This window comes from Sphingomonas sp. 1F27F7B, assembly GCF_005503355.1.
In the GTDB taxonomy this organism is placed as follows: Bacteria; Pseudomonadota; Alphaproteobacteria; order Sphingomonadales; family Sphingomonadaceae; genus Sphingomonas.
This window is the reverse complement of record NZ_SCMK01000007.1, coordinates 1-56,629: the sequence shown is the minus strand read 5'-3', so window position 1 is coordinate 56,629 and position 56,629 is coordinate 1. Positions and strand designations below refer to the sequence as shown.

53 protein-coding genes (1 of these 53 cut by a window edge) are annotated in these 56,629 nt (G+C 67.1%); 25 read left to right on the top strand and 28 right to left on the bottom strand.

From position 1 onward, the window contains the following. The 5 genes from FFS08_RS08520 to FFS08_RS08500 all read left to right on the top strand — a co-directional run. On the top strand, nt 1–46 hold the 3' portion of the coding sequence (locus tag FFS08_RS08520; protein ID WP_137863849.1) for an energy transducer TonB. The gene continues 632 nt to the left of window position 1, outside the view; only the last 46 of its 678 coding nucleotides appear in the window; the start codon falls outside the window, past its left edge; it ends in the stop codon at nt 44–46. A gap of 86 nt (nt 47–132) precedes the next feature. Beyond that, nucleotides 133–894, top strand: coding sequence for a MotA/TolQ/ExbB proton channel family protein (locus FFS08_RS08515; RefSeq protein WP_137863850.1), 762 nt, complete (start codon nt 133–135; stop codon nt 892–894). Nucleotides 895–990: 96 nt separating this feature from the next. After that, nucleotides 991–1,470: an ExbD/TolR family protein gene (locus tag FFS08_RS08510; RefSeq protein WP_137863851.1), complete on the top strand. Its 480-nt coding sequence runs from the start codon at nt 991–993 to the stop codon at nt 1,468–1,470. Between the two features lie 31 nt (nt 1,471–1,501). Continuing rightward, nucleotides 1,502–1,924, top strand: a complete 423-nt coding sequence (locus FFS08_RS08505) for an ExbD/TolR family protein (RefSeq protein ID WP_086129972.1) — start codon at nt 1,502–1,504, stop codon at nt 1,922–1,924. A gap of 561 nt (nt 1,925–2,485) precedes the next feature. Next, entirely contained in the window at nt 2,486–2,851 is a 366-nt protein-coding gene (locus FFS08_RS08500) for a tetratricopeptide repeat protein (protein ID WP_137863852.1), read from the top strand. A gap of 126 nt (nt 2,852–2,977) precedes the next feature. On the opposite strand, the gene dcd is transcribed toward FFS08_RS08500, so the two are convergent. Further along, on the bottom strand, nt 2,978–3,529 hold the full coding sequence (gene dcd / locus FFS08_RS08495; RefSeq protein ID WP_086129970.1) for a dCTP deaminase: 552 nt from the start codon (nt 3,527–3,529) through the stop codon (nt 2,978–2,980). Between the two features lie 95 nt (nt 3,530–3,624). Between dcd and FFS08_RS08490 the strand changes: the two genes are divergently transcribed. Beyond that, nucleotides 3,625–6,186 carry a glycosyl hydrolase 115 family protein gene (locus tag FFS08_RS08490; RefSeq protein ID WP_137863853.1) on the top strand — a complete coding sequence of 854 codons (2,562 nt, stop codon included), beginning with the start codon at nt 3,625–3,627 and terminating at the stop codon, nt 6,184–6,186. Here FFS08_RS08490 and FFS08_RS08485 read toward each other — a convergent pair. From FFS08_RS08485 to FFS08_RS08470, 4 genes are all read right to left on the bottom strand, one after another. Beyond that, on the bottom strand, nt 6,183–7,691 hold the full coding sequence (locus FFS08_RS08485; RefSeq protein ID WP_137863854.1) for a GGDEF domain-containing protein: 1,509 nt from the start codon (nt 7,689–7,691) through the stop codon (nt 6,183–6,185). The two genes, FFS08_RS08490 and FFS08_RS08485, sit on opposite strands and share 4 nt — an antisense overlap. Before the next feature lie 63 nt (nt 7,692–7,754). Continuing rightward, the gene (locus tag FFS08_RS08480) at nt 7,755–8,195 is read right to left on the bottom strand and encodes a cytidine deaminase (RefSeq protein ID WP_171012535.1); all 441 of its coding nucleotides are present in this window, start codon (nt 8,193–8,195) and stop codon (nt 7,755–7,757) included. Beyond that, complete coding sequence (locus tag FFS08_RS08475; RefSeq protein ID WP_249341191.1) at nt 8,192–8,884, bottom strand: GH25 family lysozyme; 693 nt, start codon at nt 8,882–8,884, stop codon at nt 8,192–8,194. Before FFS08_RS08475 ends, FFS08_RS08480 begins: the two co-directional genes overlap by 4 nt. A gap of 4 nt (nt 8,885–8,888) precedes the next feature. Continuing rightward, nucleotides 8,889–9,371: a UPF0262 family protein gene (locus FFS08_RS08470; RefSeq protein ID WP_078103276.1), complete on the bottom strand. Its 483-nt coding sequence runs from the start codon at nt 9,369–9,371 to the stop codon at nt 8,889–8,891. An 81-nt stretch (nt 9,372–9,452) separates the two neighbouring features. Here FFS08_RS08470 and FFS08_RS08465 point away from each other — a divergent pair, with 81 nt between their 5' ends. Both FFS08_RS08465 and FFS08_RS08460 read left to right on the top strand, forming a co-directional pair. Then, nucleotides 9,453–10,946 (top strand): replicative DNA helicase, encoded by a 1,494-nt coding sequence (locus FFS08_RS08465; RefSeq protein WP_137863856.1) that lies wholly within the window; start codon nt 9,453–9,455, stop codon nt 10,944–10,946. A gap of 98 nt (nt 10,947–11,044) precedes the next feature. After that, the gene (locus FFS08_RS08460) at nt 11,045–13,516 is read left to right on the top strand and encodes an ATP-binding protein (RefSeq protein WP_137863857.1); all 2,472 of its coding nucleotides are present in this window, start codon (nt 11,045–11,047) and stop codon (nt 13,514–13,516) included. On the opposite strand, the gene FFS08_RS08455 is transcribed toward FFS08_RS08460, so the two are convergent. The 11 genes from FFS08_RS08455 to FFS08_RS08405 form a co-directional block, all read right to left on the bottom strand. Further along, nucleotides 13,500–13,724 carry a hypothetical protein gene (locus FFS08_RS08455; protein WP_137863858.1) on the bottom strand — a complete coding sequence of 75 codons (225 nt, stop codon included), beginning with the start codon at nt 13,722–13,724 and terminating at the stop codon, nt 13,500–13,502. The two genes, FFS08_RS08460 and FFS08_RS08455, sit on opposite strands and share 17 nt — an antisense overlap. 12 nt (nt 13,725–13,736) lie before the next feature. Continuing rightward, nucleotides 13,737–14,513: a phosphoadenylyl-sulfate reductase gene (locus FFS08_RS08450; protein WP_137863859.1), complete on the bottom strand. Its 777-nt coding sequence runs from the start codon at nt 14,511–14,513 to the stop codon at nt 13,737–13,739. Next, on the bottom strand, nt 14,506–14,931 hold the full coding sequence (locus FFS08_RS08445) for a DUF934 domain-containing protein (RefSeq protein WP_137863860.1): 426 nt from the start codon (nt 14,929–14,931) through the stop codon (nt 14,506–14,508). The genes FFS08_RS08450 and FFS08_RS08445 overlap by 8 nt, the downstream gene beginning before the upstream one ends. Beyond that, the gene (locus FFS08_RS08440) at nt 14,924–16,555 is read right to left on the bottom strand and encodes a nitrite/sulfite reductase (protein WP_137863861.1); all 1,632 of its coding nucleotides are present in this window, start codon (nt 16,553–16,555) and stop codon (nt 14,924–14,926) included. Before FFS08_RS08440 ends, FFS08_RS08445 begins: the two co-directional genes overlap by 8 nt. A gap of 1 nt (nt 16,556) precedes the next feature. Next, nucleotides 16,557–16,853, bottom strand: coding sequence for a DUF2849 domain-containing protein (locus FFS08_RS08435; RefSeq protein WP_137863862.1), 297 nt, complete (start codon nt 16,851–16,853; stop codon nt 16,557–16,559). Then, entirely contained in the window at nt 16,850–17,635 is a 786-nt protein-coding gene (cobA, locus tag FFS08_RS08430; protein ID WP_137863863.1) for a uroporphyrinogen-III C-methyltransferase, read from the bottom strand. Before cobA ends, FFS08_RS08435 begins: the two co-directional genes overlap by 4 nt. Nucleotides 17,636–17,765: 130 nt before the next feature. Continuing rightward, a complete protein-coding gene (locus FFS08_RS08425; protein ID WP_137863864.1) occupies nt 17,766–19,073 on the bottom strand; it encodes a glycoside hydrolase 5 family protein in 1,308 nt (435 codons plus the stop codon). A 150-nt stretch (nt 19,074–19,223) separates the two neighbouring features. After that, nucleotides 19,224–19,493: a TFIIB-type zinc ribbon-containing protein gene (locus FFS08_RS08420; RefSeq protein ID WP_137863865.1), complete on the bottom strand. Its 270-nt coding sequence runs from the start codon at nt 19,491–19,493 to the stop codon at nt 19,224–19,226. 2 nt (nt 19,494–19,495) lie between these two features. Further along, complete coding sequence (locus tag FFS08_RS08415; RefSeq protein WP_137863866.1) at nt 19,496–20,206, bottom strand: Bax inhibitor-1/YccA family protein; 711 nt, start codon at nt 20,204–20,206, stop codon at nt 19,496–19,498. 221 nt (nt 20,207–20,427) lie between these two features. After that, nucleotides 20,428–21,843 (bottom strand): succinylglutamate-semialdehyde dehydrogenase, encoded by a 1,416-nt coding sequence (astD, locus tag FFS08_RS08410; protein ID WP_137863867.1) that lies wholly within the window; start codon nt 21,841–21,843, stop codon nt 20,428–20,430. A 58-nt stretch (nt 21,844–21,901) separates the two neighbouring features. Then, complete coding sequence (locus tag FFS08_RS08405; RefSeq protein ID WP_212741972.1) at nt 21,902–23,251, bottom strand: protein adenylyltransferase SelO family protein; 1,350 nt, start codon at nt 23,249–23,251, stop codon at nt 21,902–21,904. An 18-nt stretch (nt 23,252–23,269) separates the two neighbouring features. Between FFS08_RS08405 and FFS08_RS08400 the strand changes: the two genes are divergently transcribed. The 3 genes from FFS08_RS08400 to FFS08_RS08390 all read left to right on the top strand — a co-directional run bounded on the left by FFS08_RS08400 (nt 23,270) and on the right by FFS08_RS08390 (nt 26,867). Further along, entirely contained in the window at nt 23,270–24,139 is an 870-nt protein-coding gene (locus FFS08_RS08400) for an alpha/beta fold hydrolase (protein WP_212741971.1), read from the top strand. A 125-nt stretch (nt 24,140–24,264) separates the two neighbouring features. Next, on the top strand, nt 24,265–25,398 hold the full coding sequence (locus FFS08_RS08395; RefSeq protein WP_137863869.1) for a glycosyltransferase: 1,134 nt from the start codon (nt 24,265–24,267) through the stop codon (nt 25,396–25,398). A gap of 65 nt (nt 25,399–25,463) precedes the next feature. Further along, entirely contained in the window at nt 25,464–26,867 is a 1,404-nt protein-coding gene (locus tag FFS08_RS08390) for an NAD(P)H-dependent flavin oxidoreductase (RefSeq protein WP_137863870.1), read from the top strand. A 52-nt stretch (nt 26,868–26,919) separates the two neighbouring features. On the opposite strand, the gene FFS08_RS08385 is transcribed toward FFS08_RS08390, so the two are convergent. Beyond that, complete coding sequence (locus tag FFS08_RS08385) at nt 26,920–27,357, bottom strand: PilZ domain-containing protein (protein ID WP_137863871.1); 438 nt, start codon at nt 27,355–27,357, stop codon at nt 26,920–26,922. Nucleotides 27,358–27,517: 160 nt separating this feature from the next. Then, nucleotides 27,518–28,516, bottom strand: a complete 999-nt coding sequence (locus tag FFS08_RS08380) for a 2-hydroxyacid dehydrogenase (RefSeq protein ID WP_137863872.1) — start codon at nt 28,514–28,516, stop codon at nt 27,518–27,520. 95 nt (nt 28,517–28,611) lie between these two features. Here FFS08_RS08380 and FFS08_RS08375 point away from each other — a divergent pair, with 95 nt between their 5' ends. Further along, nucleotides 28,612–29,088 (top strand): SH3 domain-containing protein, encoded by a 477-nt coding sequence (locus FFS08_RS08375; RefSeq protein WP_137863873.1) that lies wholly within the window; start codon nt 28,612–28,614, stop codon nt 29,086–29,088. 115 nt (nt 29,089–29,203) lie between these two features. Next, nucleotides 29,204–29,599, top strand: coding sequence for a lysozyme inhibitor LprI family protein (locus FFS08_RS08370; protein ID WP_137863874.1), 396 nt, complete (start codon nt 29,204–29,206; stop codon nt 29,597–29,599). Between the two features lie 85 nt (nt 29,600–29,684). On the opposite strand, the gene FFS08_RS08365 is transcribed toward FFS08_RS08370, so the two are convergent. Then, nucleotides 29,685–29,969, bottom strand: coding sequence for a hypothetical protein (locus FFS08_RS08365; protein ID WP_137863875.1), 285 nt, complete (start codon nt 29,967–29,969; stop codon nt 29,685–29,687). A gap of 49 nt (nt 29,970–30,018) precedes the next feature. After that, complete coding sequence (locus FFS08_RS08360; protein WP_137863876.1) at nt 30,019–31,206, bottom strand: acetyl-CoA C-acyltransferase; 1,188 nt, start codon at nt 31,204–31,206, stop codon at nt 30,019–30,021. Nucleotides 31,207–31,353: 147 nt separating this feature from the next. Between FFS08_RS08360 and FFS08_RS08355 the strand changes: the two genes are divergently transcribed. The 10 genes from FFS08_RS08355 (at nt 31,354) to FFS08_RS08310 (ending at nt 45,761) form a co-directional block, all read left to right on the top strand. Continuing rightward, a complete protein-coding gene (locus FFS08_RS08355; protein ID WP_137863877.1) occupies nt 31,354–31,554 on the top strand; it encodes a hypothetical protein in 201 nt (66 codons plus the stop codon). A gap of 3 nt (nt 31,555–31,557) precedes the next feature. Beyond that, on the top strand, nt 31,558–32,325 hold the full coding sequence (locus tag FFS08_RS08350) for a prepilin peptidase (RefSeq protein ID WP_137863878.1): 768 nt from the start codon (nt 31,558–31,560) through the stop codon (nt 32,323–32,325). Between the two features lie 30 nt (nt 32,326–32,355). Then, nucleotides 32,356–33,117 carry an SIMPL domain-containing protein gene (locus FFS08_RS08345; RefSeq protein ID WP_137863879.1) on the top strand — a complete coding sequence of 254 codons (762 nt, stop codon included), beginning with the start codon at nt 32,356–32,358 and terminating at the stop codon, nt 33,115–33,117. Then, nucleotides 33,114–34,529, top strand: coding sequence for a coniferyl aldehyde dehydrogenase (locus FFS08_RS08340; protein ID WP_137863880.1), 1,416 nt, complete (start codon nt 33,114–33,116; stop codon nt 34,527–34,529). The genes FFS08_RS08345 and FFS08_RS08340 overlap by 4 nt, the downstream gene beginning before the upstream one ends. A gap of 3 nt (nt 34,530–34,532) precedes the next feature. Continuing rightward, entirely contained in the window at nt 34,533–34,952 is a 420-nt protein-coding gene (locus FFS08_RS08335) for a hypothetical protein (protein ID WP_137863881.1), read from the top strand. Nucleotides 34,953–34,956: 4 nt separating this feature from the next. Continuing rightward, nucleotides 34,957–35,406 carry a MarR family winged helix-turn-helix transcriptional regulator gene (locus FFS08_RS08330; protein WP_137863882.1) on the top strand — a complete coding sequence of 150 codons (450 nt, stop codon included), beginning with the start codon at nt 34,957–34,959 and terminating at the stop codon, nt 35,404–35,406. A 101-nt stretch (nt 35,407–35,507) separates the two neighbouring features. Beyond that, a complete protein-coding gene (locus FFS08_RS08325; protein WP_137863883.1) occupies nt 35,508–37,631 on the top strand; it encodes a malate synthase G in 2,124 nt (707 codons plus the stop codon). A gap of 110 nt (nt 37,632–37,741) precedes the next feature. Then, nucleotides 37,742–40,015, top strand: coding sequence for an autotransporter assembly complex protein TamA (locus FFS08_RS08320; RefSeq protein WP_249341192.1), 2,274 nt, complete (start codon nt 37,742–37,744; stop codon nt 40,013–40,015). An 11-nt stretch (nt 40,016–40,026) separates the two neighbouring features. Continuing rightward, a complete protein-coding gene (locus FFS08_RS08315) occupies nt 40,027–44,241 on the top strand; it encodes a translocation/assembly module TamB domain-containing protein (RefSeq protein WP_249341193.1) in 4,215 nt (1,404 codons plus the stop codon). A gap of 53 nt (nt 44,242–44,294) precedes the next feature. Next, entirely contained in the window at nt 44,295–45,761 is a 1,467-nt protein-coding gene (locus FFS08_RS08310) for a flavin-containing monooxygenase (RefSeq protein WP_137863886.1), read from the top strand. Here the strand turns inward: FFS08_RS08310 and FFS08_RS08305 are convergent. From FFS08_RS08305 to FFS08_RS08285, 5 genes are all read right to left on the bottom strand, one after another. Beyond that, on the bottom strand, nt 45,758–46,972 hold the full coding sequence (locus FFS08_RS08305) for a flavin monoamine oxidase family protein (RefSeq protein ID WP_137863887.1): 1,215 nt from the start codon (nt 46,970–46,972) through the stop codon (nt 45,758–45,760). The two genes, FFS08_RS08310 and FFS08_RS08305, sit on opposite strands and share 4 nt — an antisense overlap. Next, nucleotides 46,969–47,424, bottom strand: a complete 456-nt coding sequence (locus FFS08_RS08300; protein WP_137863888.1) for a MaoC family dehydratase — start codon at nt 47,422–47,424, stop codon at nt 46,969–46,971. Before FFS08_RS08300 ends, FFS08_RS08305 begins: the two co-directional genes overlap by 4 nt. 282 nt (nt 47,425–47,706) lie before the next feature. Continuing rightward, a complete protein-coding gene (locus tag FFS08_RS08295; RefSeq protein WP_137863889.1) occupies nt 47,707–49,638 on the bottom strand; it encodes an acetyl/propionyl/methylcrotonyl-CoA carboxylase subunit alpha in 1,932 nt (643 codons plus the stop codon). A gap of 145 nt (nt 49,639–49,783) precedes the next feature. Next, complete coding sequence (locus FFS08_RS08290; RefSeq protein ID WP_137863890.1) at nt 49,784–50,092, bottom strand: DUF3088 family protein; 309 nt, start codon at nt 50,090–50,092, stop codon at nt 49,784–49,786. After that, nucleotides 50,089–50,589: a nuclear transport factor 2 family protein gene (locus FFS08_RS08285; protein ID WP_137863891.1), complete on the bottom strand. Its 501-nt coding sequence runs from the start codon at nt 50,587–50,589 to the stop codon at nt 50,089–50,091. Before FFS08_RS08285 ends, FFS08_RS08290 begins: the two co-directional genes overlap by 4 nt. 151 nt (nt 50,590–50,740) lie before the next feature. Between FFS08_RS08285 and FFS08_RS08280 the strand changes: the two genes are divergently transcribed. Beyond that, nucleotides 50,741–51,097, top strand: a complete 357-nt coding sequence (locus FFS08_RS08280; protein WP_249341194.1) for an endonuclease domain-containing protein — start codon at nt 50,741–50,743, stop codon at nt 51,095–51,097. Between the two features lie 23 nt (nt 51,098–51,120). Here FFS08_RS08280 and FFS08_RS08275 read toward each other — a convergent pair whose 3' ends face one another. Then, nucleotides 51,121–52,722, bottom strand: a complete 1,602-nt coding sequence (locus tag FFS08_RS08275) for a carboxyl transferase domain-containing protein (RefSeq protein WP_137863892.1) — start codon at nt 52,720–52,722, stop codon at nt 51,121–51,123. A 127-nt stretch (nt 52,723–52,849) separates the two neighbouring features. On the opposite strand from FFS08_RS08275, the gene FFS08_RS08270 reads away from it, so the two are divergent. Further along, nucleotides 52,850–54,919 (top strand): M13 family metallopeptidase, encoded by a 2,070-nt coding sequence (locus FFS08_RS08270; RefSeq protein WP_137863893.1) that lies wholly within the window; start codon nt 52,850–52,852, stop codon nt 54,917–54,919. Between the two features lie 66 nt (nt 54,920–54,985). Here the strand turns inward: FFS08_RS08270 and FFS08_RS08265 are convergent, their stop codons facing one another. Continuing rightward, nucleotides 54,986–55,360: a hypothetical protein gene (locus tag FFS08_RS08265; RefSeq protein ID WP_137863894.1), complete on the bottom strand. Its 375-nt coding sequence runs from the start codon at nt 55,358–55,360 to the stop codon at nt 54,986–54,988. Further along, nucleotides 55,357–56,511 (bottom strand): isovaleryl-CoA dehydrogenase, encoded by a 1,155-nt coding sequence (locus FFS08_RS08260; protein WP_137863895.1) that lies wholly within the window; start codon nt 56,509–56,511, stop codon nt 55,357–55,359. Before FFS08_RS08260 ends, FFS08_RS08265 begins: the two co-directional genes overlap by 4 nt. Nucleotides 56,512–56,629 lie beyond the last annotated feature (118 nt).

Genomic DNA, 56,629 nt, shown 5'->3' with positions numbered 1-56,629 from the left:
CTCGGCGCCGTATAACGGCAGCTTCACCTGGAAGATCCCGAGCTAGGCCGTGTGATTTGCCGGCGCGCTCCCCATGGGGCGCGCCGGGCGATTGGATAAAAAGCGCTATTTAGTTAGAGGAAAGAACCGACAATGCTCACGACCATTCTCGCCGCCGCGGCGCCCAAGGAAAATCCGTACGGCCTGATTCCGGCGCTCCGTGAGGGCGGCCTGATCTCGCAGACGGTGTTCGGCATCCTGGTACTGATGCTGTTCTTCTCGCTCTACATCCTGTTCACCAAGCTGTTCGAGCAGCAGAAGATCCTCAACCAGGCCAAGCGCGTCCGCGCCGGCTTCTGGAACGCCAACAGCCTGCGCGAAGGCGCTGCGAAGCTCGAGAAGAACTCGGCCTATCGCCAGCTGGTCGACGACGGCCTAGCTGCCCAGGAGCAGCACTCGAAGCTGACCGATCCGGTCGAGGCGCATGACTGGCTGCATGGCTCGCTCGCTCGTTCGGAAGACCTGATCAACTCGCAGCTGAAGAGCGGCCTGTCGTTCCTCGCCACCGTGGGTTCGACTGCTCCGTTCATCGGTCTGTTCGGTACGGTTATCGGCATCATCCGCGCGCTCGTGAAGATCGGTGCCGCTGGCCAGGCGTCGATCGACGCGGTCGCCGGTCCGGTCGGTGAAGCGCTGATCATGACCGCCGTCGGTCTCGCCGTCGCCGTTCCGGCCGTGCTCGCCTTCAACTGGCTGCAGGCCCGCAACAAGAAGATCTCGGAAAGCCTGAACGCTTTCTCGAACGATCTGCTCGGCTATCTCGCTTCGGACGGCCGCGTCCGTCCGGCCGCCGCCAAGGCTGCTCCCGCCAAGGCCGCTCCGGCCGCGACGACCGGCACCGCGCCGCGCGCCTAAGCGATCCGGAATATACGGGACCGCGCATTCCCCGGATTGCGCGGTCCCTCTCCGGCTTCGGCCGGAGCTTGGACTAGAAGGATAGGATAGCGCGCAATGGCGATGAGCGTAGGCGGGGGCGGTGAAGACGCTCCCATGTCGGACATCAATACCACGCCGCTCGTCGACGTGATGCTGGTGCTCCTCATCATCTTCCTGATCACGGTTCCGGTCGTGATCCAGACGGTGAAGCTGGAGCTCCCCAAGGTTCAGTTCGAGCCGACGACCACCAAGCCCGAGAACGTCTCGCTCTCGGTCACGGCCAATGGCGGCAGGTGCGAAGTGTTCTGGGGCATGACCCCGGTGACGAGCAGGGAACTGGTCGACAAGGCGGTCGAGAAGCTGCGGAAGGAAATCGACAGGCAGGGCGGCATCAACGCTGCCGGCCTCGAGCTTCCCGAAGTGCACATCCGTGGCGACGTGAACACCCCGTATCGCTGCATCGGCGGCACGATCTTCGCGATGCAGATGGCAGGGTTTGTCAAGGTCGGCTTCATCTCCGAACCGCCCGCCGGCTCGGCCACGGTCCGTCTCTGACGGCCTGCTCAAAGGAGTTTAGACTATGGGTATGAGCGTGGGCGGCGGCGGTGACGACGGCCCGATGATGGAAATCAACACGACGCCGCTGATCGACGTCATGTTGGTGCTCCTGATCATGATCATCATGACGATCCCGATTCAGACGCACGCGGTGAAGGTCGACCTTCCTCAGTCGAACAGCAAGCCGCAGAACATCGTCGAGCCGGAGAAGAACAAGGTCTATATCGATGCGCAGGGCCAGGTTTACTGGAACAGCGCGCCGATCGACGACGTGACGCTGCGCCAGTATCTGGATCAGACGCTGCAGATGTCGCCCGAGCCGGAGCTGCATTTCCAGCCCGACCCGCAGACGCGCTACGAAGTCGTCGACCGTGTTCTCGCGATCATCAAGCGCGCGAACGTGAACAAGCTCGGCTTCGTCGGCAACGAGCAGTATCGCAACGATTTCTGATCCGCTGCCTCACGGGGCCGGATATGAAACAAGGAAAGGCGGTCCTTCGGGGCCGCCTTTCTTTTTTGGCGATCGCATCATGTGGGAACGCGCCTGCCGGCGATGGCGGTTCTTGCCGGCATTCCATCGTCATCTCCGGTTTCGGCCGGGGCCGCCGCGGGCTGGAGGGTGCAGAGGGCAGCCGGCTCTCTCTTCGTCCGGCGGTGCAGCGAGGCCCGGAGTCGATCGGCGCTTGTCCCCTTGGAAACAAGTCCGCCCTCCTTCGGCATCCCCGCACAGGCGAGGGGCGGGTTTCGCCCATGAACCTGCGCCCCTGCCTGTGCGGGGATGGCGGATGGCAGATTATCTCCGTCCGTTCGGGGGCGGGCGTCGGGCAGGCTCAGGATGACGGCCGAGCCGAGGAGCATCGGCCATGTCCGCAATCGATATGAACGCCTTCCTTCCCGCAGCGCGAGGAACGGGCACCACAAGCCGCTTGTATGGGTGACATAGAAATGTAACACTACTGTCTTCAAAGAGTCATGAAACTGACTTCGTGGCGTAACAGAAGGAGTAGGAGTCATGCGCATCGCGCTCATTGTCCTTGCCGCCGCCCCGTTCGCGCTCACCGCGCTTCCGGCGCAGGCCCAGAGCCGCAACGGGGATCCCGTAGCCAGTGCCGCGATCTTCGACGGCAATTTCTCGCAGGCGGAACAGCAGCTCAGCGCCAGGCTTCGCCTCGATCCGGATCAGCCCGAACTGCTGCTCAATCTCGCCGCGGTCTATGCCCAGACGGGACGCACCTCTCAGGCGCGGGCGCTCTACATCCGCGTGCTTCAGCAGCGCGATGTCGAGATGGACCTTTCGGCCGACCGTGTTTCGACCTCGCATGTGGTCGCCAACAAGGGGCTTCAATATATCCGCACGCTCCAGCTGAGCGCGCGCTGAGCCCATTGCCCGTCGCCTGGCCGTGCAGAAGCATGGCCGGCGGCGAAACCCCGGCGCCGCCCCAATCGCGGCGCCTTTTCCATTTCCGGTGGCAGCGATACCGCGCCGCAAATAGTCGGCGGCCGATCAGAGCCGCGGCAGAGTCACGCCGCGCTGGCCCATATATTTGCCCGCCCGATCGGCATAGCTGGTCTCGCACGGCTGATCGCCCTTGAGGAACAGGAACTGGCACGCACCTTCGTTCGCATAGATCTTGGCGGGCAACGGCGTGGTGTTCGAGAATTCCAAGGTGACATGCCCTTCCCATTCGGGCTCGAGCGGCGTCACGTTCACGATGATCCCGCAGCGTGCATAGGTCGACTTGCCGAGGCAGATGACCAGCGTGTCGCGCGGGATGCGGAAATATTCCACGGTGCGGGCAAGCGCGAAGCTGTTCGGCGGGATGATGCAGACGTCGGTCTTGCGGTCGACAAAGCTGTTCGCAGCGAAATCCTTGGGATCCACCACCGCTGAATCGACATTGGTGAAGATCTTGAACTCGTCGGCGACGCGTGCGTCATAGCCGTACGAGCTGAGGCCATAGCTGATGCAGCCCTCGCGGCGCTGCGCCTCGACAAAGGGCTCGATCATCCCGGTGGAGAGGGCCTGCTCGCGAATCCAGCGGTCTGAAAGGATCATGGCGCCGGTTTTGCCGGAAGCGGGCGGCAGGGCAAGTGGCTTGTCGGGATCGCACGAACTGCGCATAACACAGACAAATATGCTTGGAGGGGTTGATGCGCGGGTTGTGGGCAACTGCTTTCGCGGCGATGATGGTTTCGGCCCCGGCGCTTGCCTGCGAAGGCGCGGTGACGATCTGCGCCGGTGCCGACAAGGCGAGCTTCGCGCTGATCCAGGCCGGCAAGCCGGCAAGCGTGTTGGTCGATCCCGGCGCCGATCCGGCGGTGCGTCATGCGGCGGACGGGTTCGCAGAGGATCTGGAGCGAGTCAGCGGAGCAAAGGCCGCGCGGGCCCATGCGCTGGCCGGGGTGAAGGGGCCGGTGGTGCTGATCGGCGTGCTCGGCCAGAGCCCGGCGATCGACGCGCTGGCCCGTGCGGGCAAGATCGCGGCGCAGGACATTGCCGGCGAGTGGGAAGCGTTCCGCCAGATCGTGGTCGATGATCCCGCCCCGGGCATCGCGCGGGCGCTGGTCGTCGTCGGATCCGACCGGCGCGGCGCGGTCTATGGCGCGTACGACATTTCCGAGAAGATCGGCGTGTCGCCCTGGCATTGGTTCGCCGAGGTGCCGGTGGCAAGGCGCACCAATGTCTTCGTCACCGCCGGATCGCGGCGCGACCAGCCCAGGGTCCGCTATCGCGGCTTCTTCATCAACGACGAGGCGCCGGCCTTCTCGACCTGGGCCCAGAAGAAGTTCGGGGGCGCAAATGCAAGGGCCTATGCCCATATCTTCGAGCTCGAGCTGAGGTTGAAGGGCAATTATCTCTGGCCGGCGATGTGGGCGCCGCGTGCCTTCAACGACGATGATCCGCGGAACAAGGTGCTGGCCGACGAGATGGGCATCGTGATGGGCACGTCGCACCACGAGCCGATGACGCGGGCGCAGGACGAATGGCACCGGAACATCGCGAGCGGGGTGACCGGGGGCAAATGGGACTATGCGACCAACGCCGCGAACCTGCGCGCCTTCTGGCGGGGCGGGATCGAGCGGATGATGTCGAAGGGCGACGGCAAGGGCTATGAGAGCCTGGTGACGATCGGCATGCGCGGCGATGGCGACGAGCCGATGGCCGAAGGCACTGCGACCAGGCTGCTCGAACATATCGTCGCCGACCAGCGCGGGGTCATCGCCGAGGTCACCGGCGTGCCGGCCGACCGGACGCCGCAGGTCTGGGCGCTCTACAAGGAAGTGCAGGATTATTACGACCATGGCATGCAGGTGCCCGACGACGTGATCCTGCTGTTCTCGGACGATAATTGGGGCCAGGTGCGGCGGCTTCCCGACGCCGGCGCAGCACCGCGCAAGGGCGGCTATGGAGTCTATTATCATTTCGATTATGTCGGCGGGCCGCGCAACTACAAATGGCTCAACACCAACCAGATCGAGAAGAGCTGGCAGCAGATGGACCTGGCCTGGCGGCGCGGTGCCCGGGCGCTGTGGATCGTCAATGTCGGTGATTTGAAGCCGATGGAATATCCGCTGAGCTTCTTCCTGAAACAGGCATGGGATCCCGAGGCGATGACGCCCGAGGCGCTGGCGGCCTATCCCGCGGCATGGGCGGGTGCGCAGTTCGGCACGGCACAGGGCAAGGCGATCGGCGTATTGCTGACCCGCTATGCGCAGCTTGCCGCGCGGCGAAAGCCCGAACTGATCGATGCGGGCAGCTTTGCGCTGGGGCCGGGCGCGGACGGCGGCGAGTTCGGAGCGATGGTCGCCGAATGGGATGCGCTCGAGACGGCGATGCTGAAGGCCAGGGCGGCCGTGCCGGCGGACGGCCGGGACGCGTTCTTCCAGCTCGTCGAGCATCCGATCGCAGCGATGGCGAACCTCTACCGGCTCTATTATGCCGTAGCGTGGAACCGCCGCCTGGCTGCGGCGGGCGATGCGCGAGCCAATGGCTTTGCCGACCGGGCCGAGGCCGCCTTTGCCACGGACCAGGCGCTGAGCGACCGCTACCATGCGATGGCTGGCGGCAAATGGGACGGGATGATGCTCCAGACTCATATCGGCTATACGGGCTGGCAGCAGCCCGAGAAGCAGGTGATGCCCGAGGTGACGCGAGTCCCGGGAGCATCCGGGCCAATGGCGGCATTGCCGAAGCCGCGCGCGGCCGTGAAGGCCATCGAGGCGAGCGGCTATGCCCGCGCCGTCGGCGGCAAGGGGCTGGCGTGGCGGGTGATCCCGCACCTTGGGCGCACCGGGGGCGCGGTGCTGGCGCTGCCGCAGGGGCAACCCGCGACCGATCCGTCGGACGGCGTGCGGCTGGAATATGCTGTTACGGCTGCCGAATCCGGAGAATTGCCGGTCCGGCTGATCCTGGTGCCGACGCTGGGCACCGGCGCCGACGGCACGCTGCGGATCGGCGTGTCGATCGACGACGGGCCGGTGCAGGTGCTGACTGACCTGCTCACGCCGTCGCCCAACGCGGCCGACAGCAAGGCCAAGCGCGATTGGGAGCGGGCGGTGGAGGACAATGCGCGCACGCTGACGGCGCGCTTCCCGGGCGTGACGGCGGGCAGGCATGTGGTGAAGGTCTGGCGGATCGACGACAATGTCGTGTTGCAGCGGATCGTGATGGGGAAGGAGGCCATGGCGCCGGACTATCTCGAGGGGCGCTAGGCCGGATCGGGTGCTTCCCAGCGCACCACTCTGTTCCGTCCACCGCTCTTGGCGCGATACAGCGCGGCGTCGGTCATCGCGACGAGCCGGGCCGGGTCCTCCATGCCGGCGGGCCGAAACGCTGCCAGCCCGATGCTGACGGTGACGATCTCGCCGGGCGCCGGAGACGCCAGGGCCAGGCCGGCGACTGCCTGTCGCATATGTTCGGCAAGCTCGGTTGCCGCCTCGGCCCCGCTCGCCGGCAGGATCACCGCGAATTCCTCGCCGCCATAGCGGGCCACGAGATCGCCGGCACGTGCCGCGCAGGCGGCGACCGTGGCGGCGACGTCGCGCAGCCGGGCGTCGCCGACGGGGTGGCCGTAGCTGTCGTTGAGCAGCTTGAAATGGTCGATGTCGATCAGCAGCAGCGCCAGTTCGCCGTCCGCCCGGCGCGCTCGGTTCCATTCGCGCTGCAGCGTCTCGTCGAACTGGCGCCGATTGGCGATGCCGGTGAGCGGATCGACGCGCGAGAGCGCGTCCAGCCGTTCGCGCTCGTGGAAGCTGCGCATCTGGACCAGTATGTTGCGCAAGCCATAGCCGAGCAGTGCCCCGATGAAGCCGGTGACCGCGAGCCCCGGCGCGCGGGTGACGAGCGGTCCGGACACCGCGAGCAGAGTCACCGGCAGCATCAGCGGGCTGCCGGCGCGCACCAGCAGCACGAAGCGCGGCGACGGCGGACGGTGCACCGGGCGGTGCGCGGCGTACGGCGTGCGTGACGCGAGCAGGGTGAGCAGGACGAAGGGCAGAGCGACCAGCGGATCGGACGGGCTGCCGAAATCCGCATCCATCTGGAAGTGATTGATATAGGCGGCGACGGCCAGATAGACGAACGCGAACAGCGTGAGCGTGCGGAAGAATGCGCGCCGCGCCGCATCGGTGCTGGCCCGGTAGCGGACCAGCGCGAACAGCGCGATGAACAGGTTCTGGATGTCGAACATCAGGCGCAGGTTGAGCACGCCGTCCTGACTCGCATTGTCGATCGTCGCGAAGGTGAAGGTGTGGACGAAGAACAGCCAGCCCAGCGCCAGCGCGAGCAGGCCGTCGACCACTCGCACGGATCGGAGTTCGCGCTCCGGGCTGGCGACGAGGAAGGTGAGCGGCACGCCGTACAGCACGTAGAGCAGGATGCTCAGGCCGGTTACCGGGCCGGCATCGGGCAGCAGGATATCGGCGCACAGGTTCGCGATCATGCCGCCGGCCCAGAGCAGCATCGCCAGCGAGAGGCCGGCCCAGCCGTCCACGTCCACGCCGCGGCGCGCCCGCAAGGCACAGGCGATACAGGCCATGAGCGGTGCGAGGATCAGGAAGGCAAAGGAGATCGGCTTGGCGGGGGAGAGGAGCAGGACCGCCGCCAGATGTGCAGCGGGATAGCCGAGCAGGATCGCGAGGCTGCCGAAGCTTACCGCTCCCGGTGCGCGGGCCGCGCGGCGGCGCCCCGCATCTTCTCCAAGGATCCGTCCGTCCATAAAGAGCGTTTCCCGAACCCTGAGGATACGGGATCCGCCCCTAAGATCCGGTTACGCGTCGATTCATGCCAGCCCCAGGTCGCGCGGTCCGAACGCGGCGGGGAGCAGCTGCGAGAGCGTATATTCCGCGATCTCGTCGCCCGTGGCGCCGCCGCAGAATATGGGCAGGTCGCGGCCGCCGAGCTGGGCGGCTTCGTTGATGATCTGGCGGCAGCGGCCACAGGGGCTCACCGGCGCGGTGTCCGCATGGCCCATGCGGCCGCCGATCACGCCGATCGCGACGACGTCCGCCAGGCGTCCCTCGCTGCTCGTCCGCGCCAGCGCCACCGTCTCGGCGCAGAGCGAGAGGCCGTAGCTCGCATTCTCGAAATTGGCGCCGGTCACCATGGTTCCGTCGGAGAGCAACACCGCGGCACCGACCGCGAAGTTCGAATAGGGGGCATAGGCGTGCTTCGAGGCTTCGCGCGCGGCTTCGATCAGCGCCTTGGGGTTCACTTCGCTCATTTCGCCATCACATCCCAATTGACCGGTTCGCCCACGCCTTCGATGCGGCGATGGCGCGTTGCCTGCCATATCGACCAGGGCCGCGCGAAATACGAGGGGGGGAAGAAGCCCTGGCGCGCCCAGAGCAGGCGCGGAAAGGCGTCGCTGAGGCGATATTCGCTCTCGAATCGGCTCGAGACCATCAGGATCGCCGGTTTGCCGATATGAGTCTCGACATCGTGGAGGAAACGGCCGAGCTCGCCGAGCACCACCTGGCGTTCCGGCCGCGCGGGGCAATCGGGCTGGAAGTCGATCGCCACCGCGGGCGGCAGCTGATCGTCCGAGCGTGGCACCGTGGTCATGAAATTGCCCGACTGGTCGGCGGCGAGCTGGCACAGCGAATAGACGTGAAGCGCGCCGCGGCGGATGCCGGCCTCGAAGGTCCAGCGCCAATTCTCGGGAAAGCGCAGGTCGCGCGCCTGGGCGCCGCTGGTGGCGCGGATATAGGCGAAGTCGATGCCCGCCTTCTTGGCGGTCCACCACTCGATCGGTCCGGTCTCTTCGGACACGTCGACGCCCTGTACGGGGAAATCGCCGGGCGAAGGGCGCCAGCGCGAGGCGAACAGCCAGGCGCTCCAGCCGAGCAGCCCCAAGAGGATCAGCGCCGGCACGACGAAGCGCAGCCGGCGCGCATATACGCGAAGATGCACCGGTCTAGCCCTTGATGTGGAGCACGCAGATCAGCGTGAACAGGCGGCGGGCAGTGTCGAAATCCACGTCGATCTTGCCTTCCAGCCGTTCCTTGAGCAGCGACGCCGCGTCGTTGTGGATGCCGCGCCGCGCCATGTCGACGGTTTCGATCTGGGCGGGCGTGGCGTTGCGAATCGCGGCATAATAGCTGTCGCAGATGGCGAAGTAATCGCGGATCGGGCGGCGGAAGGCGGCGAGCCCCAGGATCAGTGTCTCCTGGAAGGACCCGTCTGCGCGCTTGATCTCCAGCGCCAGCCGCCCTTCCTGCACCGCGAGGTGGAGCTTGTAGGGGCCTGCATAGCCGTCCGTCTGGGGGCGCTGCGGGGCGAAGCGATTTTCCTCGAGCAGGTCGAAGATCGCGATCCGGCGCTCCTGCTCGATGTCCGCCGAGCGCCAAAGGATAGTGCGTTCGTCGAGCGTCACGTCTATGATGCGCGGATCGGCCATGACCGGCTCCTATCCGGTCATGCCCGTTATCCACAAGCACGCAGCGTTGATGCCGCCGAACGGGCGCGTCACAGGAGACTCATGGCCCAGCCCATTCCCCTTCCGATTCCCGATTCTCCCGAGGGCCTGAGCCTGCCCGCGAACGTGGAGGCGGAAGCGGCGCTGCTCGGTGCGATGATGATCGACAACCGAGTCGCCGAGGATGTTCTCCAGAAGCTGCGCCCCGAGCATTTCTTCGAGCCGCTGCACGGCCGGATCTATGACGCGATCGCGACGCTGGTGGGCGACAACCGGCTCGCCACGCCGGTGACGCTGAAGCCGCTGTTCGCGGCCGATACGGCGATGAAGGAGCTGGGCGGCCCGGGCTATCTCGCGCAGCTGACCGGCAACCCGGCCAGCCTGATCGGCGCGCGCGCGTTCGCGGACCAGGTCTATGATCTTGCCATGCTGCGGGCGCTGGTCGGCGTGGGCCGGGCGCTCGTGGACAATGCGCTCGACACCAGCCAGGAGATCAATCCGGCCAAGCAGATCGAGCAGGCCGAGCTGAAGCTCTACGAAGTCGCGGAAAAGGGTGGCGAGGATACCGGCGCCAAGAGCTTCACGCGCGCCGCGACGGTGGCGGTGCGCCATACCGAACGGGCGATGAACTCGGGCGGCAGCGTTTCGGGCATCACGTCGGGCCTTACCGACTTCAACGCGATGACCGGCGGCCTCAACCGATCGGACCTGCTGATCCTCGCCGGACGCCCGGGCATGGGCAAGACCTCGCTTGCCACCAACATGGCGTTCAATGCGGCCAAGCGGTATCTGGACGACATGGAGGCCGGCATCCCCGAGGAGAAGTCGATCGGCGCGCCGGTGGCCTTTTTCAGCCTGGAAATGTCGGCCGACCAGCTGGCGCTGCGTATCCTGTCGGAACAATCCGAAGTGAGTTCGGAGAAGCTGCGCACCGGCAATATCTCCGGTCCCGAGTTCATGAAGTTCGCCCGGGCAGCGGGCGATCTGGAGCGGCTGCCGCTCTATATCGATGATACGCCCGGCCTCACCATCGCCGCGCTGCGCACCCGTGCCCGGCGCCTGAAGCGCCAGCACAAGATCGGCTTCGTGGTGGTCGACTATCTCCAGCTGCTCACCGGCTCGGCCAAGGCCTCGGGCGACGGGCGCGTGCAGGAAATCTCGGAGATCAGCCGCGGCCTGAAGACGCTGGCCAAGGAACTGCACGTGCCGGTGCTCGCGCTCTCCCAGCTTAGCCGCGCGGTGGAAAGCCGCGAGGACAAGCGGCCGCAGCTCTCGGATCTTCGCGAATCGGGCTCGATCGAGCAGGACGCCGACATCGTGCTGTTCGTGTATCGCGACGAATATTATCACGACTTCAAGGCGCCCAAGGCCCCCGACGGCAATTCGACGCCCGACGAGATCGCCAAGTATCAGGCCTGGCACGATCACCAGCTGCAAGTGGCGAACAAGGCGAGCGTGATCATTGCCAAGCAACGTCACGGCGCGACCGGTACGGTTGACCTGCGCTTCGATCGCCAGTTTACCAAGTTCAGCGACTTGGCACCGGGCGGCTATTGACGCTTTTGTTCGCGTAACGCGGAAAATTCGGGCAGGATGCGCTTCAGCAACGTGCGGCCGACGGGCCGTATGGGGATGAGGGCGGCGATCCGGGCCTGATGACGGACGAGCGAGAAGCGCGCGAACGGCTTCGGCTGCAAGCGCTGGAAGCCTATGAAATCTTCGATACGCCGCGTGAGCCGGCGTTCGACGAAGTCGTGCGGCTCGCGGCCGATATCTGCGGGACGCCGATCGCGCTGGTGAGCTTCGTGGGCAGCGACCGCCTGTTCTTCAAGGCGGCGCACGGCGTGGACCTGCTCGGCATGGATCGCGACATGTCGTTCTGCGAAAGCGCGTTGCTCCAGGACGATCTGATGCTCGTTCCCGACGCTTCGAAGGATCCCCGTTTCGCCGAGACGCCGCTGGTCGCCGGCGATTCGCACATCCGCTTCTATGCGGGGGCCCAGCTACGCACGGCCGAAGGGCTGCCGATCGGAACCTTGTGCGTGCTCGATGCGCAGCCCCGCAGTCTCACCGAGCTCCAGCGGCGCACGCTCGAAGTGCTCGGGCACCAGGTGATGCACCAGCTCAACCTCCGGCGCGAACTCAAGCTGCGCGACGAATCGGACCTGCGCTATCGCACGCTGTTCGATACCATGGGCGAGGGCTTCTGCATCATCGAGTTCCTCGACGGGCCGTATGGCCCGATGAGCGATTACGTCCATGTCGACGCGAATCCCGCCTATGCGCTGCATGCGGGCATCCCGGATGTGGTGGGGCAGCGGTTGCGCGACATGGTTTCCGACGAGGCGGACGACTGGATCGCCCGCTATGGCGACGTGCTGCGGACCGGCAAACCGATCCGCTTCGAGCGCGAACTGGAGGCGACGGGGCGCTATCTTTCGCTGTCGGCCTTCCGGATCGAGCCGCCGAGCCGCAAGCAGGTCGCGGTGCTGTTCCAGGACGTGACCGGGCGCCGCCGGGCGGAAAACGACCTGCTCGCGCTCAACCGCACGCTGGAGGCGCGCGTGGCCGAGGCGCTGGCCGAACGGGCGGTGCTCGCCGATATCGTCAACGGCAGCGAAGCCTTTGTCCAGGTGGTCGACATGGAGGGGCGCTGGATCGCGGTGAACAATGCGGCGATGGCCGAGTTCGAGCGGATCTTCGGGGTGCAGCCGCAGATTGGCATGCGGCAGGTCGATCTGCTCGAGGGCCATGTGCACCAGGACAAGTTGCGCGAGGTATGGGCGCGCGCGCTTGTCGAGGACGGGTATTCGGACATCATCCAGTATGAGGCGTCCGATGGGGCGCTCCATTTCTACGAGCAGCGCTTCAGCTCGCTGCGCGACGCCGAGGGGCGCAAGATCGGCGCCTTTTCCTTCGTCTATGACGTGAGCGACCGGCTGCGGGAGCAGGAACGGCTCCGCCAGGCCGAGGAAGCGCTGCGCCAGGCGCAGAAGATGGAGGCGGTGGGCCAGCTCACCGGCGGGATCGCGCATGATTTCAACAATCTGCTTGCCGGTATCTCGGGTGCGTTCGAAATGATCGGGATGCGCCTGTCGCAGGGGCGGAGCCGCGAGGTGGAGAAATATCTTGCGGCCGGCCAGGGCGCCACGCGACGCGCGGCGGCATTGACGCATCGGCTGCTCGCCTTTTCACGGCGGCAGACGCTCTCTCCCAAGGCCGTGGTGATCAACCGGCTGCTCTCCGAACTGGTCGAGCTGGTGCAGCGCACGGTGGGGCCGGCGATCGAAGTGGAGACGATCGCGGCGGGCGGGCTCTGGTCCACGCTGGTCGATGCGAACCAGCTCGAGAATGCGATCCTCAACCTGTGCATCAATGCGCGCGATGCGATGCCGGGCGGCGGCAAGATCACCATCGAGACGGGCAACAAATGGCTCGATCACCGCACCGCGCGCGAGCGGGGGCTGGAGCCGGGCCAATATGTCACCATTTGCGTGAGCGATACCGGCACGGGCATCGCGAAGGAGATACTCGACCGGGTGTTCGACCCCTTCTTCACCACCAAGCCGTTGGGCGAGGGGACCGGCCTGGGCCTGTCGATGGTCTATGGCTTCGCGCGGCAGAGCCAGGGGCATGTCCGGATCTATTCCGAGCCGGGGCAGGGAACGATGGTGTGCATCTATCTGCCGCGCCATCTGGGCGAGGAGGAAGAGCCGGGGGCGGTGGAGGACAGCGTCGCGGCAGCGACCAGCCACGAAGGCGAGATCGTGCTGGTGGTCGACGACGAACCGACGGTGCGAATGCTGATCGTCGATGCGCTGCGCGAACTCGGCTATTCCTGCCTGGAGGCGGGAGACGGTCCGGCGGGGCTGAGGCTGTTGAAGCGCACCGCGCGGATCGATCTGCTGATCACCGATGTCGGCCTGCCCGGCGGGCTAAACGGCCGGCAGGTGGCCGACGCGGCGAGGGCTGTGCGGCCCGGCCTCAAGGTGCTGTTCGTCACCGGCTATGCCGAGAACGCAGTGCTCAGCCACGGCCATGTCGAACATGGCATGGAAGTGCTGACCAAGCCCTTCGCTGTCGAAGACCTGACCATGCGGGTCGAGCGGATCATGCGCGAGCGCTAGGTGCGTAGCTTTCGAGATATCCGCAGCCGGTGCAGCGCCAGGTCCGGATCCTGTGGCGTTCGGCGCCCCCGCGCGCGATGTCGGCGAGCAGGCCCGCCGGCGCACCCTCGCTCCAGGTGCTGACGACCGAGCCGATCAGGAGATGGTCGGCGACATAGCCTTCGCTGAACTGGCCGCCGCATTTCGGGCAATCGCCTGGTTGATGCATGGAGCCCGTATATCAGAAGCTTGGCTGATTGGGGTCCCCATCTTCGACCGGCGTGTGGATGCCGCATTCGGTCTTGTCCCAGCCCCGCCAGCGGCCCGAGCGCGGATCCTCGCCCGGTTTGACCACGCTGGTGCAAGGGGCGCAGCCGATCGAGAGATAGCCCTGCGCCTCCAGCGGATGGCGGGGCAGGTCGTGCCGTGCGAACCAGGCTTCGACGTCCGTCTTGGTCCAGGTGGCGAGCGGGTTGAACTTCAGCCGGTCGCCGTCGAGTTCGAAACGGGGCAGGGCATTGCGAGTCGAAGCCTGGAATGCCTTGCGGCCGGTGATGCTGGCCTCGAAGCCCGCCAGCGCCCGTTCGAGCGGGATGACCTTGCGGATCTCGCAGCAGCCGTCCGGATCATAGGACCATCGCAGGCCCGTGGCGTCGCGCTTCTCGATCGTCTCCGCATCGGGGGTGACGATCTGCAGGTTCTTCAGGCCGATGAACGCCGCGAGTTCGTCGCGATAGGCGAGCGTCTCGGGGAAATGCTTGCCGGTGTCGAGGAAGAGGACCGGTACGTTCGGATCGGCCTGCGCCACGAGATGGAGCAGCGCAGCGCTCTCTGCGCCGAAGGAGGAGACCAGCGCCGCTTCGCCGAGCATGTGGTTGCCCAGCACCTCGCGCAGCATCTCGGGCGTGTCCGTGCCGCGGAACAGGTTGTTGAGGCGGATCGCGTCGGCCGCGGTCCAGCGCGGGGCGACATCCAGCCGATCGACTTCCCTGGCAAGCCTGCGCGCCGCTTCAGCCATGCCGGAGCTTCCACACCGGCACGAACGCGTCGGCTGCCGCCTGATAATGATGGTCGTAACGGGCAAGGGCAGCGGCGAGCACGGCTTCGTCCACCGGCGCTTCGGGCGCGAAACTGTCGAAGCCGCAGCGGCGCATCAGCGGAATCTGATCGACCAGTACGTCGCCCTGCGCGCGCAGCTCGCCCGTGTAGCCTGCTTCGCGCAGGATGCGGGCCGAACTGTAGCCGCGGCCGTCGCGGAACTTGGGGAAGCTCACTTCGACCAACGCGATGCGATCGAGATAGGGCAGCAGCACGCGTGCATCCTCGCCGCTTTCGATGCGAACGGCGGTGGCATTGGACTGACCGAGGAAGGAGTCGAGCGTGACCGCGGGCTCCTCATGCGCCTCGTCGTCGCGGTAGCGCAGCAGCTCACCCATAGATCGCCTCCTTGAACGGAGCCATGCCGACACGGCGATACGTGTCGAGGAAGCGCTCGCCCTCGTCGCGCTCGCGGAGGTACACGTCGGTGGCCTTCTCGATCGCGTCGACGATGCCGTCCTCGCTGAAGCCGGGGCCGGTGATCGTGCCGAGCGACACGTCCTCCGCGCCCGAGCCGCCGAGCAGCAGCTGATAGTTCTCGACGCCCTTACGATCGACGCCGAGGATGCCGATATGGCCGGCATGATGGTGGCCGCAGGCATTGATGCAGCCGCTGATCTTGAGCTTGAGCTCGCCCAGCTCGCGTTGCCGCCCGATGTCCGAGAAGCGCGTGGCGATCTTCTGCGCCAGCGGGATCGAGCGGGCGTTGGCGAGGCTGCAATAGTCGAGGCCCGGGCAGGCGATGATGTCGCTGATCAGGTCCAGATTGGCCTCGGCCAGCCCGGCTTCGCGGAGCTGCTGCCAGACCGTGTGGAGATCGGCCTTGCGGACATGTGGCAGGACGATGTTCTGCGCGTGGGTGACGCGCAGCTCGTCGAAGCTGTAGCGCTGGGCGAGATCGGCCATCAGGTCGATCTGGTCGGCGCTGGCGTCGCCGGGAATGCCGCCGATCGGCTTGAGGCTGATCGTGACCACCGCATGGCCGGGCTGCTTGTGCGCCGAGACGTTCTGGTCGAGCCACACCGCAAAATCGGGGTCGCTGCGGTCGAGTGTGTCGGGGGCATCCGCGTCATAGGGGGGCGGTGCGAAATGCGCGGCGATGCGGTCGAACTCGGCCCGCGGCGGATCGATGCCCAGCGCCTTGACCGCGGCGAACTCCTCCTCGACCTCGGCGGCGTATTTCTCTGCGCCGAGCTCGTGGATCAGGATCTTGATCCGCGCCTTGTACATGTTGTCGCGGCGGCCATAGCGATTGTAGACGCGCAGGCAGGCCTCAAGATAGCTGACGAAATCGTCGAACGGCACGAAGTCCTTGATCAGCGGCGCGATCATCGGCGTTCGCCCCATGCCGCCGCCGACATAGACTGCCGCACCGAGCCGGCCGTCCTTCTCGACGATCTGGAGACCGATATCGTGGAGGCGCATCGCCGCGCGGTCTTCCCTGGCGGCGATCACCGCGATCTTGAACTTGCGCGGCAAGTAGCTGAATTCGGGATGGAACGTGCTCCATTGGCGGAGCAGCTCGGCCCAGGGGCGCGGATCGGTCAACTCGTCGGCGGCGGCGCCGGCGAACTGGTCCGACGAGATGTTGCGGATGCAGTTGCCGCTGGTCTGGATGGCGTGCATCTCGACCGTGGCCAGCTCGGCAAGGATGTCCGGTGCGTCCTCGAGCTTGATCCAGTTGTACTGGAGGTTCTGGCGGGTGGTGAAATGGCCATAGCCGCGGTCATATTTGCGGGCGATGTGCGCCAGCATGTGCATCTGACGGCTGTCGAGCGTGCCATAGGGCACCGCGACGCGCAGCATATAGGCGTGGAGCTGGAGATAGAGCCCGTTCATCAGCCGCAGCGGCTTGAACTGGTCCTCGGTGATCTGGCCGGCGAGGCGGCGCTGTACCTGGTCGCGAAACTCCTCGACGCGCGCGGCGACGATGGAATGGTCATATTCGTCGTATTTATACATGTCAGATCACCCAGCTTCCGGCATTCGGATCCGCCGGCTTGAGGGTCAGGTCCGGGCGGACGGTGGGGCCGAGCGCGCGGATGCGGTCCTTGATATGCGCGGGGCGCGGCCCCTCGGGCGTGGCGGCAGCGTCGATCACATAAGGGCCGTTGACCCGGCGCGCGCCTTCCTCGGCATGGGCGATCGCCTCGCCCTGATCGCCGACATCGACGGCGTCCTCGACGTGGCGCGACCAGCCGGAGCCGGTCCACCAGGTGACGTCGCCGGTGGGAAGGTCGTTGCCGGTGAGCAGCTTCATGCCAGCGCCTCCGCCGCCTTTGCCCAGTTGGCGAGCTTGTCCTCCGCGTCTGCCAGCATCACGACTTCGCCGACGATGATGATCGCCGGGCTGCGCACCTGCTCCCGCGCCACCATCGGGCCGAGATCGGCGAGGATGGTGCGCAGCGCGCGGCTGCCCTCCAGCGTGCCGCGCTCGAGCACGGCAACCGGCATGTCGGGCGAGACGCCGTCGTTCATCAGCTTTTCGGAGATGTCCGGGCACGTGGCGACGCCCATGTAGATCACCAGCGTGCGGCCCTTGCCGGCGAGGCCGGACCAGTTCTGCTCGCTGAGCCCCTTGCACTGGCCGGCGACGAAGCTAACCGCGCTCGACCAGTCGCGATGGGTGAGCGGCAGGTTGACTTCGGCCGCGGCGCCCAGCGCGGCGGAGATGCCGGGGATCACTTCGACGGGCAGGCCGGCGGCGCGCACCGCTTCGACTTCCTCGCCGCCGCGCCCGAAGATGAACGGGTCACCGCCCTTGAGCCGCACCACGATCGCGCCGGTCTTCACATGGGCGATGATCAGTGCGTTGATTGCCTCCTGCGGCACGGTGTGCCTGGAGCGGCTCTTGGCGACCGAGATGCGATGCGCCCGGGGGGCGAGATCGAGGACGCGGAGATCGACCAGCCCGTCATGGACGAGCACATCGGCCCGGCCGAGCGCCTCGACGGCGCGCACGGTGAGCAGGCCCGGATCGCCGGGGCCCGCACCGACGAGAATCACGCGCCCGCGCGCGGTGGGATCGAGGAGCGTTGCCATTGCCGGCAAATGGGCCCCGGGCGCGCAAGGGGCAACGGACGGTTGCTTGGGGTGGGGCTAGGGAAACTATCCCAGCATGGGGTCAGCCGCCATGCGTCGCGGTCCGGACATGGGCGGCGGCACCGGGAACCTATCCGCCCCGGCTTGCAGCAATTGCCTTTGCGTGCGCCTGGATCGCCGCTCGCGTCGAGGCATCGCCGTCGAACACGCCGTACCAGCCCTGCGGCTCGTGCGGCGGATCGCCGAGCCAGGCAGTATCGCCGGGGCGGAAGCGATGGTCGCCATGGGCTGGGCGGCCCTCGCCGTTCCAGGCCCAGAAATTGGAACCCGCGACGATGCCGGGATTGGCTTCGACCGCGTCGTAGATCAGCTTGTAGTACAGGTCCCGGAACCGCGTCGCCGACTCCGGATCATAGCCGCCGCCGTCGCGCGGATAGCCGAATTCCTCGATGACCAGCGGCTTGCCGAGCGCGGTGGCCAGCGTCACGTGCCGGGCCATATATCCGCGTACCTTGGCAAAGCTGGCGTCGTTGGTGCCGGCGATATCCTTCGGGTCGACCCAGCCCCAGTTGAGCGGCCAGACATGCGCCGTCAGATAGTCGATCTCGGGGAAACCATGCGCCGCCCGATAGACATCGGCGCGCTCGATCGAACCCTTCAAGCCCTCGCTTCCCGTCGAGACGAGATGCCGGGGCGAAAGCGACTTGATCAGCCTGGCCGTGCCCTGGATCCAGCCATAATAGGCCGGAAGCAGCGGCCCGGCGGCCTTGATGCTGCCGCCGGGGCGCGGTTCGTTCGCGAGCTGCCAGGCCATGATCGTGGCGTCGCCGGCATGGGCCCGCACGGTGGCGCGCACATGATCGTGGAACAGGCCCACTGCCTCGCCGTTCGCATAGAATTGCGCGGCCATGTCCGGGAATTCCGGCCAGGGGTGGGCCGGGTCGTTCATGTCGAGATATTTCCCGCCATTCACCCAGCTGAGATACGTCATTATCCCGCCCGACCATTCCCAGAAATTGGTGAGGTAGAGCACTGCCTTCATGTCGCGTTCGCGCATTTCGGCCAGCACGAAGGCGAGGCCGTCGGCCAGGGCCGGATTCCGCGAGCCGCCACGGCCATGAAAGGCTGGCTTCACCGAGTTGCGGAGGGGCGAATCCTCGGCCGAAGCGGCGATGCGCAGGTTGCGGACATCCATCGCGGCGAGAGTGTCGAGCTCGCGGCGCAGGCGATCGCGGTTGCCCCAGGGCGCATCGGCACCGAGCCAGGCGGCGTACCACAGGTTGGCGCCGGCGAAGCGATAGGGCCTGCCGCCAAGGAACAGGCCCGTGCCCTTGCGGGTGACGAAATCGCCGGGGGCTGCTGCCGTTGCGGGGAGGGGCAGCGCGGCGGCTGCAAGTGCGGCGCCGCCCGATCCGAGCACGGACCTGCGGGTGAACATGGTCTTCCTCCCCTGTTAGCGGTCACATCATAACCGCAACGGCGCGGGGAGGAAGTGGGTGACGGGGGCGCGACCCTCGCAGGTGAGAGGGGGAAGGGCCGCGCCGCCGTCTGCCCGCGTGTGTTGCGCCTGCACGCGGGCGGGAGAGGGTCAGTCGAACAGGTCCTCGAGGAACGACTTGCGGCGCTTGTGCGGGTAATGGCCGCCATGGCCGTGGCCGCGTTCGTCGTAGCGGGGCCGCTCGTCGCGATACTGGGGCGCCGGCGCTGCGGCCGGAGCCGCGCTGCGCTCGATGATCTTGTCGAGCTCGCCGCGATCCAGCCACACGCCGCGGCAACTGGGGCAATGGTCGATCTCGATCCCGGAGCGCTCGACCGGCACCAGCACGGTGCCGTCGACAGGGCAGGTGAAGCTGGCCATGATTACTCCTCCCGCTGGCCCATCAGGCCGAGCAGCAGCTGGAACATGTTGATCAGGTTCAGATAGAGCGACAGCGCGCCCATGATCGCCAGCTTGTCGGCGGCTTCGCTGCGGCCATAGTGCGCATATTCGCTCTTCAGGCGCTGCGTATCCCAGGCGGTGAGGCCGGCGAACACCACGACGCCCACGACCGAGAGCAGCATCTGCAGCATCGACGAGCCGAGGAAGATGTTGACGATGCTTGCCAGCACCACCGCGATCAGGCCGACGAACAGGAAGGTGCCCATGCCCGTCAGGTCGCGCCTGGTGGTGTAGCCGAACAGGCTGAGCGCCAGGAACATCGCGGCGGCGGCGAAGAAGGCCATGGCGATGCTCTGGCCGGTGAAGACCAGGAAGATGCTCGCCATCGACACGCCCATCACGCCGGCAAAGGCGAAAAAGGCAGTGCGCGCGCCCGCGACGCTCATCCGCTCGATGCGGAACTGGAAGAAGAAGATGAAGGCAAGCGGTGCGAACATCGCCGCCCATTTGAGCGGGGTGCCGAAGATCAGCGCGACCAGCGCCGGCGTATTCGCCACGGCGAGCGCGACGAGGCCGGTGATCGCCAGACCGATCCCCATGTTGCGATAGATGCCCAGCATGTGCTGGCGCAGCCCTTCGTCAAAGCGCGCGGCGGCGGCGCCGGTGCGGGGGATCTGGTAGAGAGGGTTCACGTGCGAAAACTCCAATCGAAGCAAGGCATTCGATCGAGCGACACTCGGTTCGGTCTCGGTGGGGAAGGGGGACTGCCGTCCAAACCTGCACCGAGCGCGCTCGATGCGGTCCGACATCACGAGGGCTTGGAAAAGCCCTCGCCAGAGGGGCCCGGTCCGCAGATTGCAATCTAGGAGGCGGTCATGTCCGCTTCAATGACGCTAGTGTAACAAAGTATTGCTCAGGCGTCGCGCAGGCCCACGCCCATCGAGGCGCGCGCCGAATCGCTCTCCGACGAGACGACCGGATAGGCGCAATAGTCCGCTGCATAATAAGCGCTGGGCCGGTGGTTGCCCGACCAGCCAACGCCGCCAAAGGGAGCGGCGGACGAGGCGCCGTTGGTCGGCCGGTTCCAGTTGACGATGCCGGCGCGGATGTTCGCCCAGAATTGGTCGTAGAGCTTGGGATTCTGTGCGACCAGGCTGGCCGACAGGCCGTAGCGCGTGTCGTTGGCCTCGGCGATCGCTTCCTCGAAGCTGTTCATGCGATAGACTTGGAGGATCGGGCCGAACAGCTCGACATCCACCTTCTCGCTCGCGCCGGTCATGTCGATCACGCCGGGCGTGAGGAAGGGGCGGCCCTCGATCGGGCGCTCCATGTGGCGAATCGGGCGGCCACCCATCGTCAGCAGCGCCAGGAAGCTCTCGGTGAGCATGTCGGCGGCGTCGTTGTCGATCACCGGGCCCATGAAAGGGGCGGGATCGGCATGCGGCTCGCCGATGATCAGCCGGCCGATCAGCTTGTTCAGCTCGCTCATCAGCGGATCGTAGAGCTTCTCGTCGACGATCAGGCGGCGGGCGGCGGTGCAGCGCTGGCCGGCGGTGGTGAAGGCCGACTGCACGACGAGCACGGCGGCCGAATAGAGATCGGGCGTGTCCCACACGACGATGGGGTTGTTGCCGCCCATCTCGAGCGCGAGAATCTTCTCGGGCTTGGTGGCGAACTGGCGGTTCAGGGCAATGCCGGTATTGGCCGAGCCGGTGAACAGCAGCCCGTCGATGTCCGGATGGCCGGCAAGCGCCTTGCCCTGGTCCGGGCCGCCGATGAGCAGGCGGATGCAGCCCTCCGGAATGCCGGCGGCGCGATAGCAATCGACCAAGAAGGCGCCCGAAGCGGGAGTCTTCTCGGAGGGCTTGAACACCACGGCATTGCCGGCGAGCAGGGCCGGGACGATATGGCCGTTGGGCAGGTGGACGGGGAAGTTGTAGGGCCCCAGCACCGCCAGCACGCCGTGCGGCTTGTGGCGCAGCGCCAGGCGGGTGTTCATCGGCGCGTCGATACGGCGCTGGCCGGTGCGCTCGGAAAAGGCAGTGATCGAGATATCAACCTTGGCGATCACCGTCTCGACTTCGGTGCGCGCTTCCCAGAGCGGCTTGCCGGTCTCGCGGGCGAGCAGGTCGGTGAAGGCATCCGCCTTTTGCCGAACGACATTGGCGAAGCGGCGCAGCGCCTCGATGCGATAGGCGAGCGGATGGGCGGCCCAGGCGGCCCAGCTCTGCCGCGCGAGCGCGACTTCCTTGTCGGCGTCTCCGCTCGTCTGGCGCCAGAGAATGGCGCCGGTGGCGGGTTCGGTCGAGATGATTTCCGTGCCGGGCATTCGATGTCGGGGATGGGCTTTCAGGAAGGGTTACGCGCTCTTGCACGAATTTTGGCGGCTAGGCCAGTGCCTCTGCCATATGCCGTATGGCGCCGACCTTGGCATGGAGCGGTCCCCAATCGTCCGACTCGGCGATCGACGCCCAGATCGTCTCCACTTCGTCGATCAGCATCGAGCAGGGCGCCCCCGACCAATAGCCATGGTCGCGGGTCTTCCGCGGGCGATAATGCTCGAGCTGGCCGCGCAGATCGTCGAACGCTTCGCCATAGTGAGTCGGAAGGTCGCCGCCGAACGCGTCGAAGAAGAATTCGTCGAGCGGGGTCAGCGTCTCGGCGAGCGCCTTTTCCAGCGTGCTGGCGAGCACCCGATCCGCCTCGGTGCTGCGCGGAGTCACGCCGAGACGCCAGAGCAACGCTTCGGCCACTTCGCGCCGATAGACTTCGGGAAAGGTCTCCATCGCTTCGATCAGCGCTTCCTCGTCGGCGATCCGTCGCAGCGCGATGGCGAGCTGCATCGCGTCCCAATAGATCGCCTCGGGCTGGCGGCCGAAGGCATAGAGCCCGGCATGGTCGAAATAGGCGGCGGTGAAGCCCGGATCCCAGAACGGGGCGAAGCGCCATGGGCCATAGTCGAAGCTCTCGCCGGTGACGTTGATGTTGTCGCTGTTGAGCACGCCGTGGACGAAGCCGGCGGCCATGAAGCGGGCCGCCATCTTCGCCGTCCGCCGGGCGACATGTGCGAGCAGGCGGGCGGGGCCGTCCTCGCCGGGCTCCTCGCCATGATAGTGGCGCAGCACATAGGCGACGAGGCGCGCCATCGCCTCGGTCTCCCCGAAATGGGCGAGGCGCTGGAAGGTGCCGATGCGGATATGGCCGTGATTGAGCCGCACGAGCACCGAGGAGCGGGTGGGCGAGGGTTCGTCGCCGCGATGGAGTTCCTCGCCGGTCTCGACGAGGGAAAAGGTGCGGGAGGTCTCGACGCCCAGTGCCTCCAGCATCTCGGTGGCGAGGATCTCGCGCACGCCGCCCTTGAGCGTGAGGCGCCCGTCGCCGAAGCGGCTGTACGGCGTCTGGCCGGAACCCTTGGTGCCGAGGTCCATCAGCCGCCCGCGGGAATCGAGCATCTGGGCGAACAGGAAGCCGCGGCCGTCGCCGATCTCGGGATTGTACACGCGGAACTGATGGCCGTGATAGCGCAGCGCCAGCGGCGTGGGGAGCGAGCCTTCCAGCGGCGCGAACCGGCCGAAATGCGCGATCCATTCCGCATCGGACAGGCCGTCCAGCCCCACTTCCGCGGCCGCCCGATCGTTGCGGAAGCGCAGGATCGCCTGCGGGAACGGCGCGGCCGCGACCGGATCGTAGAAGGCGTCGCCCAGTTCGAGGATCGCCTGTTGCGGAGTGAAGTCCATGCGGCGATATGGGGAAGGATGGGTGATCGGCGCAACTATTCCGACGGTTTCTGGTGGTCGCGGGACGGGATTCGTCTCCACTATCGCGAATATGCCGGGCCGGCGGACAAGCCGCCCATACTCTGCTTCCCCGGCCTGACGCGCAACGCGCGCGACTATGAGGGGCTGGCCGAGCGGCTGGCGGGCGCATGGCGCGTGCTCTGCGTCGAGTTCCGCGGACGCGGCGAGAGCGGCTACGCCAAGGATCCGATGAGCTATGTGCCGCTCACCTATTTCCAGGACGTCGAGGCCCTGCTCGAGGAGCAGAAGATCGAGAGGTTCGTCGCGGTCGGCACGTCGCTGGGCGGGCTGGTGACGATGCTGCTCGCCGCGACCGAGCGCGACAAGCTGGCCGGCGTGGTGCTCAACGATGTCGGGCCGGAGATCAACCCGGCCGGCCTGGCGCGCATCCGCACCTATGTCGGCAAGGCCATATGGTACCCGACCTGGATGCACGCCGCCCGCGGGCTCGCGGACGGCAATGCCGATGTCTATCCGAACTACGGCATCGAGGATTGGCTGCGCATGGCCAAGCGGCTCTACCGGGTGAACAGCTCGGGCCGCATCGTGCTCGACTATGACATGAAGATCGCCGAGCCGTTCCGCGTGCCGGGCAACGAGACGGGGCCGGACATGTGGCCGACGATCGATGCGATGCAGGGCCTGCCGCTGCTGATCGTGCGCGGCGAGCGCTCGGACATCCTGAGCGAGGAGACCGCCGCGAAGATGATCGAGCGAGTGCAGGGGGCGGAGCTGTTGACGGTGCCGCAGGTCGGCCATGCGCCCACGCTGGAAGAGCCCGAAGCCGTGGCGGGGATCGCGCGGCTGCTGGCGAAGGCAGCGGGCTGAACCAGGGATCCTCCGCGATGCCGGTCTTGTCTCGGCATCCAGGACGATGCTGCGTGGAGAACTGTCTCTGCCTGAGATCCCGGCTTTCGCGAGGATGACGGATTGGCTATCGAGCCTTCCCAACGATGCCAATCCACATCCTCCATCTCCATTCGACCTTCAACCTCGGCGGCAAGGAAGCACGCGCCGTGCGGCTGATGAATGCGTTCGGCGACAAGGCGCGGCATACGATCGTCTCGGCCATGCCCGATCAGCTCGAGGCGCGGGCGATGATCGCCAAGGGGATCAAATACGAGATCGCGCAGGATCCGCCGTCGCTCTCGGGCCGCCCTTCGGTGAAACGCTACGAAGCGATCGCGCGCTACATGCGCCGCTTCGATCTGGTGCTCACCTATAACTGGGGGGCGATCGACGGCGTGATGGCGGCGCGCGTATTCGGCAAGGGCCTGCCGCCCGTGATCCATCACGAGGACGGGTTCAACCAGGACGAGGCCGAGAAGCTCAATCCGGTGCGCAACATGTATCGCCGGCTTGCGCTGCCCGCCGCCAATGCGCTGGTCGTCCCTTCCGAGGTGCTCGAGCGGATCGCGCTCAGGCACTGGCGCCAGCCGGCGGACCGGCTGTTCCGCATCGCCAACGGCATTCCGACCACGCTCTATGCCGGCAAGCCGGACGTGAACCTGATCCCGGAGCTCAAGAAGAAGAAGCCCGGCACGCTGGTCGTCGGTTGCGTCGCGGGCCTGCGGCCGGTCAAGGACCTGCCGATGCTGGTGCGCGCGGTGGCGGGACTCAACACGCGCTTCAAGCTGGTGATCGTCGGCGAGGGGCCGGAGCGGCAGAACATACTCGACGCCGCCGAGGCGATGGCGATCGAGGACGATGTGATCCTGACCGGGTTTCTGCGCGAGCCGCACCGTTACATGGGGCTGTTCGATGTCTTCGCACTTTCGTCGAGAAGCGAGCAGGCCCCGATCTCGGTGCTGGAGGCTATGGCTGCCGGCCTGCCGGTAGTCGCGCCCCAGGTGGGCGACATCCCGGCGATGGTCGGCGAGCGCAACCGGCATTTCCTGCCGCCCGAGCGCACCGAGGTGGTGCTGCGTGACCGGATCGACATGTTCGTCAGGCATCCCGAGGAGCGCACGATGGTGGGGGAAGAGAACCGCGCGCGCGTCCGTGCGTTGTTCGACGAGGGTGAAATGATCGCCGCCTATGCGCGCCTCTATGGCGCAGCGATGGGACGGCCTGACGCATTGCGATAGCGATTGTTGCTCGCTTGTTGCGTCCGATCCGTCTAGCGTCGCCCGAATTTTAGTCTGGAGGTTCTGTGTTCAAGGGTCTGTCGCCCATCCTGTACAACGGCCGCGAGGTCTGGCCGATCGTCGAGGGGGGCAAGGGTGTGGCTGCCACCAACCATGCCAGCGCGGGCGCCTGGGCCGCCGCGGGGGGCATCGGCACGGTCTCTGCGGTCAATGCCGACAGCTATGATGCCGATGGCAAGATCATCCCGCAGATCTATCGCGCGCTCACGCGCCGCGAGCGGCACGAGGAACTGATCCAGTACGCGATCGAAGGCGCCGTCCAGCAGGTGAAGAAGGCGTTCGAGATCGGCGACGGCAAGGGCGCGATCAACATCAACGTGCTCTGGGAAATGGGCGGCGCGCAGCGCGTGCTGCACGGCGTGCTGGAGCGCACCCGCGGCATGGTCGCCGGCGTCACCTGCGGCGCGGGCATGCCCTATAAGCTCAGCGAGATCGCGGCCTCCTACAACGTCAACTATCTGCCGATTGTCAGCTCCGGCCGCGCCTTCCGCGCGCTGTGGAAGCGCGCCTATTCCAAGGCGAGCGAATGGCTGGCGGCAGTGGTCTATGAGGATCCCTGGCTCGCCGGCGGCCATAACGGCCTGTCCAACGCCGAGGATCCGCTGAAGCCGCAGGACCCCTATCCGCGCGTCAAGGAACTGCGCGAGGTGATGCGCGAGGGCGGCATCTCCGACGAAGTGCCGATCGTGATGGCCGGCGGCGTCTGGTATCTGCGCGACTGGAACGACTGGATCGACAATCCCGAGCTCGGCCGCATCGCCTTCCAGTTCGGCACGCGCCCGCTGCTCACGCAGGAAAGCCCGATTCCCGACGGCTGGAAGGCCAAGCTGATGGAGATCGAGGAAGGCGAGGTGCTGCTCCACCGCTTCTCGCCGACCGGCTTCTATTCGTCGGCGGTGCGCAACCCGTTCCTGCGCAACCTCGAGGCGCGATCGGAACGCCAGATCCCCTATTCGACCGAAGAGGCGGGCGATCACACCTTCCAGCTCGACGTCGGCGTGAAGGGCAAGAATTTCTGGGTGACGCGCAACGACCTGCTGCGCGCGCGCCAGTGGTTCGGCCACGGCTTCACCTCGGCGCTCAAGACGCCGGACAACACGCTCGTGTTCGTCAATGATGAGGAAAAGGGCATCATCCGCAAGGACCAGGCGGATTGCATGGGCTGTCTCAGCCAATGCGCCTTCTCGTCCTGGGCGGATACCGAGACCAATTCGACCGGCCGGCTGGCGGATCCGCGCAGCTTCTGCATCCAGAAGACGCTGCAGGAGATCGCGCATGGCGGCCCGACCGACGAGAATCTGATGTTCGCGGGGCATGCCGCCTACAACTTCAAGCGCGATCCGTTCTATTCGAACGGTTTCGTGCCGACGGTGAAGCAGCTGGTGGACCGGATCCTGACGGGCGACTGAGGGGTTTCCGGCGCGGCTCGGGCCGCATCTCGGGAGCGTCGGGAAGCTTCGGTCAGATCTGCCAGAGCGTGAGCGCGGCGCAGATGCCGGCGACCATGATCGTGGTGCCGGCGAGCAGCCAGCCGAGAAGCGGGTAGCGGGTCGCGTGCATGGGCGGCGCGGCGGCGGCCGGAGCATCCTGGCCGGTCGCCCGGGGCGCGCGCGCCTGGCTGGCGGCCCAGCTTTCGTTGGCGGCGCGCAGCAGCGCGTTGAAGTTCAGCCGTTCCAGCAGCTGGATGCCGAGCGCCTTGCCCTTCACCCACACCACCCGGCCGACCAGCGCGAGCGAGGCCTTGCGAACCTCGACATAGGTTCCCGGCCTGGGCGGGAACGGCGCCAGCAGCATCATGCCGTGCGGCGAGATGTTGCGGATGGTCACGTCGCACCATCCCCCCTTGCTGCGCATCTGGGCGGGAATGACGACCTCCCGCCTCGACTCTCTTGGTTGCATCTGGTGATCCCCCGGCGCACCGCCCTGATGGACGGCATCGCGCGAGCGAGTTACGCAGTATCGCGCTTACCGCCGGCTTGCCGGCCTTGGTTAATTTCGCGGAAGATGCTCCGGATCGGACGAATTGCTCCAGATCACGGAAAGTATTTGTAAGATAAACCTACAGCCAGCCGTCGAGAACCTGGTCGGGCGGCCGGTGTCCGTCGGACCAGGCGCGAATGTTAGCGATCACTTTGACGCCCATATCCTCGCGCCCTTCGAACGTGGCGGAGCCGAGATGCGGTAGCAGCACGACATTGGCAAGTTCGATCAGGCGCGGATCTACCGCCGGCTCGTCGACATAGACGTCGAGCCCCGCGCCGGCGATACGCCTCCCGGCAAGCGCGGCGATCATCGCCTCATTGTCGACGATCTCGCCCCGGGCGGTGTTGATCAGCCAGCCCGCCGGGCCGAGCAGGTCGAGCCGGCGCGCGTCGATCAGCCCGCCGGTGGTATCGGTATGGGGCGTGTGGATCGTGAGGATGTCGGCCGCCTCGAGCATCGAATCGAGTTGCGGGTGCCAGGTGGCGCCCAGCTGCGCCTCGAGCACCTGCGGCAGGCGGTGGCGGTTGTGGTAATGGATCTGGAGGCCGAAGGCGCGCGCGCGCATCGCCACTGCCTGGCCGATCCGGCCCATGCCGAGGATGCCGAGCTTCTTGCCGCCGATCCTGTGGCCGCGCATCGAAGTGGGCGCCCAGCCGGTCCAGCCGCCCGCGCGCACCAGCTCGTCGCCTTCGACCAGGCGGCGCGGCACGGCAAGGATCAGCGCCATCGCCATGTCGGCGGTATCTTCGGTGAGGACGCCGGGCGTATTGGTGACGGTGATGCCGCGCGCGCGGGCTGCCTTCAGGTCGATATGGCCGACTCCGGCGCCATAATTGGCGATCAGGCGCAGGCGATCCGGCGCCGCATCGATCAGCGCCGCGTCGATCCGATCGGTGACGGTGGGCACCAGGACGTCGCAATCCGCCATCGCGGCGGCGAGCGCGCCCTGGGTCATCGGCGCGTCGCCGGCATTGGCGACGGCGTCGAACAATTCGGCCATCCGCGCCTCGATGCCGTCGGGCAACGCGCGCGTGACGATCACGCGGGGATGGGGAGGGCGCGGGCCATGTGCCATAAAGGGCGGCTTGGCCGGTGGCGCGGCGCCAGTCAACGGTTGATGGCGAGGCGCCGCTCGGCGTAGATAGGCGCGACACAGTTCACGAGGATCGCATGCGTTTTGGGAAATGGGCCGTGCTCGGCGTCGTCGCGCTGGGGTTGGCCGTTCCCGCGCACGCCCAGCGCAAGACGCCCTATTTCGTCTCGATAAAGGCCGAGAAGGCGCGCATGCGCACCGGGCCCGGCCGCAACTATCCCTCGAACTGGCTCTATCAGCGCCGCGGCCTGCCGTTGAAGGTGATCGATATCTATGGCGAGTGGCGCAAGGTCGAGGATCCGGACGGCACCCAGGGCTGGATGCTCGCTAATCTGCTCGACGAAGTGCGCACGGCGATCGTGATCGGCACGGTGAGCGAGATGCGCGATGCCCCGCGTTTCAACGCGCGGGTGAGCTGGCGCGCGGCGCCGGGCGTGGTCGGGCGCGTCAGTCGCTGCTCGAGCAACTGGTGCTGGTTCGACGTGGCCGGGCGTGGCGGCTATATCGAGCAGAGTCACATCTGGGGAACGGATCCGGGCGAGGCGGTGAACTGATCCTGCCCGATCCGAATCCCGGGCGGCGCCGTCCTCCCAGGTTTCCGGCACGCGTGAACCGCGCGGAGGCAGCGCTTTCGACGGATGAGGATTCGACGGACAAGGAGATGTGAGAATGACCTTCCGATTCGTCCCTTTCATTCTTGCCGGCTCGCTGTTCGCGACGGGTACGTCGGCGCAGACGGCGGGCGCCTTCATGCAGAACCCGGCCTTCAAGGATCCGGCGCCGGCCAAATGCGAGACCAGCTTCGACATGCAGCATTGCGCGGCGCATGACCTGCGCGTCGCCGATGCGCAGATGAGCGCACGCTACACGGCACTGCGCTCCCGGCTTGGGCTGGCGGCGCGGCAGAAGCTGCTGGCCGAGCAGCGCCAATGGCTGGCCGATCGCGATCGCGGGTGCGTCGCCAAGGGGAAGCGCTATCAGGGCGGGACGATGGGGCCAGTGGTGGTCGCGCAATGCTGGGTCGACGTGACTCAGGCGCGCGCGAAGGCGCTTGCCCGGCGCTAAGTTGGGGACTCAAGCAAGTATCTGATTTCCCATCGTCATCCCGGTTCAAGGCCGGGGTGACGATGGGAGAATATGAATCCGCAACCTAAGCGGGCTCGCCCGGCGTCGGGTCGCCCGATTCCTCGATCAGCTGGCGGCGTGCCTCGATCCGGGCTTCGTCATACCAGGCGCGGGCGGTTTCGGGGAGCGATATCAGGATCGCGTCGTCCGGCTCGCTGGCGATGCGATCGACCAGCGCCTGCGCCTCCACGCCCAGCAAGGGCGCAAGCAAGCGCAGGGTGCGGGCGCGGAGGCGTAGCTCGAAATCGTCGAGGCGTGCCGATTCGACCTCGGCCCTTCCGAGCAGCGCGCCTCTAAGATCGAAGACCATCTTTCCTTCCCTTGCCATTCCGGTTCCCGCCGGGATGGCTCGCCGGGTCTCAGTCGAGCAGTTCCACGGCCATTGCCGTCGCCTCGCCGCCGCCGATGCACAGCGAGGCGAGGCCGCGCCGCGCGCCGCGCGTCTCGAGCGCCGAGAGCAGCGTGGCGAGCACGCGCGCGCCGCTGGCGCCGATCGGATGGCCGAGCGCGCAGGCGCCGCCATTGACGTTGAGCGTGGCATGATCGAGCCCGAGCTCCTTCATCGCGATCATGGCGACCGCGGCGAAAGCCTCGTTGACTTCGAACAGATCGACGTCGCCGATCTCCCAGCCGGCCCTGGCAAGCGCCTTCTTCATCGCAAAGACCGGGGCGGTGGTGAAACGCGCCGGCGCATGGGCATGCGCGGCATGCGCCACGATGCGGGCGACGGGCGTAAGGCCGAGCTTCTCCGCGACGCTCATCCGCGTCATCACCAGCGCGGCTGCGCCGTCCGAGATCGAGGAGGCGTTGGCGGCAGTGATCGTGCCATCCTTCGCGAAGGCCGGCTTCAGCGTGGGGATCTTGGCGGGATCGCCCTTGGCGGGCTGCTCGTCGAGCGTGACCGAGACGATGCCCTTGCGCGTTTTCACTTCGACCGGGACGATCTCGCGGTCGAACGCGCCGCTGGTCTGCGCCGCCTTGGCGCGCTCGAGCGAGGCGATGGCGAAATCGTCCTGCGCGGCGCGCGTGAACTGATATTCCCGGGCCACTTCCTCGGCGAAACTGCCCATCAGCCTGCCGGGTTCATAGGCATCCTCGAGCCCGTCGAGATACATGTGATCCATCAGCCGGTCATGGCCGATGCGCGCGCCGGCGCGGTGGCGCATCGAGAGATAGGGCGCGTTGGTCATGCTCTCCATGCCGCCCGCGATCAGCAGGTCGACCGAGCCGGCCGCAAGCGCCTCGGCCGCCATGATCGCCGCCTGCATGCCCGAGCCGCACATCTTGTTCACGGTGGTCGCTTCGATATGGTTGGGCAGGTCCGCCTTCAGTGCCGCCTGGCGCGCGGGCGCCTGGCCCAGGCCCGCGGGAAGCACGCAGCCCATGTAGATCCGCTCGATGGCATCGCCCTTGAGCCCGGCGCGCTCCACTGCGGCGCCGACCGCGGCGGCACCGAGATCAGTGGTGCTTGCCTCGCTCAGCACGCCCTGGAAGCTGCCCATCGGCGTGCGGGCGTAGGAGGCGATGACGACGTCGTCGGCGGACATATTGGATCCTCTCGTTGGTTGGGGCGCATCTAGTATCGCGCGCGACGGTTTGCAAAAGCCGCGCGCCCCGGCATGACAGGGCTGGCCATGAACCCGATCGAGATTCCCGGATGACATGCCTCGATCGGCGGGATCGCCGCTGCGTTCATGGTGTCGCCCGATTTCACGCGGAGCACCCCCGGCTGGAGCTTCGCGCTGTTCGCCGCTTCGAGCATCGCCGGGGTCGTCGGCGCGCTGCTCTCGAAGGATGCGCCGCTCCGGGCGCGGAATCTGGTGCTGTTCGGGATCAACTGCTCCGGTATCTATCGCTATCTCATCTGCAGGAAGAAGCGTCCCGGGGAATGCTGACGCATGACGATTGATCCGGTCTGGGGCTGGGCGGTGCTGCTCGGCGTGCTGGGGCTCGTCTTCGGCAGCTTCATCGCGACGCTGGCCATCCGCTGGCCCGCGGGGCGGGCGATCAGCCGCGGTCGATCCGAATGCGACAGTTGCGGCAAGGGGCTGCGCGCGGGCGAACTGGTGCCGGTGATGAGCTACCTTTTCCAGCGCGGCCGCTGCCGGGGCTGCGGTGCGCCGATCGGGGTGAGTCATGTGCTGACCGAATTGCTGGGCGGCGCGATCGGCGTGGCGGCGGCGATCGCCTCGCCCGATCCCGCCGGGGCGGCGGGCGCGGTCTTCGGCTGGCTGTTGCTGACGCTGGCGGCGCTCGACGTGGCGGCGCTGTGGCTGCCCAATGCGCTGACCGGGCTGCTCGCGGCGGCGGGATTGGCGACGGGGCTGGCAGGTCTCGATCCGCCGATCGGCGATCGGCTGATCGGCGGCGCGGCCGGGTTCGGCGTGCTGTGGCTGGTCGCCTGGGGATATCGCCGGCTGCGCGGGCGGCAGGGGCTGGGCGGGGGCGACCCAAAATTGTTCGGCGGAATCGGCTTGTGGCTGGGCTGGCAGGCGCTGCCGCTGGTGCTGCTCGCCGCCTGCCTGATCGGGCTGGCCGGGGTATTGGGGCTGATGCTCGGCGGCAGGCAGGTGACGGCGACCGATCGGCTGCCCTTCGGCGTGATGCTGGCGGCGGCTGCCTTCGCGGTATGGCTTGGCTTGGCGATCGGACCGATGCCGGGTTAGGCTCGTGTCCAAACAGGCGGGGAGAGAGCGATGCGGAACATGATGCTGGGTGCGCTCCTGGGGCTGCTCGCGGCGAATGGGGCGATGGCGCAGGACAAGTCGGCCGACGCGACGATCCAGGTGCTGGGCGTCGGCACGGTGGAGGAGGCGCCGACCATTGCCCATATCTCCTTCAAGCTGCGCGGCGAGGGCAAGGGATCGGATGATGCGCTGCGCGCCCTGGTCGCGCGCAAAGAAGCGGTGGCTCGCGACATGGGGGCGCTGGCCGAGGCCAAGTTCCGCCTCGAGACCGGAGATGTCGGGATCAATGAGGTGCGCGGGCGCGACTGCCGCGGCGCGAGCGAGGATGAAGACACGCCGCGCCTTTCCACCGGAGCATGCGCGGTCCTGGGCTATGTCGCGATGATGGAGGCATCGGTTGACGTGAGCCCCGTCGCGCTCGCGGGCACGCTTTCGGGGCTGGCGAGCAGGGCGGGCGCCAGCGAGGTGCGTCTTTCGAGGTTCCGTACCGCCGATCCGCGCGCGGCACAGCAGCGTGCGATGGCGGCCGCGGTGGCGAATGGACAGGAGCAGGCACAGGCGATCGCGGCTGCGTCGGGCGCGAAGCTTGGCCGGCTGGTGCGGGTGAGCGATCAGAATGGCGGCTATGCCATGGCCGATCAGTTGCAGGGACTTGCCGCAAGCGGCTCACAGAGGGAGGCCCGCATGCGCGAGCCGGTGGCGGTGGAAATCACTCCACAGGCGATCACGACCACGGCGCGGCTGGTCCTGGTCTACGAGATCGCGCGATGAGCATGCGCGACCTGCTCGACGCCCAGCGCGCCGCCTTCATGGCCGAGTTGCCGGTATCGCTCGATGCGCGCCGCGACCGGCTGAAGCGCGCGATCGCGATGATCGCCGACAATGCCGACTCGCTGTGCGACGCGCTGAGCGAGGATTTCGGCCATCGCAGCCGCGACCAGTCGATGATCACCGACATCGCCGCATCGGTGGGGCCGCTCAAGCACGCGCTGAAGCATTTCGTGCGCTGGTCCAGGCCGGCGCGCAAGCCGGTCCTGTTCCCGCTCGGGCTGCTCGGCGGGCGCGGACATGTCGAATATCAGCCCAAGGGTGTGGTGGGGATCATCGCGCCGTGGAATTTCCCGGTGCAGCTGGTGATGAGCCCGCTCGCCGGCGTGTTCGCGGCAGGCAACCGGGCGATGGTGAAGACCAGCGAATACACGCCCCTGGTCTCGGCGCTGATGGCGGAGCTGGCGGAGCGCTATTTCGACCCCGGCGAGCTGGCCTTCGTCACCGGCGGGCCGGAGGCGGGCAAGGCGTTCGCCGAGCTGCCCTTCGACCATCTGCTGTTCACCGGCGCCACGGGCATCGCGAAGCACATCCTGCACGCCGCCGCCGACAATCTCGTGCCGGTGACGCTGGAGCTGGGCGGCAAGTCGCCGGTGGTGATGGGCCGCTCGGCCGACATCGCGCAGGCGGCGGAGCGCGTGGCGCTGGGCAAGATGCTCAATGCCGGGCAGATCTGCCTCGCGCCCGACTACATGCTGGTGCCCGAGGAGAAGGAAGCCGCAGTGGTGGACGGCCTGATCGCGGCCGCCTCGCGCATGTATCCCACCTTGCTGTCGAATCCGGACTATACTGCGGTGATCAACGACCGGCACTATCGGCGCCTCACCGGCTGGATCGAGGATGCCCGGGCCAAGGGGGCCGAGGTGATCGCGGTGAACCCCGCGAACGAGGATTTCTCCGCCTCCAATGCTCGCAAGCTGCCGCTGCATATCATCCGCAACCCGACCGACGACATGACGGTGATGCAGGAGGAGATCTTCGGGCCGGTGCTGCCGGTGCGCAGCTATGCGCGCATCGAGGACGCCATCGGCGAAGTGAACCGACGCGACCGGCCGCTGGCGCTCTATTATTTCGGGAGGGACCGCGCCGAGCAGGGCCGGCTGCTCGACCGGACGGTCTCCGGCGGAGTGACGGTGAACGACGTGATCTTCCATGTGAGCCAGGAGGAACTGCCCTTCGGCGGCATCGGCCCTTCGGGCATGGGCGCCTATCATGGCGAGATCGGCTTCAGGACGTTCAGCCACGCCAAGGCCGTGTACAGCCAGCCGCGAATCGACGTCGCCAAGCTGGCGGGCATGAAGCCGCCTTATGGCAAGGCGACCCAGGCGACGATCAAGCGGCAGATGAAGGGCTAGCGGATGATCGAGTGGCTCGTTGCGCTGGGGCTGGGCATGGCGTTTCTCGCGACTATGCCCTGGCTGTTGCGCTGGATGCGCACGGCAGGCGGCAAGGGGAAGATGGGCGGCGTGGCGCTGGCATTGGGCGTCGCCTTTTCCTTCCTGTTCGATCCTGCCAAGGCAGCGGCGATGGAAAATGTCGACGGCCAGAAGCGCCGCGCATCCGCGCGCGGATGCGGGCGAGTCGCTCGATTGAGCGGCAAAAAAAAGGCCGCCCCGAAGGACGGCCGTGAAAGTCTTAGGAGAGGATGCCTGAAAGGCCCGATCTTTGTGCATCGCAGCGGGACATATCGCAAGTGCGAAATGATAACGATATCATTGCAGAAATTGCAACTGTCTAACGTTGTCAGTTGCGCAAGGCTGAATTGCTGCGCAGGGTGATGGAATGACGGCCCTGAAGCTCGACGATTTCCTGCCCTATCGCCTGTCGATCGCCTCGAACGCCGTGTCGGATGCGGTGGCGAGCGCCTATCGCGCGCTCTTCGGCTTGAAGATTCCCGAATGGCGCCTGGTCACCATCCTGGCCGAAGGCGGGGCGATGAGCCAGCAGGCCCTATGCGGCCGCACGCGCATGGACAAGGTGACGGTGAGCCGCGCCGCGATCGCGCTGTCGGAGCGGGGACTGGTCAGCCGGGCGAGCAATCCGGGCGACCAGCGCTCGCATCTGCTGACGCTCAGCAAGGCGGGCTGGGAGTTATACGAGGAAGTCGCGCCCAAGGCGATCGAGCTGGAACGCCGGGTCTTTGCCGACTTCACCCGCGAGGAGCGACTGCAGCTCAGGCGGATGCTCGACCGGATCGAGGCGGCGGTGGAGGATCTGGAGCACGGGGCGTGATCCTGGGCGTGATCCCGGGCTTGATCCCGGCCCCGGCTATCGCCTAAGCGGGGCATGCCCTCCCCAGGCGAACGCAGAACCGTGCCGCAGGAGGATTCTTCATGACCGTCATTCGTTCCGGCCTGTCCGTCGCCGAGCCGCTCGCGCGCTTCGTCGAGGAGCAGGTGCTGCCGGGGCTCGACATCGAGGCTGGGGGATGGTGGGCCGGCGTGGCGGGGATCTTCGCGCGGTTTGCTCCGGAAAATCGGGCGCTGCTGGCGAAGCGCGACGCGATCCAGGCGGCGATCGACGCCGCGCCGGCGCGCTCGGGCGACGAGGCCTTCCTGCGCGAGATCGGCTATCTGGTCGACGCGCCCGCGCCGTTCGCGATCGGTACCCGCAACGTCGACGCCGAGATCGCGACCATGGCCGGGCCGCAGCTGGTGGTGCCTGCGCTCAACGCGCGCTTCGTGCTCAATGCCGCCAATGCGCGCTGGGGCAGCCTGTACGACGCGCTCTACGGCACCGACGCGCTGCCGGGCGCGGCGAAGCCTGGCGGCTATGATCCGGAACGCGGGGCACAGGTGATCGCCTATGCCAAGGCCTTTCTCGACCGCGCCGTTGAGCTTGCCGATCGCAGTTGGTCCGAGGTCACCGGCATCACCATCGAGAACGGGCGTCCGCGCTTCGCACTTGGTGAAGTGACGGTCGCGCTGGAGGCGGACTGGCATGCGGAGGGCGATGATCCCTGGGTGGGCTTCCGCGGTGATGCCGGCAAGCCGACCGCGCTGATCTTCCGCCACAACGGCCTGCACATCGAAGTCGTGATCGACCGCGATCACCCGATCGGCCGCGACGATCCCGCCGGCATCGCCGATGTGCTGTTAGAGGCGGCGCTGACCACGATCGTCGACCTGGAGGATTCGATCGCGGCGGTCGATGCCGAGGACAAGGTCGCGGCCTATGCCAATTGGCTTGGGCTGATGCGCGGTGATCTGGAGGAGAGCTTCGCCAAGGGCGGCAAGACGCTTACTCGCAGGCTCGATCCCGATCGCGGCGAATTGCCGGGCCGCTCGCTGCTGTTCGTCCGCAATGTCGGGCACCTGATGACGACGCCGGCGCTGCACCTCGCCGACGGCAGCGAGGCGCCCGAGGGTGTGCTCGATGCGATCCTGACCAGTTCCATCGCGCTCTACGACCTGCGCGGGCTGGGCAGGTATCGCAACAGCCGGACGGGCTCGATCTACATCGTGAAGCCCAAGATGCACGGGCCCGAGGAATGCGCCTTCACCGACCGGCTGTTCGACGCGGTCGAGGATCTGCTCGTGCTGCCCCGCCACACGATCAAGGTCGGCGTGATGGACGAGGAGCGGCGCACTTCGGCCAACCTCGCCGCCTGCATCCATGCGGTGCGCGACCGGATCGTCTTCATCAACACCGGCTTCCTCGATCGCACCGGCGACGAGATCCACACCAGCATGCGCGCCGGGGCGATGGTGCCGAAGGGCGAGATGAAGGGCGCGGACTGGATCAAGGCCTATGAGGACCGCAACGTCCGCATCGGCCTGGCCTGCGGCCTCTCCGGCAAGGCGCAGATCGGCAAGGGGATGTGGGCAGCGCCCGACCGGATGGCGGACATGCTCGCGCAGAAGGTCGCGCATCCGCTGAGCGGCGCCAACACCGCCTGGGTGCCGAGCCCGACCGCGGCGACGCTGCATGCGCTCCATTATCACCAGGTCGACGTGTTCGCGCGGCAGCAGGAAATCGCGGGAGAGGCGATTCCGGGTCTGAAGCCGCTGCTCACCGTGCCGCTGGCCGAGGGGCGTAACTGGCAGGCCGAGGAAGTCGCGCGGGAGCTCGACAACAATGCCCAGGGCATCCTCGGCTATGTCGTGCGCTGGATCGACCAGGGCGTCGGCTGTTCCAAGGTGCCCGACATCCATGACGTCGGCCTGATGGAGGATCGCGCCACGCTGCGCATCTCCTCGCAGCATATGGCCAACTGGCTGCTCCACGGCGTCGCCAGCGCCGACGATATCGATGCAGCACTTGGGCGAATGGCGGCGAAGGTCGATGCGCAGAATGCGGGCGATCCGCTTTACCGGCCGATGGCGAAGAACCAGGCCGCGAGCCTGGCCTTCCAGGCGGCGCGGACGCTGATCTTCGAGGGGCTGGATCAGCCCAATGGCTATACCGAACCACTTCTCCACAGATTTCGTGCCGAAGCGAAGGCAATAGCGCGCTGAAATCCTTGGGCTTTCGCAAATGCGCGGACCCAAAGCGCATTTGGGTCGTTACGCTTGCGAGAGGGCCGGGCTAGGAACACGGCTCGAAAGGGAGCCAGTTGCGTAAAGGGGTGAAGCGGATTTGGCTGGCGGCGCTCGCTGGCACGGCATGCGTGCCGGGGCTGGCGCATGCGCAGATTTCCGATCCCAAGCCGGGGCAGGGCGCGCCGCCCTCCGGTCCAGCACCCGCGCCCTCCGCAAGTCCCACGCCCGCGCAGGCACAGGGCGGTACGACGGTCGCGGCGCCCGTCGACGAGCGCGCGATCGTGCCGGATGCGCAGTTCGAGGCGGCGATGCCGAAGATCGAGGGCGACCTCAACGCGCCGCTCGAGGCGATGCCGGCACCCACCGCTTCTCCCACGCCGATCTCGCCGCCGACCACCCAGGACCAGGCCGCGGAACAGGTCCGGCGACAGGCCGAGCAAAGCTTCGCGGCCGCGCCCGCCGAGGATCCCGAATTCGCCAGGCCGCTGCCGCCTTTGGCGGAATTCAAGGTCGAGCCGCCGGTGGAGGACAAGGTCGCCGACAAGAAATCGGTGACGATTCGCTACACCACGCATGAGGAAGGCCTCTCCGCGGTCGGGCTTGCGGGGCAGTTCGAGACACTCTCGGCGTTGGAGAATGGCGGCGGGCGGGCGGCGAACGCCGCGATGGTGGCGGCGCGCGCGCGGGAGGACGAACGCCTGGCGATCCGCCTGCTGCAATCGCGCGGCTATTATGATGCCACCGCGATTTCGACGGTCGATCAGAATCCGCAGACCCCGGGCACGTTGCGCGCGACGATCAGTGCCAATGCCGGACCGCTCTATCGCCTGGGCGACGTGAAGGTGACGAGCGATCCCACCGTGCCGCCGGGGCTGGTGCTGCGCGAGCTCAATCTCAATCCGGGCGATCCGATCGAGGCCGAGCGTGTCCAGGGTGCGGAGGCAAATGTGGCGCTGCGGCTCCCGCAACAGGGCTATCCCTTCGTCAAGGTTGGTCAGCGCGACATCCTGCTCGACGAGGAAACCCATATCGGCGACTATGCGCTGCCGATCGAACTGGGGCCCCGTGCGGTGTTCGGCGACATTCGTACCGAGGTGGCGAGCGGGACCGGGGCCCGGGAGGGCGCGCGTGCGAGCCGCAGCGAGCGGCGCCAGGAGCGCCGACGCCGCGTGCGCCAGCCGGTGTTCGATGCGGATCATATTAGGGTGCTGCGCCGCTACAAGCCGGGGGCGCTCTACGACGTCCGCGCAGTCGACGACCTGCGCGAGGCGATGATCGCGACCAGCCTGTTCTCCACCGTCGCGGTCGAACCCGTGCGTACGGGCGAGGCGGGGCCGGACGGCACCGAGGTGGTCGACTTGCTGGTCCGCCAGAGCCCGGGCCGTCCGCGCACGCTGGCGGCGGAACTGGGCTATTCCACTGGCCAGGGCATCCGGCTCACCGGCAGCTGGACGCACCGCAACCTGTTCCCGCCCGAAGGCGCGCTGATCGTCGCGGGCGTGCTCGGCACGCAGGAACAAGGGCTCACCACGACCTTCCGCCGCTCGAATGCCGGGCAGCGCGACAAGACCTTCCAGATCGCCGCGGCGCTCAACCATCAGGACTATGATGCGTATGAGAGCTACACCGGCACGCTCTCGTTCCGCTTCTTGCGCGATTCGACTCCGATCTGGCAGAAACGCTGGACCTATTTCTATGGCGCCGAATTGGTCGCAGCCAACGAGGATCGCTGGAACTATGCCAGCAACCGGCGCGATCGGGGCACCTGGCTGATCGCGGCGGCGCCGTTGTTCCTGGGCTATGACAGCTCGGATAATCTGCTGAATCCCACGCGCGGTTTCCGGATCAAGGCAAATGCCAGTCCGGAGACTTCGGTGCGCGGCGCGGCGCGGCCCTATGCGCGCTTCATGCTCGAAGGCACCTATTATCAGCCCGTTTCGAGCAGCATCGTCATCGCGGGACGGGCGCGGGTCGGCTCGATCATGGGCATCGCGCGCGACGACCTGCCGCCGTCGCGGCGCTATTATTCCGGCGGCGGCGGATCGGTGCGCGGCTTCGGCTATCAGGAACTCGGGCCGCGCTCGCCGGACGGCAAGCCGGTGGGCGGCCGCAGCTTCAATGAATTCGCGATCGAGGCGCGCTATCGCTTCGGCAATTACGGCATCGTGCCCTTCATCGACGCCGGGCAGGTCTATGAAGGCATCTACCCCACGGGCAAGAACATCCGCTTCGGCGCGGGTATCGGCGGGCGCCTCTATACCAATTTCGGCCCGATCCGCGTCGATGTGGCCACACCGATCGCGCGCAAGCCGGGCGAATCCAAGATTTCGCTCTACATCTCGATCGGGCAGGCCTTCTGATGGCGGAAGCAATGCCCGAACCGGCGCCGGCGACGGAGGATGCAGTCGCGGTCGCCCGCAGGCCCTTGTGGCGGCGCGTGGCGAAATGGACGGGGATCGCGCTGGCCGGGCTGGTGCTGGCGATCAGCGCGCTGGTGCTCGGGATCGACACCCAGACCGGGCGCCGCTTCGTGGCCGACCGGATTGCCGGGATCACGCTGGAATCGGGCCTCAATTTCCGTATCGGCCGGATCGACGGCTCGCTCTATGGCGCAATGATCCTGCGCAACGTGCAGGTGCGCGACACCAAGGGCGTGTTCGCCACTTCGCGCGAGATACGGATGGACTGGCGGCCGCTCGCCTATCTGGGCAATCGCGTGGACATACGCAGCCTCGCCAGCCCCGAAGTGAAGCTGCTGCGCATGCCGGCGCTCCAGCCCTCGGGCGATCCCAACGCGCCGCTGCTGCCCGACATCAACATCGATGTGGGTCGGCTGGACGTGGCGCGGATCGACATCGCCAGGGAAGTGGACGGCCGCGCGCGCTATCTCGGCCGGCTGGCGGGCAAGGCGCATCTCGCCGACCGGCGGGTACAGCTCGCGCTCGATGGCGGCACCATCGCCGCAAAGGGTATGGCGGGCGGCGACACGCTGGCGCTCACGCTCGATGCCACGCCCGAGAAGAACCGGTTGGACATCGACCTGAAGCTCGATGCGCCGGCCAAGGGGCTGGTTGCCGGATTGGCCGGGCTGGACGCGCCGCTCCGCTTCTCGGTGGCGGGCAGGGGGGATTGGGCCCGGTGGCAGGGCAGGGCCCTGGGCTTGCTGGGCGGCGCGCAACTGGCCAATCTCGATCTCGTCGCGACCAATGGCCGTTTCCAGCTGCGCGGGCCGCTGCATCCGGGGCTGTGGATGAAGGGGCCGGTCGAGCGGCTCGCCGCGCCGCGGCTCGATCTCGACCTCGACGCGAAATGGGCGGACCGCGCGGCGGACGGCGTGGTCAAGCTGCGCTCCACAGCATTGTCGGTGGAGGCGGGCGGCAAGGTCGATCTGGGCCATAATCGGTTTCAGGGCCTGAAGGTCGATGCGATCCTGCTCAAGGCAGGGGCGATCGCGCCCAACCTGGTCGGGCGCTCGGTGCGCGCCTCGCTGGCGCTGGACGGCGCGTTCGCCCGGCCGGTGGTCGACTACCGGCTCACCGCCGGCGCGCTCGGGTTCGGCGAGACGGTTGCCGAGCACTTATATGCCGAAGGGCGTGCGCGGGTGGACGCGAACCGTATCCTGGTCCCGATCAAGGCCCGCGCGGCGCGCGTTTCGGGGCTCAACGCCGCGGCGGGAGGCCTGGTCACCAACCTGACGGTGAACGGCGACCTGGCGATCTCGGGCCAGCAGATCCTCTCCGACAATCTGCGCATCCGCTCGGACAAGATCGATGCGACTGCGATCGTCGCCGCCGATATCGGCCGCGGGCGCTATACCGGCGCGCTCAAGGGGCGGGTGAACGACTATCGGATCGACGGCGTGGGCGTTGTCGACCTCAAGACCGATGCCGAGCTGTTCGCCGCGCCTGGCGGCGGCTGGGGCATTCGCGGGCACCTTGCCGGTCAGTCCCGGAAGATCTTCAGCGACGGCGCGCGCGAATTTCTGGGAGGCAATGCCGTCGCTTCGGCGCGCCTGGTGCTCGATCCCAAGGGTGTGATCGGCATCAGCGACGTGAAGATGAAGGCGCCGCAGTTCCGCGTTCTGCGCGGATCGGGGCGCTATGACCCCGCCGGGCCGATCCTGATCGATGCCGATGCGGTTTCCGACCAATATGGTCCGCTCGCCGCGCGTGTGACGGGCACGCTCAATGCGCCGCTGGTGCGGCTGAAGGCACCCAGGCCCGGGCTCGGCATCGGGCTGGTCGATCTCGAGGCGAACATTCGTGGACGCGGCGATTCCTGGGCGGTCCTCGCCACCGGCAACACCGATTACGGGCCGTTCGACGCCGACGTCCTCGTGCGCACCGGCACCCGCCTCGCGATCGACGTCAATTCGGGCCGGTTCGCCGGCATGGACATCACCGGCCGGTTGGAACAGTCGTCCGCCGGGCCGTTCGCCGGCGAACTCGCGTTCAACGGATCGGGTATCGTGGGGCGGGCGACCCTATCGGCACAGGGCAAGCTGCAGCGCGCCGACGTGAAGGCAACAGCTTCCAACGCCAAGATACCAGGCGCCGCGGGCCTGACCATCGGCCGTGCGCTGATCGACGGCAGCGTCGTGCTCGCCGATACGCCCGAGATCGTCGGCGACGTGCAGGTCGCGAACCTGCGCCAGGGCAATTTCGTGCTCAAGACCGGCCGCGCGAAGATCGCCTATGCCGGCGGCAAGGGCACTGCCCAGGTCTTCGCCAATGGCTCCACGGGCGTACCCTTCCAGGTCGCCGCCAATGCCCGGCTCGCGCCCGATGCATGGCTGGTGGCGATGCAAGGGCAAGCGAGCGGCGTGAATTTCCGCACGGCCCAGCCGGCGCAGGTGGCGATCCGCGAGGGAGTCTATCATCTGCTCCCGGCCAAGATCGATTTCGACAAGGGCAGCGCGCGGATGGCGGGCAGCTATGGCAAGGGCATGGTGCTGCAGACGCGGCTCGACAGCCTCGACCTGGCAGTGATCAATGCCTTCGTCCCCGATCTCGGCATCGGCGGCACCGCGACGGGCAGCCTCGACTTTGCGCAAACCTCGGCCGAGGCCTTTCCCAGCGCCGATGCGCGGCTGGAGATCGCCGACTTCACGCGCGCCAGCCTGGCTGCCGTCTCGACGCCGGTGAATGTGAGCTTCGTCGGCAAGCTGCTGCCCAATGGCGGCGATGCGCGCGCGCTGATCCGCCGCGGCACCACGACGATCGGCCGCGTGGTGGCGACGCTCAGCCCGCTGGGTCCGGAAGCCGGGCCCTGGACCGAGCGCATGCTCGCGGCACCGCTCTCGGGCGGCATCCGCTATAACGGTCCGGCGGCGGTGCCCTTCTCGCTGGCGGGCCTGTCCGGCCAGCAGCTCGACGGGCCGATCGGCATCGCGGCGGATTTCTCGGGCAAGGTCGAGGAGCCGCGGCTCACCGGTGTCGTCCGGGCGAGCAACCTTCACTACGAGAACGAGAATCTAGGCACTCGGCTGACCGCGATGCAAGTCGACGGCACGTTTTCGAATGACGAGTTCATCCTGAATTCGCTCACCGCCAAGGCGGGGGACGGCACGGTGACCGCGCAAGGCAGGGTGAGCCTGTCCTCGGCGAACGGCTATCCGATCGCGATCACCGCGGACCTCAACAATGCCCGCCTCGCGCGCAGCGACGCGCTGGGCGCGACAGCGACGGGCAAGATCAGCATCACCAAGAATCCCGAGGTTTCCCGGATCGAGGGCCGGCTCACGATCCCCGAGGCGCATTACCAGATCATCCGCCAGGGCGCTGCCGAAGTGCCCGAACTCACCGGCGTACGCCGCAGGAGCGCGACGGGCGAGGATCAGGGCCCCGCGCCGGTGATCCGCCGCGCGTTCGGTGACTTCGACCTCAACCTGCGCATCAATGCCGACAATCGGCTGGTCGTCACCGGCATGGGCCTGGAATCGGAATGGCGCACGCAGATCACGGTGCGCGGCACCACATTGGCCCCGGACATTCGCGGCACGATGGAGATCGTGCGCGGTACCTACAGCTTCGCCAGCCGTCGCTTCGACATCACGCGCGGCACGATCCGCTTCCAGGGCTCGGCGCTCACCAACCCGTCGGTGGACATCCAGGCAAGCACCACGGCGGAGGGAGTCACGGCGATCCTCACTGTTTCGGGCACCGCGCAGCAGCCGCAGATCGCGTTCAGCTCGACGCCGGCGCTGCCGCAGGAGGAAGTGCTCTCCCGCCTGTTCTTCGGCACCAACGTGACCAACCTCTCCGCCACCGAGGCGATCCAGCTCGCCGCGGCGCTCCAGTCGCTGAGCGGTACTGGCGGCGGGCTCAATCCCCTGGGACAGCTCAAATCGGCCACCGGCATCGACCGGCTGCGCATCCTGGGCGCCGATGATGTGGGCGGCCGAGGCACGGCCTTGGCGGCGGGCAAGTATCTGACCGACGACATCTATGTGGAGATCATCACCGATGCGCGGGGCTTCACCGCCACCCAGCTCGAGATATCGCTCAGCCGCACGCTGAGCCTGCTCTCCCAGGCCGGCTCGTTCGGAGGCTCGAGCGTCAGCCTCAAATATTCCAGGGATTATTGAGCCTGCGGATTTCCCTGCTTACAAGGGTGTAAACAGATCGGCGGGAGAGGCGCGTGGCCGAGCATTTCGACGTAGTGATCGTGGGAGCCGGCATCTCCGGCATAGGCGCGGCATATCATCTCCGGGCGAACAGCCCGGACCGCAGCTATGTGGTGCTCGAAGGCCGCGAGCGGCTGGGCGGCACCTGGGACCTGTTTCGCTATCCGGGCATCCGCTCGGACTCGGACATGTTCACGCTCGGCTTCTCCTTCCGCCCCTGGACCGAGAGCAAGGCGATCGCCGACGGGCCGTCGATCCTCAACTATCTGGACGAGGCGGTCCGCGACTATGGGATCGACGAGCATATCCGCTATTCGACTCGCGTGACCGGCGCGAGCTGGTCGACGGAAGACGCGCAGTGGACCGTCACCGCCGAGCGGGGCGGGGAAGCGGTGACCTTCACCTGCGCGTTCCTGTTCCTGTGCACCGGCTATTATAATTATGAACGCGGCTACACGCCCGACTTCGCCGGGGCGGCCGACTTCAAGGGCCGGATCGTCCATCCGCAATTCTGGAGCGACGACATCGATTACAGGAACAAGCGCGTCGTGGTGATCGGCAGCGGCGCGACGGCGGTGACGCTGGTGCCTGAGCTGGCCAAGCAGGCGAGCCATGTGGTGATGCTCCAGCGCTCGCCCACCTATATCGTCTCGCGTCCCTCGCAGGATGCCGTGGCCAACTGGATGCGCGGCTGGATGCCGTCGATGACTGCCTATGGCCTCACGCGCTGGAAGAATGTGCTGCTCCAGCAGTTCTTCTTCCGCCTCGCCCGCAAGAACCCCGAAAAGACTCGCGAGCGGATCGTCCAGATGGCGCGTGCCGAGCTGGGGCCGGACTATGACGTCGATACGCATTTCACGCCGCGCTACAATCCCTGGGACCAGCGCGTCTGCCTGGTGCCCGATGCCGACCTGTTCGCCGCGCTGCGCGAGGGCAAGGCCGAGATGGTGACCGACACGATCGAGCGCTTCACCGAGACCGGGCTGGCGCTCGGTTCGGGCAAGACGCTGGAGGCCGACCTGATCGTCACGGCGACCGGGCTCGAGATCCAGCTGTTCAGCGGCATGCCGATCCGCGTCGACGGCAAGGCCTTCGAACCGGCGAAGGCGATGACCTACAAGGGCATGATGTTCTCCGACGTGCCCAATTTCGCGATCTCCTTCGGCTATACCAACGCCAGCTGGACGCTGAAGAGCGACCTCACCGCCAATTACGTCACCCGCCTGCTCAACGCGATGCGCAAGCGCCGCATGCGCCAGGTGACGCCTCGCATGGCCGCGCCGGTCGAGGAAGCGCCGTTCCTCGATTTCACCTCGGGCTATGTCCAGCGCGCGGCTGACAGGCTGCCCCGCCAGGGCACGCGCAAGCCGTGGCGGCTCAACCAGAACTATGCCCGCGACGTGATGGCGCTCAAGTTCGGCGGGATCGACCAGGAGATGGAATTCTCCAACCCGGTGCCCGCCGGCAAGGCCGCCGCCTAGACCAGCAACGCCTTCGCGGCCACGACGCCGCTGTTATAGGCGCCGTGGGCGGTGGAGAATTCGCCGTCCGAGCATGCTTCGCCGGCGAAGCGGATGCGGGGGTCGACCGGGGTGCGCAGCACCGCGCGGGCGCCGTGCCGTCCGGGCAGGGCGTGGCTGTAGCTGCCGAGGATGTGCGTCTCGCGACCCCAGGCCGAGCCGGCGACGAAGCGCAGCTTCCCGCGCCAGTCGCTGCCGAGCAGGTGGCACAGCTCGCCGATCGCGAACGCGGCGGCGCCGTTCAGCCCTTCCTTCTCCATCGCCCGGGCCCCATCGCCGCCGAGCATGCACTCGACGACCGGGCGGCCGAACGGCCTGAGCGTGTAGCTGCCCGTGCACGCGCTGTGCGGATCGCCGACCAGATGGGCGTTGTCGTCAATCTCTTCCCCGCCCTCCAGTGCGAAGAACAGCTTGTCGGCAAGACCGAGCGGAAGCTCGGAGGCGGCATGGAGGATCGCGTCATGCCCCGGCAGGGCAAGGGCGCCGCTGGCAAGGACGTTGGTCGATACGGTGACGATCGCGGCATTGGCGGTGACCGTACCCCGGGGCGTCGCGATGCGGAGCCGCTTGCCGGATGTGTCTATCCCGCTCACCGGCGTCGCCAGCGCCGCGGGCAGCCCCGCGGCATGCGCGGCGACCAGTGCGCCATAGCCCTGTTCGACGCGCCAATCGATATCGGTCGAGGCTTCGTCATAGGCGAACCAGTCGGCCACCGACATCTCGCGTATCGGCGCGCCGTTGATGAAGCCCGACAGCGCATCGAGCGCCGCGTTCCACTTGCCGCCCGGCGGGAGCAGGTCCGAGGCGCGATCGCTTGGCGGGGGCGTGCGTATCGCCGCCATGCACGCGTCGAACACCTCCCACAGCTCGGCCTGTTCGGTCCGGGAGAAGCCGAGCTCGCGCCATTGCTCGTCCCAGAGCGGAGGCGCGCGATAGATTGCGAAGCCACACGCCTCGGCGATGGGCACCCAGGGGTTGCTCGTCGCCGAATGGAGCCAGCCCGCGCCCAGATCGATCGGCAGTCCGGCGACGTGTACCGTATGGGCACGGCCGCCGAGCCGGCCCTGTGCCTCGAGCAGCAGCACGTCCCTGCCGGCATCGGCCAGGGTGCGCAGCGCGCCGACGCCGGCCGCACCGCCGCCGATCACGACGATATCGGCATGGTCCTTCACGCCGCCGCGCGGCTCTTGAGCAGGGCGGAGCGCAGGCACTCGCAGACGATTTCGTCGCGCTGGTTCAGCATGCGATGCCGCCAGGTGACGATGCCCTGGCCGGGGCGCGATCTGGACGGGCGCAGCTCGGTCACTTCGCTCTCGGCGCGCAGCGTGTCGCCGATGAATACCGGCTTTGGCATCCGCAATGCGTCATAGCCGAGGTTCGCGACCAGCGTGCCGGCGGTGGTGTCGCCCACGGTGATTCCCACCATCAGGCTGAACGTGAAGGTGCCGTTGACGAGGATCTGGCCGAACTCGCTCGCCCGCGCCGCTTCCGCATCGAGGTGGAGCGGCTGGGTGTTGTGCGTCATCGTGGAGAAGAGGAGGTTGTCCGTCTCCGTCACGGTGCGGCGCAGTTCGTGGGCGATCACGTCGCCGACCTGCCATTCGTCGTAGAATCTGCCTGCCATTCCCGTCTCACCCTCATTCTTCGTCGTGCCGATCCCGAACTTGATCCGGGGTTCGGGATCCAATGCGCCTCGAGCGACACTGCTCGTAGCAAGCTGGACCTGGGGCCTATCCCTCTCTGGTCCCTCCCGCCATCCACCTCTGGTCATCCCCGCGAAGGCGGGGATCCAGAGTCACGGGCGATGTGGCAGAGAAACCCTGGGTCCCCGCCTGCGCGGGGATGACGAAGTGGGTACCTTTCCCAAGGGGATGCTCGCCGAGCAGGTTCAAGGCCACGGTCGCGGTCATTCCGCCTTCTCGACCTTTGCCAGCAATGTCCCTTCGCTCACCTGGTCGCCCTGCGCCACGTTCAGCTCGCCAACGGTGCCGTCGAACGGGGCGGTGAGCCCATGTTCCATCTTCATCGCCTCGAGCGTGACCAGGCGCTGGCCCTTGGTGACCGTATCGCCCGCCGCGACTTCCACCGCGGTGACGCGACCCGGCATCGGGGCGAGGATCGCGCCGTCGGATGTCGTGGCGGCCCCGCTGCCCCGGATTGCGAGCGTGATGTGGCTGGCCAGCCCTTCGGAGAAGATCACCGCATCCGCGCCTTCGCGGTGGATGCCCATGATCTCGAACTGGCTCGCCATCGGGGCGGCGGGAGCAAGTGCCAGAAGCTGGTCCAGGCCGTCGGCGCCGTCGAGCTGATGCTGGACGCCATTCACGAACACCCGGCGCGAGAGCATGGGTGGGGCGTTGAGGCGGAAGCCGGCAGGGCCCTTGGTCTCGGGGGAAGCGTCCGCGAGCCACAGGCGAATCTTGTAATCGAGATCGGGTGAAAGCCCGGGGAGCGTTGCCAGCCGATCCGCATGGGCGGCGATGAAACCCGTTTCGACTCCGCCTGCGAGAAAGGCGGGTTCCTGCAACAGGCGCATGAGGAAATTGGCATTGGTGCGCACCGGCCAGACCTGGACCTGCCCGCAGGTAAGCGCGAGCAGGTCGGCAGCCTGATCACGGGTAGCGGCGTGGACGACCAGCTTGGCGATCATCGGATCGTAGAAGGAGCTGATTGTATCGCCTTGCTCCACGCCGGTTTCGATGCGAACGCGCTGGTCTTCCGAATCGTCGTTCCACTCCGCGCCCAAGGCGAGGCGTTCGAGCCTCCCGACCGACGGGAGGAAGCCGGCAGCGGGATCCTCGGCATAGAGGCGTGCCTCCATCGCCCAGCCACGGATCGCGAGCTCGTCCTGCCGTTTGGGCAAGGCTCCGCCCGAAGCGACCCGCAGCTGCCATTCGACCAGGTCCTGGCCGGTGATCTCCTCGGTCACCGGATGCTCGACCTGGAGGCGGGTGTTCATCTCCATGAACCAGATGCGGTCGGCGCGCAGGCCTTCCGAGGCATCGGCGATGAACTCAATCGTGCCCGCGCCGACATAGTCGACCGCCTTGGCCGCACGGACGGCGGCGGCGCAGATCGCTTCGCGAGTCTCCGCATCCATCCCGGGCGCGGGGGCTTCCTCGATCACCTTCTGGTGGCGGCGCTGGAGCGAGCAGTCGCGCTCGAACAGGTGCACGACATTGCCGTGCGTGTCGCCGAACACCTGCACTTCGATGTGGCGCGGCGAGAGGATGTACTTCTCGATCAGCACGCGATCGTCGCCGAAGGAAGAAGCCGCCTCGCGCTGGCAGGAGGCGAGCGCGTCGGCGAAGTCCGCCGGGGCATCGACGCGGCGCATGCCCTTGCCGCCGCCACCGGCCACGGCCTTGATCAGCACCGGATAGCCGATCTTGTCCGCCTCGGCCTTGAGATGCGCGGGGTCCTGGTTCTCGCCGAGATAGCCGGGCGTGACGGGGACGCCGGCTGCGATCATCCGCTCCTTGGCCGCGTCCTTCAGGCCCATGGCGCGGATGCTGTCGGGATTGGGGCCCACCCAGACCAGCCCGGCGGCGATTACCGCCTCGGCGAAATCGGCATTTTCCGAGAGAAAGCCATAGCCGGGATGGATCGCCTCGGCACCCGTCGCCTGGGCGGCGGCGATGATCTTCTCGCCGACCAGATAGGATTCGCGCGCCGGGGAGGGGCCGATATGCACCGCCGTATCGGCCTGGCGGACGTGCAAGGCGCTCGCATCGGCGTCGGAATAGACCGCGACCGTGCGGATGCCCATCGCCCGCGCCGTGCGGATGATCCGGCAGGCGATCTCGCCGCGATTGGCGATCAGCAGCGACCGGATCATCGGGCGACTCCGCTGAAGTTCAGGAAGCCTGGACTATGGAGCCTTTGATTTCGCCCCCCGCGCGCCGGCCGGATGGCGAGGAGGCGAGGCATGGGCTGCGTGGAGACGAGCGTAAGCATGCGAAATCCTAGATTGGAAGCGCAAATCACGGGTGGCGCTCCGGGAAGCCGTGGCGCTCGGCCAGCGCTGCCAACAATACCTCGATCTCGTTGGCGAAGCCGCCGTCCCAGACGAGCGCCGGGAGATTCTGATTCGCCTCCCCGATCGCTTCGACCACCGCCGCGCGCGGGCGGGGCCAGGGGACGCGAACCACGTCGAGCTTCGCCGCACGCTCGGGGAAGCTGGCGAGCAGGCCCTCGATGACCATGCAGTCCTTGCAGTAGAAGACGCGCTCGCCGCCGAACGCGGGATCGGCGAAGGCGTGCTCGAGCAGGAAGAGCGTGTCGCGGCTCATTGCGCGGTGCAGCCGGTGGTGCGTTGCGACCAGGTGACGTTGAGCACCTTCCACGACGCGTTTTCGCGGACCAGGTCGAAATGGTTGATCCCGCAATGATGCGCCTTGCCGTCGATCAGGAAGACATAGGGCGCCCAGACCATGGCGATGTCACCGTCCACTTCGATGGCGGGGGTGGAGATGCGCTCCTCGAGCTTCTCCGGGCCCGGCTTGATGCCGGCGGCGAACTCGGCCCAGCTCAGATGGCGGAGCGCACGGCTGCCGTCGGGCTTCTCGATCGCGACGGTGGCGCCGCCCTCGGGCCGCGTCTGGGCGAGGATCGCGGCGCCGTCATGCGCGGCGAGCCCGGCGAACATCGCGTTGATCGGCGACATCACGGCCGCGGCCTCGGCATCCTCATAGGGAAGCGGGTTGGCGGGGGGCAGCCTGGGCGTGGGCGTGGTCTGGGCCAGTGCGGGAAGCGGGGCGAGGAGGGCGGCGAGGAGAAGCTGCTTCATTCCGAACCTTTCAATTCCTCCCCCAGCTTTGCTGGGGGAGGGGGACCATGCAAAGCATGGTGGAGGGGCGCGCGAAGCGCGGAAGGGGCCAAAAGCCATATTCAAGGGCACAGGAAAGGCGCGGCGACAGGCCAAAGCGCAACGACGGGAGATGGCGCTTCCCGAAGTCATGCTTTGGCAGCAGCTCCGACGGAACGGAACCGGCCATCGCTGGCGCCGTCAGCATCCGGCAGGGGTATATTCGCTTGATTTCTACTGCGATGCGGCGAAGCTTTGCGTCGAAGTCGATGGCGAAGCGCATGAGCGGGGAAGCAGGCCCGCTCGAGATGCCCGACGTGACGCCCGGCTGGCAGCGAACGGCATTCTCACCCTGCGAATACCCGCGGCTGAAGTGCTCGGAAACATCGAAGGCGTGGTGCGCGCCGTCAGCGAACACGCGCGGAAGCGCGTGCCCCTCCACCGTCCTTCGGACGGTCCCCCTCCCCGAGACGAGCTCGGGGAGGAATGAGGAAGGCGCGACCGCCCCCGCCATCACATCCGGAACACGCCGAACGCCGGGCGTTCCGGGATCGGTGCGTTGAGCGTCGCGGCGAGCGCGATGCCAAGCACGTCGCGGGTCTGCGCCGGATCGATGATGCCGTCGTCCCACAGGCGCGCGGTGGCATGCCAGGGATTGCCCTCGTCCTCGTAGCGCTGGCGGATCGGGGCCTTGAACGCCTCGGTTTCCTCCGGCGTCCATTTCTCGGCGTCGCGGTGGACGGTGGCGAGCACCGAGGCGGCCTGCTCGCCGCCCATCACCGAGATGCGGCTGTTGGGCCAGGTGAACAGGAAGCGGGGCGAATAGGCGCGGCCGCACATGCCGTAATTGCCGGCGCCGAAGCTGCCGCCGATCAGCACCGTGATCTTGGGCACAGTCGCGGTGGCGACCGCCGTCACCAGCTTTGCGCCATGTTTCGCAATGCCTTCCGCTTCATACTTCCCACCGACCATGAAGCCGGAGATGTTCTGGAGGAAAAGCAGGGGGATGCGGCGCTGGCAGGCCAGCTCGATAAAGTGTGCGCCTTTCTGCGCGCTCTCCGAGAACAGCACGCCGTTATTGGCGATGATGCCGACCGGCATGCCCCACACATGCGCGAAGCCGCAGACCAGCGAAGTGCCGTAGAGCGGCTTGAACTCGTGGAATTCGCTGCCGTCGACGATGCGGGCGATCACCTCATGCACGTCATAGGGGGCGCGGACGTCTTCGGGGATGATGCCGTAAAGCTCTTCTGCGTCGTATCTGGGCGCGCGCGGATCGAGCAGGGCGATGTCGGGCGTGCGATCGGCGGGCAGGTGGCTGACGATGTCGCGCACGATGGTCAGCGCATGCGCGTCATCCTCGGCGAGATGGTCGACTACGCCCGACTTGCGGGCATGGAGGTCGCCGCCGCCCAGATCCTCGGCTGAAATGACTTCGCCCGTGGCGGCCTTCACCAGGGGCGGGCCGGCGAGGAAGATCGTGCCCTGGTTGCGGACGATCACCGTCTCGTCGCTCATCGCGGGGACATAGGCGCCACCGGCCGTGCAGCTGCCCATCACGCAGGCGATCTGCGGGATTCCCTTGGCCGACATGTTGGCCTGGTTGAAGAAGATGCGGCCGAAATGGTCGCGATCGGGAAAGACCTCGGCCTGATGGGGCAGGTTGGCGCCGCCCGAATCGACGAGGTAGATGCAGGGCAGGCGGTTCTGCTCGGCGATCTCCTGGGCGCGGAGATGCTTCTTCACCGTCATGGGATAATAGGTGCCGCCCTTCACCGTGGCGTCGTTGCACACGATCATCACGGTGCGCCCCGAGACCCGGCCGATGCCCGCGATCATTCCGGCGCCGGGCACTTCGCCCTCGTACATGTCGCAGGCGGCGAGCTGGCCGATCTCCAGGAATGGGGAGCCGGGATCGAGCAGCCGCTCGACGCGTTCGCGAGGCAACAGCTTGCCACGGCTGGCGTGGCGCTCGCGGGCGGACTCGCTGCCGCCCAGCGCTGCCCGGGCGACATCGGCGCGAAGCCGTTCCGCCAGGGCGCGGTTATGCGCGGCGCGGGCGCGGAAATCCTCGCTATCCGCCGCAACCCTCGAATCGAGCACCGGGGCGCTCATAGATAGGGCATCCTTCCTGTCCTAGTTTTCCCCTCCCTACACTGGCTGGGCGGGCATGGGAAGGTGCTGGCGCAAAGCCGCCGGCAGGAGTAGCGGTCCTGTCATACAGTAATACGGGAGAGTCGGCTTGAAGACTTACACGCTCCTCGTCGCGGCGCTGCTCGCGACCACCGCCTGCACCCCTTCGGGCACGGGCGCGGGCACCACTGCCGCGGCCGGCACCGGCGTCGGCGTCGACCTGGTCGGGCTCGACAAGCAAGTGAAGCCGGGCGACGATTTCGAGGAATATGCCAATGGCGGCTGGCGCGCGAAGACCGAGATCCCGGCCGACCGCACCGTGACCGGCATGTTCCTGGAGGTGTTCAACAAGGCCGAGGCGAACAACAAGGCGATCATCGACGCGGCGTTGAAGGCAGAGGCGGCGGCCGGCACCGACCAGCGGCGGATCGCCGACTGGTACAAGGCCTATACCGACACCGCGGGGATCGAGGCGCGCGGGCTGGCGCCGCTCAAGCCGCGCCTGGATGCCATCGCTGCGCTCAAGGACAAGAAGGCGCTCTCGGCGATGCTGCGCGGCAATGTCCGCGTCGATGTCGATCCGCTCAACGCGACCAATTTCCACACCGAGAACCTGTTCGGCCTGTGGGTGAGCCAGGCGCTCGACAAGCCGGACCAGACGGTTCCCTATGTGCTGCAGGGCGGCCTGGGGATGGAGGACCGCGACTATTATCTCTCGAAGACCGAGGCGATGGCCAAGACGCGCGAGGGCTACAAGGCGTATCTGGTCAAGATCTTCACGCTGGCCGGCATGAGCGATCCGGCGGCGCGCGCCGCGCGGGTCTTCGATCTCGAGACCAAGATCGCCACCGCGCACACCGACATCGTCGCCAGCCAGGACGTGCAGAAGGCCGATAACTGGTGGAAGAAGGCCGATTTCGCGGCCAGGGCGCCGGGGATCGACTGGGCCGGCTTCTGGAACGCCGCCGGGCTGGGCGGGCAGCAGGAATTCATCGTCTGGCATCCGGACACGACGGTGAAGCTGGCGAAGCTGGTCGAGAGCGAGCCGATCGAGGCCTGGCAGGATTGGCTGGCCTTCCACCAGATCAACCAGGTAACCGCAGTGCTGCCGGCGAAGTTCGACCAGGCAAGCTTCGATTTCTTCTCGAAGCAGCTGCGCGGCCAGCAGGCGATGCGTCCGCGCGACAAGCGCGCCATCGCCAGCGTCAACAACAATCTGGGCGACGCGGTGGGCCAGCTCTATGTGAAGCATTATTTCCCGGCCTCGTCCAAGGCCGACATCCAGAACATGGTGACGAACATCAAGGCGGCGTTCGACAAGCGCGTCGCCGGTCTCAGCTGGATGGACGAGGCGACCAAGGCCGAGGCGCGCAGGAAGATCGAGACGATGCGCGTGGGCGTCGGCTATCCGGAGACCTGGCGCAGCTATTCGAGCCTCGACGTGAAGGCGGACGACCCCGTCGGCAACCTGATCCGCGCGGAGCAGGCCGAGACCCGGCACCAGCTCGCCAAGATCGGCAAGCCGGTCGACAAGGGCGAATGGTGGATGACGCCGCAGACGGTGAACGCAGTGAACCTGCCGCTGCAGAACGCGCTCAACTTTCCGGCTGCGATCCTCCAGGCGCCCTTCTACGATCCCAAATCCGATGCGGCCGCCAATTACGGTTCGATCGGCGCGACGATCGGCCATGAGATCAGCCACAGCTTCGACAATACCGGATCGAGCTTCGACAGCGCCGGCAAGCTGCGCAACTGGTGGACGCCCGAGGACCTGAAGCACTTCCAGGAAGCGAGCGCCGCGCTGGCGGCACAGTACAGCGCCTATGAAGTGCTGCCGGGGCTGTTCCTGAACGGCAAGCAGGTGCTGGCCGAGAACATCGCCGATGTAGCGGGGCTGACCGCCGCCTATGAGGCGTACCACGCCTCGCTCAAGGGCAAGGAAGCGCCGGTGATCAACGGGTTGACCGGCGACCAGCGTTTCTTCCTGGCCTTTGCGCAGAGCTGGCGCGAGAAGCAGCGCCAGGAAGCGCTGCGCGCCGAAGTGGCAACCGATCCGCACGCGCCGGGCCGCTGGCGTGCGCTCACCGTGCGCAATCTCGATGCCTGGTATCCGGCATTCAACGTGCAGCCGGGCGAGAAGCTGTATCTGGCGCCTGAGAAGCGCGTGAAGATCTGGTGATCGCCGGCTGACTGGAACCCGGACGCCCGGGTTCCGGTGCCTCCCCCTGTCCGCTGGCGGAGGCGCTCAGTCCCGCGGAGGGGGATCGGGCAGCAGGATGCTCGCGATCAGGCCGCCAATCGCAATGACGAATGCGGCTCCCACCAGCCAAGTGAGGAGCCCGATCGGGAAGTTGCCGGGGTTGCTGTTCGCCGGATCGTAGAGCTTTCCGAAGAAGCTGCCATAGAGCATCCCGGCCGCGACCCCCCAGCTCGCCGAGAAAAATGCCCGGCGCGATGTTGTCGGACGGCGGACCAGGATCGCGGCGGCGATCATCATCGCGCCGGCCAGCATGTCGTCCATCCAGAACACCGCCGGGCGGCCCGCACCCCAGGAACGATAGCCTTCGCCCGCCATCAGCAGGATAGCGCCGATCAGCCCCAGGATGCGCAGCGCCTTCATGCGGCGCCGATCAGCTCGCGTCCGATCAGCATGCGGCGGATCTCGTTGGTGCCGGCACCGATGTCGAGCAGCTTGGCGTCGCGGGCAAAGCGCTCGACCGGCCAGTCCTTGGTATAGCCCGCGCCGCCCAGCGCCTGGATCGCCTCGAGCGAGACCTTCACGGCATTTTCGGACGCCAGCAGTATCGCGCCGGCCGCATCGAAGCGCGTGGTCTTGCCGGCGTCGCAGCTCTTCGCCACCGCATAGACATAGGCGCGGGCGCTGTTCAGCGCGACGTACATGTCCGCCACCTTGGCCTGCATCAGCTGGAAATGGCCGATCGGCTGGCCGAACTGCCTGCGCTCGCGGATATAGGGCAGCACGACGTCGAGACAGGCCTGCATGATGCCGAGCTGGATGCCGGCGAGCACGGTGCGCTCATAGTCCAGGCCCGACATCAGCACGCCGACGCCGCCGTTGAGCGGGCCCATCACTTGCTCCTCGGCGACTTCGCAATCGTTGAAGACCAGCTCGGCGGTGGGCGAACCGCGCATGCCCATCTTGTCGATCTTCTGGCCGATCGAGAAGCCGGGCATGTCCTTCTCGATCAGGAAGGTGGTGATGCCGCGCGAGCCTTCGCCGGTCTTGGCATAGACGACCAGCGTGTCGGCATAGGCCGCGTTGGTGATCCAGAACTTGGTGCCGTTCAGAACATAGCCGCGGTCGGTCTTCTCGGCGCGCAGCTTCATCGAGACGACGTCCGAGCCGGCGCCCGCCTCGGACATGGCGAGCGACCCGACATGCTCGCCCGAGATCAGCTTGGGAAGGTATTTGGCCTTCTGCTCGGGGTTGGCCCAGCGGCGGATCTGGTTGACGCACAGGTTCGAATGCGCACCGTAGCTGAGTCCGATCGAGGCCGATGCGCGGGCGACTTCCTCCTGCGCGACGACATGCTCGAGATAGCCCAGGCCCAGGCCGCCCCATTCCTCTTCGACGGTGATGCCGTGCAGGCCGAGTTCGCCCATCGCCGGCCACAGCTCCACCTTGGGAAACCAGTCCTCGGCATCGATCTTCGCGGCGAGCGGCTCGATGCGCTCCTTCGCGAAGCGCTGCGTCGTCTCGCGGATCATGTCGGCGGTCTCGCCGAGGCTGAAATCGAGCGTGGGATCCATGGGCCTCTCTCCGGGATATGCGCGTCAGCAGTGCTGACCTTTTTCTGCGCGCTTTTCCCCGATTTCGCGCGAGGCGGCAAGGGGAGAGAGGGGAAGTCCCCCGGGGGCGATCCCGAAC

Bases quoted from the DNA above. Each gene is read 5' to 3' on its own strand.
- FFS08_RS08365 (WP_137863875.1), bottom strand. From the start codon at position 29,969: ATGGTCTTCGATCTTAGAGGCGCGCTGCTCGGAAGGGCCGAGGTCGAA.
- FFS08_RS08460 (WP_137863857.1), top strand. From the start codon at position 11,045: ATGACGGACGAGCGAGAAGCGCGCGAACGGCTTCGGCTGCAAGCGCTG.
- FFS08_RS08295 (WP_137863889.1), bottom strand. From the start codon at position 49,638: ATGATCCGGTCGCTGCTGATCGCCAATCGCGGCGAGATCGCCTGCCGG.
- FFS08_RS08480 (WP_171012535.1), bottom strand. From the start codon at position 8,195: ATGAGCGAAGTGAACCCCAAGGCGCTGATCGAAGCCGCGCGCGAAGCC.
- FFS08_RS08500 (WP_137863852.1), top strand. From the start codon at position 2,486: ATGCGCATCGCGCTCATTGTCCTTGCCGCCGCCCCGTTCGCGCTCACC.
- FFS08_RS08405 (WP_212741972.1), bottom strand. From the start codon at position 23,251: ATGGACTTCACTCCGCAACAGGCGATCCTCGAACTGGGCGACGCCTTC.
- FFS08_RS08380 (WP_137863872.1), bottom strand. From the start codon at position 28,516: ATGGCACATGGCCCGCGCCCTCCCCATCCCCGCGTGATCGTCACGCGC.
- FFS08_RS08260 (WP_137863895.1), bottom strand. From the start codon at position 56,511: ATGGATCCCACGCTCGATTTCAGCCTCGGCGAGACCGCCGACATGATC.
- FFS08_RS08345 (WP_137863879.1), top strand. From the start codon at position 32,356: ATGCGGAACATGATGCTGGGTGCGCTCCTGGGGCTGCTCGCGGCGAAT.
- FFS08_RS08450 (WP_137863859.1), bottom strand. From the start codon at position 14,513: ATGGCTGAAGCGGCGCGCAGGCTTGCCAGGGAAGTCGATCGGCTGGAT.
- FFS08_RS08455 (WP_137863858.1), bottom strand. From the start codon at position 13,724: ATGCATCAACCAGGCGATTGCCCGAAATGCGGCGGCCAGTTCAGCGAA.
- FFS08_RS08350 (WP_137863878.1), top strand. From the start codon at position 31,558: ATGACGATTGATCCGGTCTGGGGCTGGGCGGTGCTGCTCGGCGTGCTG.
- FFS08_RS08280 (WP_249341194.1), top strand. From the start codon at position 50,741: ATGGCGCTTCCCGAAGTCATGCTTTGGCAGCAGCTCCGACGGAACGGA.
- dcd (WP_086129970.1), bottom strand. From the start codon at position 3,529: ATGATCCTTTCAGACCGCTGGATTCGCGAGCAGGCCCTCTCCACCGGG.
- FFS08_RS08505 (WP_086129972.1), top strand. From the start codon at position 1,502: ATGAGCGTGGGCGGCGGCGGTGACGACGGCCCGATGATGGAAATCAAC.
- FFS08_RS08335 (WP_137863881.1), top strand. From the start codon at position 34,533: ATGATCGAGTGGCTCGTTGCGCTGGGGCTGGGCATGGCGTTTCTCGCG.
- FFS08_RS08445 (WP_137863860.1), bottom strand. From the start codon at position 14,931: ATGGGTGAGCTGCTGCGCTACCGCGACGACGAGGCGCATGAGGAGCCC.
- FFS08_RS08290 (WP_137863890.1), bottom strand. From the start codon at position 50,092: ATGAGCCGCGACACGCTCTTCCTGCTCGAGCACGCCTTCGCCGATCCC.
- FFS08_RS08360 (WP_137863876.1), bottom strand. From the start codon at position 31,206: ATGTCCGCCGACGACGTCGTCATCGCCTCCTACGCCCGCACGCCGATG.
- FFS08_RS08470 (WP_078103276.1), bottom strand. From the start codon at position 9,371: ATGGCCGATCCGCGCATCATAGACGTGACGCTCGACGAACGCACTATC.
- FFS08_RS08375 (WP_137863873.1), top strand. From the start codon at position 28,612: ATGCGTTTTGGGAAATGGGCCGTGCTCGGCGTCGTCGCGCTGGGGTTG.
- astD (WP_137863867.1), bottom strand. From the start codon at position 21,843: ATGCCCGGCACGGAAATCATCTCGACCGAACCCGCCACCGGCGCCATT.
- FFS08_RS08300 (WP_137863888.1), bottom strand. From the start codon at position 47,424: ATGGCAGGCAGATTCTACGACGAATGGCAGGTCGGCGACGTGATCGCC.
- FFS08_RS08400 (WP_212741971.1), top strand. From the start codon at position 23,270: ATGGGTGATCGGCGCAACTATTCCGACGGTTTCTGGTGGTCGCGGGAC.
- cobA (WP_137863863.1), bottom strand. From the start codon at position 17,635: ATGGCAACGCTCCTCGATCCCACCGCGCGCGGGCGCGTGATTCTCGTC.
- FFS08_RS08330 (WP_137863882.1), top strand. From the start codon at position 34,957: ATGACGGCCCTGAAGCTCGACGATTTCCTGCCCTATCGCCTGTCGATC.
- FFS08_RS08275 (WP_137863892.1), bottom strand. From the start codon at position 52,722: ATGAGCGCCCCGGTGCTCGATTCGAGGGTTGCGGCGGATAGCGAGGAT.
- FFS08_RS08325 (WP_137863883.1), top strand. From the start codon at position 35,508: ATGACCGTCATTCGTTCCGGCCTGTCCGTCGCCGAGCCGCTCGCGCGC.
- FFS08_RS08435 (WP_137863862.1), bottom strand. From the start codon at position 16,853: ATGAAGCTGCTCACCGGCAACGACCTTCCCACCGGCGACGTCACCTGG.
- FFS08_RS08285 (WP_137863891.1), bottom strand. From the start codon at position 50,589: ATGAAGCAGCTTCTCCTCGCCGCCCTCCTCGCCCCGCTTCCCGCACTG.
- FFS08_RS08425 (WP_137863864.1), bottom strand. From the start codon at position 19,073: ATGTTCACCCGCAGGTCCGTGCTCGGATCGGGCGGCGCCGCACTTGCA.
- FFS08_RS08420 (WP_137863865.1), bottom strand. From the start codon at position 19,493: ATGGCCAGCTTCACCTGCCCTGTCGACGGCACCGTGCTGGTGCCGGTC.
- FFS08_RS08355 (WP_137863877.1), top strand. From the start codon at position 31,354: ATGGTGTCGCCCGATTTCACGCGGAGCACCCCCGGCTGGAGCTTCGCG.
- FFS08_RS08265 (WP_137863894.1), bottom strand. From the start codon at position 55,360: ATGAAGGCGCTGCGCATCCTGGGGCTGATCGGCGCTATCCTGCTGATG.
- FFS08_RS08440 (WP_137863861.1), bottom strand. From the start codon at position 16,555: ATGTATAAATACGACGAATATGACCATTCCATCGTCGCCGCGCGCGTC.
- FFS08_RS08490 (WP_137863853.1), top strand. From the start codon at position 3,625: ATGCGCGGGTTGTGGGCAACTGCTTTCGCGGCGATGATGGTTTCGGCC.
- FFS08_RS08465 (WP_137863856.1), top strand. From the start codon at position 9,453: ATGGCCCAGCCCATTCCCCTTCCGATTCCCGATTCTCCCGAGGGCCTG.
- FFS08_RS08510 (WP_137863851.1), top strand. From the start codon at position 991: ATGGCGATGAGCGTAGGCGGGGGCGGTGAAGACGCTCCCATGTCGGAC.
- FFS08_RS08395 (WP_137863869.1), top strand. From the start codon at position 24,265: ATGCCAATCCACATCCTCCATCTCCATTCGACCTTCAACCTCGGCGGC.
- FFS08_RS08385 (WP_137863871.1), bottom strand. From the start codon at position 27,357: ATGCAACCAAGAGAGTCGAGGCGGGAGGTCGTCATTCCCGCCCAGATG.
- FFS08_RS08485 (WP_137863854.1), bottom strand. From the start codon at position 7,691: ATGGACGGACGGATCCTTGGAGAAGATGCGGGGCGCCGCCGCGCGGCC.
- FFS08_RS08340 (WP_137863880.1), top strand. From the start codon at position 33,114: ATGAGCATGCGCGACCTGCTCGACGCCCAGCGCGCCGCCTTCATGGCC.
- FFS08_RS08315 (WP_249341193.1), top strand. From the start codon at position 40,027: ATGCCCGAACCGGCGCCGGCGACGGAGGATGCAGTCGCGGTCGCCCGC.
- FFS08_RS08515 (WP_137863850.1), top strand. From the start codon at position 133: ATGCTCACGACCATTCTCGCCGCCGCGGCGCCCAAGGAAAATCCGTAC.
- FFS08_RS08370 (WP_137863874.1), top strand. From the start codon at position 29,204: ATGACCTTCCGATTCGTCCCTTTCATTCTTGCCGGCTCGCTGTTCGCG.